At 64.1% G+C, this 57,671-nt stretch carries 42 protein-coding genes, 1 tRNA gene, 2 pseudogenes and 1 riboswitch (1 of these 46 only partly in view); of the genes and pseudogenes, 17 read left to right on the top strand and 28 right to left on the bottom strand.

Annotation, left to right across the window (positions count from 1 at the left end; all coding sequences use genetic code 11):
• Nucleotides 1–21: 21 nt before the first annotated feature.
• Together KIH77_RS07275 and ribD are read right to left on the bottom strand one after the other, a co-directional pair.
• On the bottom strand, nucleotides 22–702 hold the full coding sequence (locus KIH77_RS07275) for a riboflavin synthase (RefSeq protein WP_219100476.1): 681 nt from the start codon (nucleotides 700–702) through the stop codon (nucleotides 22–24).
• Complete coding sequence (ribD, locus tag KIH77_RS07270) at nucleotides 683–1,864, bottom strand: bifunctional diaminohydroxyphosphoribosylaminopyrimidine deaminase/5-amino-6-(5-phosphoribosylamino)uracil reductase RibD (protein WP_219100473.1); 1,182 nt, start codon at nucleotides 1,862–1,864, stop codon at nucleotides 683–685. The genes KIH77_RS07275 and ribD overlap by 20 nt, the downstream gene beginning before the upstream one ends.
• Nucleotides 1,865–2,061: 197 nt before the next feature.
• A riboswitch (FMN riboswitch) is annotated at nucleotides 2,062–2,240 on the bottom strand.
• Nucleotides 2,241–2,520: 280 nt separating this feature from the next.
• Between ribD and KIH77_RS07265 the strand changes: the two genes are divergently transcribed.
• From KIH77_RS07265 to KIH77_RS07255, 3 genes are all read left to right on the top strand, one after another.
• Complete coding sequence (locus tag KIH77_RS07265; protein ID WP_219100471.1) at nucleotides 2,521–2,796, top strand: BrnT family toxin; 276 nt, start codon at nucleotides 2,521–2,523, stop codon at nucleotides 2,794–2,796.
• Complete coding sequence (gene brnA, locus KIH77_RS07260; RefSeq protein ID WP_219100468.1) at nucleotides 2,771–3,025, top strand: type II toxin-antitoxin system BrnA family antitoxin; 255 nt, start codon at nucleotides 2,771–2,773, stop codon at nucleotides 3,023–3,025. Before KIH77_RS07265 ends, brnA begins: the two co-directional genes overlap by 26 nt.
• A gap of 109 nt (nucleotides 3,026–3,134) precedes the next feature.
• Nucleotides 3,135–4,565 (top strand): DHA2 family efflux MFS transporter permease subunit, encoded by a 1,431-nt coding sequence (locus KIH77_RS07255; protein WP_219100466.1) that lies wholly within the window; start codon nucleotides 3,135–3,137, stop codon nucleotides 4,563–4,565.
• 415 nt (nucleotides 4,566–4,980) lie between these two features.
• On the opposite strand, the pseudogene KIH77_RS07250 reads toward KIH77_RS07255, so the two are convergent.
• Nucleotides 4,981–6,480 (bottom strand): annotated as a pseudogene (locus KIH77_RS07250) (DEAD/DEAH box helicase); the annotation flags it as partial.
• A gap of 122 nt (nucleotides 6,481–6,602) precedes the next feature.
• Nucleotides 6,603–7,520, bottom strand: coding sequence for an LAPAL motif-containing putative phage structural protein (locus tag KIH77_RS07245; RefSeq protein WP_219100461.1), 918 nt, complete (start codon nucleotides 7,518–7,520; stop codon nucleotides 6,603–6,605).
• Nucleotides 7,521–7,653: 133 nt separating this feature from the next.
• Between KIH77_RS07245 and KIH77_RS07240 the strand changes: the two genes are divergently transcribed.
• Nucleotides 7,654–9,843 (top strand): GmrSD restriction endonuclease domain-containing protein, encoded by a 2,190-nt coding sequence (locus KIH77_RS07240; protein WP_219100457.1) that lies wholly within the window; start codon nucleotides 7,654–7,656, stop codon nucleotides 9,841–9,843.
• 914 nt (nucleotides 9,844–10,757) lie between these two features.
• Here the strand turns inward: KIH77_RS07240 and KIH77_RS10550 are convergent.
• Together KIH77_RS10550 and KIH77_RS07235 are read right to left on the bottom strand one after the other, a co-directional pair.
• Entirely contained in the window at nucleotides 10,758–10,883 is a 126-nt protein-coding gene (locus tag KIH77_RS10550; protein ID WP_274607442.1) for a hypothetical protein, read from the bottom strand.
• A 291-nt stretch (nucleotides 10,884–11,174) separates the two neighbouring features.
• Nucleotides 11,175–12,098 (bottom strand): EamA family transporter, encoded by a 924-nt coding sequence (locus KIH77_RS07235; protein WP_219100454.1) that lies wholly within the window; start codon nucleotides 12,096–12,098, stop codon nucleotides 11,175–11,177.
• 171 nt (nucleotides 12,099–12,269) lie between these two features.
• Here KIH77_RS07235 and KIH77_RS07230 point away from each other — a divergent pair, with 171 nt between their 5' ends.
• Together KIH77_RS07230 and KIH77_RS07225 are read left to right on the top strand one after the other, a co-directional pair.
• On the top strand, nucleotides 12,270–13,667 hold the full coding sequence (locus KIH77_RS07230; protein ID WP_219100451.1) for a ribosomal eL19 family protein: 1,398 nt from the start codon (nucleotides 12,270–12,272) through the stop codon (nucleotides 13,665–13,667).
• 55 nt (nucleotides 13,668–13,722) lie between these two features.
• Nucleotides 13,723–14,994 carry a hypothetical protein gene (locus KIH77_RS07225; protein ID WP_219100449.1) on the top strand — a complete coding sequence of 424 codons (1,272 nt, stop codon included), beginning with the start codon at nucleotides 13,723–13,725 and terminating at the stop codon, nucleotides 14,992–14,994.
• 90 nt (nucleotides 14,995–15,084) lie between these two features.
• Here KIH77_RS07225 and KIH77_RS07220 read toward each other — a convergent pair whose 3' ends face one another.
• Together KIH77_RS07220 and KIH77_RS07215 are read right to left on the bottom strand one after the other, a co-directional pair.
• Complete coding sequence (locus KIH77_RS07220; RefSeq protein WP_219100446.1) at nucleotides 15,085–15,819, bottom strand: hypothetical protein; 735 nt, start codon at nucleotides 15,817–15,819, stop codon at nucleotides 15,085–15,087.
• 175 nt (nucleotides 15,820–15,994) lie between these two features.
• Complete coding sequence (locus KIH77_RS07215) at nucleotides 15,995–19,963, bottom strand: DEAD/DEAH box helicase (protein ID WP_219100445.1); 3,969 nt, start codon at nucleotides 19,961–19,963, stop codon at nucleotides 15,995–15,997.
• A 155-nt stretch (nucleotides 19,964–20,118) separates the two neighbouring features.
• Here KIH77_RS07215 and KIH77_RS07210 point away from each other — a divergent pair, with 155 nt between their 5' ends.
• Both KIH77_RS07210 and KIH77_RS07205 read left to right on the top strand, forming a co-directional pair.
• The gene (locus tag KIH77_RS07210) at nucleotides 20,119–20,430 is read left to right on the top strand and encodes a BrnT family toxin (RefSeq protein ID WP_219100443.1); all 312 of its coding nucleotides are present in this window, start codon (nucleotides 20,119–20,121) and stop codon (nucleotides 20,428–20,430) included.
• Nucleotides 20,405–20,623: a CopG family antitoxin gene (locus KIH77_RS07205; RefSeq protein ID WP_219100440.1), complete on the top strand. Its 219-nt coding sequence runs from the start codon at nucleotides 20,405–20,407 to the stop codon at nucleotides 20,621–20,623. The genes KIH77_RS07210 and KIH77_RS07205 overlap by 26 nt, the downstream gene beginning before the upstream one ends.
• A 46-nt stretch (nucleotides 20,624–20,669) precedes the next feature.
• On the opposite strand, the gene KIH77_RS07200 is transcribed toward KIH77_RS07205, so the two are convergent.
• Nucleotides 20,670–21,332: an alpha/beta hydrolase gene (locus tag KIH77_RS07200; RefSeq protein WP_236024540.1), complete on the bottom strand. Its 663-nt coding sequence runs from the start codon at nucleotides 21,330–21,332 to the stop codon at nucleotides 20,670–20,672.
• A gap of 141 nt (nucleotides 21,333–21,473) precedes the next feature.
• Between KIH77_RS07200 and KIH77_RS07195 the strand changes: the two genes are divergently transcribed.
• Together KIH77_RS07195 and KIH77_RS07190 are read left to right on the top strand one after the other, a co-directional pair.
• A tRNA-Arg gene (locus KIH77_RS07195) sits at nucleotides 21,474–21,547 on the top strand.
• A gap of 134 nt (nucleotides 21,548–21,681) precedes the next feature.
• Nucleotides 21,682–22,215, top strand: coding sequence for a DNA-deoxyinosine glycosylase (locus KIH77_RS07190; RefSeq protein WP_219100438.1), 534 nt, complete (start codon nucleotides 21,682–21,684; stop codon nucleotides 22,213–22,215).
• 436 nt (nucleotides 22,216–22,651) lie between these two features.
• Here KIH77_RS07190 and dnaG read toward each other — a convergent pair whose 3' ends face one another.
• From dnaG to KIH77_RS07175, 3 genes are all read right to left on the bottom strand, one after another.
• Nucleotides 22,652–24,733: a DNA primase gene (gene dnaG, locus KIH77_RS07185; protein WP_219100436.1), complete on the bottom strand. Its 2,082-nt coding sequence runs from the start codon at nucleotides 24,731–24,733 to the stop codon at nucleotides 22,652–22,654.
• 140 nt (nucleotides 24,734–24,873) lie between these two features.
• Complete coding sequence (gene alr / locus KIH77_RS07180; protein ID WP_219100434.1) at nucleotides 24,874–26,238, bottom strand: alanine racemase; 1,365 nt, start codon at nucleotides 26,236–26,238, stop codon at nucleotides 24,874–24,876.
• Nucleotides 26,239–26,282: 44 nt separating this feature from the next.
• Nucleotides 26,283–27,119 carry an ATP-binding cassette domain-containing protein gene (locus KIH77_RS07175; protein ID WP_219100431.1) on the bottom strand — a complete coding sequence of 279 codons (837 nt, stop codon included), beginning with the start codon at nucleotides 27,117–27,119 and terminating at the stop codon, nucleotides 26,283–26,285.
• 306 nt (nucleotides 27,120–27,425) lie between these two features.
• Between KIH77_RS07175 and KIH77_RS07170 the strand changes: the two are divergent.
• A pseudogene (locus tag KIH77_RS07170) lies at nucleotides 27,426–28,859 on the top strand (APC family permease); the annotation flags it as partial.
• Nucleotides 28,860–30,096: 1,237 nt separating this feature from the next.
• Here the strand turns inward: KIH77_RS07170 and KIH77_RS07165 are convergent.
• The 3 genes from KIH77_RS07165 to KIH77_RS07155 all read right to left on the bottom strand — a co-directional run bounded on the left by KIH77_RS07165 (nucleotide 30,097) and on the right by KIH77_RS07155 (nucleotide 33,979).
• Nucleotides 30,097–31,620, bottom strand: a complete 1,524-nt coding sequence (locus KIH77_RS07165) for an FGGY-family carbohydrate kinase (RefSeq protein ID WP_219100427.1) — start codon at nucleotides 31,618–31,620, stop codon at nucleotides 30,097–30,099.
• 147 nt (nucleotides 31,621–31,767) lie between these two features.
• Nucleotides 31,768–32,544 carry an SDR family oxidoreductase gene (locus tag KIH77_RS07160; RefSeq protein WP_219100425.1) on the bottom strand — a complete coding sequence of 259 codons (777 nt, stop codon included), beginning with the start codon at nucleotides 32,542–32,544 and terminating at the stop codon, nucleotides 31,768–31,770.
• Nucleotides 32,545–32,647: 103 nt separating this feature from the next.
• A complete protein-coding gene (locus KIH77_RS07155) occupies nucleotides 32,648–33,979 on the bottom strand; it encodes an MFS transporter (protein ID WP_219100424.1) in 1,332 nt (443 codons plus the stop codon).
• 353 nt (nucleotides 33,980–34,332) lie between these two features.
• Here KIH77_RS07155 and KIH77_RS07150 point away from each other — a divergent pair, with 353 nt between their 5' ends.
• Nucleotides 34,333–35,481: an ROK family transcriptional regulator gene (locus tag KIH77_RS07150; RefSeq protein WP_219100422.1), complete on the top strand. Its 1,149-nt coding sequence runs from the start codon at nucleotides 34,333–34,335 to the stop codon at nucleotides 35,479–35,481.
• A gap of 648 nt (nucleotides 35,482–36,129) precedes the next feature.
• Here the strand turns inward: KIH77_RS07150 and gnd are convergent.
• Both gnd and KIH77_RS07140 read right to left on the bottom strand, forming a co-directional pair.
• On the bottom strand, nucleotides 36,130–37,023 hold the full coding sequence (gene gnd / locus KIH77_RS07145; protein WP_219100420.1) for a phosphogluconate dehydrogenase (NAD(+)-dependent, decarboxylating): 894 nt from the start codon (nucleotides 37,021–37,023) through the stop codon (nucleotides 36,130–36,132).
• An 84-nt stretch (nucleotides 37,024–37,107) separates the two neighbouring features.
• The gene (locus tag KIH77_RS07140) at nucleotides 37,108–37,638 is read right to left on the bottom strand and encodes a gluconokinase (RefSeq protein ID WP_219100418.1); all 531 of its coding nucleotides are present in this window, start codon (nucleotides 37,636–37,638) and stop codon (nucleotides 37,108–37,110) included.
• 176 nt (nucleotides 37,639–37,814) lie between these two features.
• Between KIH77_RS07140 and KIH77_RS07135 the strand changes: the two genes are divergently transcribed.
• Nucleotides 37,815–38,525, top strand: a complete 711-nt coding sequence (locus KIH77_RS07135; RefSeq protein WP_219100415.1) for a FadR/GntR family transcriptional regulator — start codon at nucleotides 37,815–37,817, stop codon at nucleotides 38,523–38,525.
• Between the two features lie 189 nt (nucleotides 38,526–38,714).
• Here KIH77_RS07135 and KIH77_RS07130 read toward each other — a convergent pair whose 3' ends face one another.
• From KIH77_RS07130 to KIH77_RS07115, 4 genes are all read right to left on the bottom strand, one after another.
• Nucleotides 38,715–39,491: an SDR family oxidoreductase gene (locus tag KIH77_RS07130; RefSeq protein ID WP_219100413.1), complete on the bottom strand. Its 777-nt coding sequence runs from the start codon at nucleotides 39,489–39,491 to the stop codon at nucleotides 38,715–38,717.
• 111 nt (nucleotides 39,492–39,602) lie between these two features.
• Nucleotides 39,603–40,850 (bottom strand): enolase C-terminal domain-like protein, encoded by a 1,248-nt coding sequence (locus KIH77_RS07125; RefSeq protein ID WP_219100411.1) that lies wholly within the window; start codon nucleotides 40,848–40,850, stop codon nucleotides 39,603–39,605.
• Nucleotides 40,851–40,968: 118 nt separating this feature from the next.
• On the bottom strand, nucleotides 40,969–42,483 hold the full coding sequence (locus tag KIH77_RS07120; RefSeq protein WP_219100409.1) for an MFS transporter: 1,515 nt from the start codon (nucleotides 42,481–42,483) through the stop codon (nucleotides 40,969–40,971).
• 173 nt (nucleotides 42,484–42,656) lie between these two features.
• A complete protein-coding gene (locus KIH77_RS07115) occupies nucleotides 42,657–43,670 on the bottom strand; it encodes a zinc-binding dehydrogenase (protein WP_219100407.1) in 1,014 nt (337 codons plus the stop codon).
• A 238-nt stretch (nucleotides 43,671–43,908) separates the two neighbouring features.
• Here KIH77_RS07115 and KIH77_RS07110 point away from each other — a divergent pair, with 238 nt between their 5' ends.
• Entirely contained in the window at nucleotides 43,909–44,922 is a 1,014-nt protein-coding gene (locus tag KIH77_RS07110; RefSeq protein ID WP_219100405.1) for a LacI family DNA-binding transcriptional regulator, read from the top strand.
• Between the two features lie 144 nt (nucleotides 44,923–45,066).
• Here KIH77_RS07110 and KIH77_RS07105 read toward each other — a convergent pair whose 3' ends face one another.
• From KIH77_RS07105 to KIH77_RS07095, 3 genes are all read right to left on the bottom strand, one after another.
• Complete coding sequence (locus KIH77_RS07105) at nucleotides 45,067–46,545, bottom strand: MFS transporter (protein WP_219100403.1); 1,479 nt, start codon at nucleotides 46,543–46,545, stop codon at nucleotides 45,067–45,069.
• Nucleotides 46,546–46,890: 345 nt separating this feature from the next.
• Nucleotides 46,891–47,664 carry an SDR family oxidoreductase gene (locus KIH77_RS07100; RefSeq protein WP_219100401.1) on the bottom strand — a complete coding sequence of 258 codons (774 nt, stop codon included), beginning with the start codon at nucleotides 47,662–47,664 and terminating at the stop codon, nucleotides 46,891–46,893.
• Nucleotides 47,665–47,821: 157 nt separating this feature from the next.
• Nucleotides 47,822–48,862: a zinc-binding dehydrogenase gene (locus KIH77_RS07095; protein WP_219100399.1), complete on the bottom strand. Its 1,041-nt coding sequence runs from the start codon at nucleotides 48,860–48,862 to the stop codon at nucleotides 47,822–47,824.
• 260 nt (nucleotides 48,863–49,122) lie between these two features.
• On the opposite strand from KIH77_RS07095, the gene KIH77_RS07090 reads away from it, so the two are divergent.
• Entirely contained in the window at nucleotides 49,123–50,136 is a 1,014-nt protein-coding gene (locus KIH77_RS07090) for a LacI family DNA-binding transcriptional regulator (protein ID WP_219100397.1), read from the top strand.
• 19 nt (nucleotides 50,137–50,155) lie between these two features.
• On the opposite strand, the gene KIH77_RS07085 is transcribed toward KIH77_RS07090, so the two are convergent.
• From KIH77_RS07085 to KIH77_RS07070, 4 genes are all read right to left on the bottom strand, one after another.
• Nucleotides 50,156–50,638 carry an S-ribosylhomocysteine lyase gene (locus KIH77_RS07085; RefSeq protein WP_236024538.1) on the bottom strand — a complete coding sequence of 161 codons (483 nt, stop codon included), beginning with the start codon at nucleotides 50,636–50,638 and terminating at the stop codon, nucleotides 50,156–50,158.
• A gap of 155 nt (nucleotides 50,639–50,793) precedes the next feature.
• The gene (locus KIH77_RS07080) at nucleotides 50,794–51,357 is read right to left on the bottom strand and encodes a GNAT family N-acetyltransferase (protein ID WP_219100521.1); all 564 of its coding nucleotides are present in this window, start codon (nucleotides 51,355–51,357) and stop codon (nucleotides 50,794–50,796) included.
• A gap of 330 nt (nucleotides 51,358–51,687) precedes the next feature.
• Nucleotides 51,688–53,610 (bottom strand): DNA helicase RecQ, encoded by a 1,923-nt coding sequence (gene recQ / locus KIH77_RS07075; RefSeq protein WP_219100395.1) that lies wholly within the window; start codon nucleotides 53,608–53,610, stop codon nucleotides 51,688–51,690.
• A gap of 152 nt (nucleotides 53,611–53,762) precedes the next feature.
• Nucleotides 53,763–54,527 (bottom strand): TetR/AcrR family transcriptional regulator, encoded by a 765-nt coding sequence (locus KIH77_RS07070; RefSeq protein WP_219100393.1) that lies wholly within the window; start codon nucleotides 54,525–54,527, stop codon nucleotides 53,763–53,765.
• A 179-nt stretch (nucleotides 54,528–54,706) separates the two neighbouring features.
• Between KIH77_RS07070 and KIH77_RS07065 the strand changes: the two genes are divergently transcribed.
• Both KIH77_RS07065 and KIH77_RS07060 read left to right on the top strand, forming a co-directional pair.
• Nucleotides 54,707–57,325, top strand: coding sequence for a YhgE/Pip domain-containing protein (locus KIH77_RS07065; protein ID WP_219100391.1), 2,619 nt, complete (start codon nucleotides 54,707–54,709; stop codon nucleotides 57,323–57,325).
• A gap of 4 nt (nucleotides 57,326–57,329) precedes the next feature.
• Nucleotides 57,330–57,671: the beginning of a YhgE/Pip domain-containing protein gene (locus KIH77_RS07060; RefSeq protein ID WP_163200103.1), read on the top strand. Its footprint extends 1,899 nt past the window's final position; the window shows 342 of its 2,241 coding nt (coding positions 1–342); it begins with the start codon at nucleotides 57,330–57,332; its stop codon lies beyond the right edge, outside the window.

Here is a 57,671-nt window from a genome sequence, read left to right as displayed (position 1 = left end):
CGGAGGAGGCCGTCCTCCCGGTCAGAAGCCGTGCTGTGCGAGGAATGATTCGGTGATGGTGGCGGGATGGGAGCCGCCACCGGAGGCCGCCGCCGGTTCGCCGGCCGCGCCGCCCGTTTCGAGCAACCGGGCCACGTATTTGGCGATGGTGTCGGTCTCGAGGTTCACCACGTCGCCGACCTTGCGTTCGGGCAGTACGGTGTTCGCGGCGGTGTGGGGGATGATCGAGACGCCGAACGTGCGGTCGTCGACGTGCGTCACCGTCAGGCTGATGCCCTCCACGGCGATGGATCCCTTTTCGGCGACGAGACGCAGCAGGTTGTGCGGCGCACGGATCGTGTATACGGTGGCGATGCCGTCGGGTCGTATCGATTCGATGACGCCGGTGCCGTCGATGTGCCCGGAGACGATGTGCCCGTCGAATCGGCCGTCGGCGGCCATGGCGCGTTCGACGTCCACGTGGCTGCCGCGGCGCAGTCCGCCGAGGCTGGACCGCCGCAGCGTCTCATGCATGACGTCGGCGGTGAACGACGTGCCGTGCAATGCCGTGACCGTAAGGCATACGCCGTTGACGGCGATGCTGTCGCCGATGCGCGTACGCTCGTCCACCACGACGGCGGACGATACGGTCAGCCTGGCGAAGTCCGCGCCCTGCGTGACGCCTTCCACGACGCCGAGGTCCTCAACGATTCCCGTGAACATCGGTCGCTCCCCCTTCCACGGATTCCTGCTTCACGGCCGTCCTGCCCGTCTTGTCCACGAATCCCTCCACGAGCAGGTCGTCGCCCAGCGTCGTGACCGTCATGTCCGTCAGTCGCAGGCAACCGGCGGGTGTCTCCACGCCCTCGCCGCCGACCGGCGTCGGCGCCGCCGTGCCGCCGAAGATCTTCGGCGCGATGTAGGCGTCGACCTTGGTGACGATTCCGGCGTGCAATACCGCCCACGCCAGCGATGCGCCGCCTTCGATAATCACGCTGTCGATGCCGCGTGCGCCGAGCGTCGCCGCCAACGCGGCCAGGTCGACGTGTCCGGCGTCGTCGGCGTCGATGGTCAGCACCTCGCAGCCGGCGTCGGCATACGGCTTGGCTGCCGGTTCGTTCCACGGCACGCAGGTGGCGATGATGGTCGGCACGTCGTGCGCGGTGCGGACCAGGGCCGAGTCGAGCGGCGTACGCAGGCGGCTGTCGCAGACGATGCGGACCGGATTGTGGCCACCGTCCTCGCGGTCGTCCAGGCGGCAGGTGAGCTGCGGGTCGTCGGCGAGCACGGTGCCGACGCCGACCATGATGGCGGCGAAGCGTCCGCGGTCCTCATGGACGCGGTGGCGCGCGGCCTCGCCGGTGATCCAGCGCGAGGCACCGGTTCTCGTGGCGATCTTGCCGTCCAGCGTCATCGCGTATTTGAGCAGCACGAACGGCTGGTGGGAGACGATGTAATGCATGAAGATCTCATTGAGCGCGTCGCATTCGTCGCGCAGCACGCCTTCGGTGACGTCGATGCCGGCGCCGCGCAGCTGGCGGATGCCCTTGCCGGCGACCAGCGGGTTCGGATCGGCCGAGCCGACGACCACGCGTGCCAGGCCGGCGTCGATGAGCGCCTGCGAGCATGGCGGCTGCTTGCCCTGATGGCAGCACGGCTCCAATGTGACGTAGATGGTGGCGCCGCGCACGTCGACGCCGTCGCGTTTCGCCGCCTCGAGCGCGGAGCGTTCGGCATGCCATCCGCCGAAATGGTCGTGGTGGCCGACGGCGATGATCTGACCGTCGCGTACGATGACGGCGCCGACCATGGGGTTGGGATTCACCTTTCCCGCGCCCAGTTTCGCGTGGTCCAATGCCACGGACATGTATTCCCTATCGTCCACGATTCCCCTTTCCGATGCGATAGAGCATGTCCAGGGTTCACGTGACGACGTCCGTCTCCACTGCCGTCCATCATCCGCCCAATATGAAAAATCCCCGAATTCCATGGGAATTCAGGGTCGTGCGCGGATACTGGCGACCGGCGCATCGGATGCGACGGCACGTCGGTGCCGGCCGTCGTCACGATGCGATGACGTCGCCGCATTCTTCTTCCATCCAGACTATGACTGTCGGTACCGGAATCCCACCGGTTCACGAGCGCTTTCGCTCCCACATGCTCAACGCGGACGCCGCCGGCCGATGCCGGCCGGGCGTCGCGTCTGCATGCTCGCGGACTGTACCGCCGATCGGGAATTTCACCCTGCCCTGAAGATGCGTGTTCAGTTATGTCGTTGTTTTCGATTGAAGCGTCCGGCGACGACAAGCGGGACCATATGGTACCGCAATCTCGAATATCGGACATAACCGTTGTCGATAACGTCTTCAATATCGTTGGAATCCCAACGGAAACCCACATTCGTCAACATTGCCGGGAATCCATGCGCCGGCGAAGGAAAAGCCGATAGGCTGGCGTCAACCATCGTGAAACCATCAGCTGCCACATTTGGCACACCGTATTCATATCCATTACATATGCAACGGATATTTAGGAGGTACCATGGAGTTTGAATACGACCCAGGAAAAAGTGCCGCCAATCTTCGGAAACACGGCATCGACTTCAAACACGCGCAGATTCTCTGGTACGGACGTATCGTCCGGTTCCCCACGTACCCGGGGACGGACGAGGAACGCTATATGGTCCTCGGCATGATAGGCGGAAAACATTGGACCGCCATAGTCACGTATCGCGGGGACAGAATACGAATCATCTCAGTCAGACGCTCACGCAAACGCGAGGAGGAACTCTATGACCAGCACAGTAAAGGCCGCTGACATCGACAGGGAATTCGACGAAGGCAAGGACGTACTGCACCACTTCGACCTGTCGAAGCCCATCGTGGAGGACGCCCCGGCAAACCGAAAAGTGAACCTCACCCTGCCCGACTGGATGGTGAAGCGTCTCGACACCGAGGCCTGCAATCTTGCGGTCAGCCGCAACGCCCTCATCAACATCTGGCTCGCAGAACGCATCCGGCACGAGGACGGGGCAAGAACACGGTAACGCCTGCACAGGCGTCTCCCGGCACGGCAGATGACCGTCGCCGCCTTCGTCCACGCGGAACCATGCTGGTAGGATATCTGCGGGTTTTGCAAGCATACGGGGAGGAAACGTGGCGAAGACAACATCATCGGCATCCGTGGACGCGACGAAAAACCGGCCGTTGACCGGCAGGGACTACTTCCCCATCGTCGTGATGATGGTCGGCAGCTTCACCGCCATCCTCAACCAGACGTTGATGACGTCGGCGCTGCCGCATCTCATGCGCGAGTTCGCCATCACCAGCAACACGGCGCAATGGCTGAGCACCGGCTTCATGCTGACCAACGGCATCATGATCCCCGTCACCGCGTTCCTCATCCAGAAGTTCACGGTCCGTCAACTGTTCTTCTATGCGATCGGCATGTTCCTCTTCGGCACGGTCGTATGCACGGCGGCGCCCGGCTTCGCGATACTGCTGCTCGGCCGCATATTGCAGGCCACGGGCGCCGGCATACTCATGCCACTGCTGCAGACGGTGCTGTTCATCACGTTCCCGCCGGAGAAACGCGGTACGGCCATGGGATGGTTCGGCCTGGTCATCGCGTTCGCGCCGGCGCTGGGGCCAACCCTGTCCGGACTGATCATCGACTTCCTGCCGTGGCGGTTCCTGTTCGTGCCGCTCATCGTCATCGCCGTGGCGGTGCTTTCGGCCGCCATCCCCACGGTGAGGAACGTGACCACGCAGACCGATCCCAGCATCGACATCCCGTCGGTCATACTGTCGACGTTGGGATTCGGCGGGGTGCTGCTCGGATTCAGCCTTGCAGGCCAGGACGGATGGACGGCGCCGGAGACGCTGGGTTCGATCGCCGTGGGCGCGGTGTCCCTGGTGGTGTTCATCGTCCGGCAGATGCGACTGAAGCAGCCGATGCTGAACTTCCGCGTGTTCTCCCGGCCGATGTTCAGTCTCTCGATGGTCGTCGTGGTGCTGGTGTTCGTCACGTTCATCACATCGATGAACATCCTGCCGATGTTCATCCAGAATTCGCTGGGCATGACGGCGTTGCAGTCCGGTCTGCTGCTCATGGGCGGCGGCGTGGCCGAAGGCGTGTTCAACCCGGTGGCCGGACGGCTGTTCGACAAGGTGGGCATCCGACGGCTCGCGCCGCCCGCGATCGCCGTCGTGGCGGTGGCGTCGTTCGCGCTGTCGCGGATGCATGCCGACACGCCCGCATGGTATCCCGCCGTGTTCTTCACGCTGATGATGGCGGGCGTGGCGTTCTGCCTCATGCCGCTGACCACCACGGCCCTCAACCAGCTCACCGGGCCGCTCATCCCCCACGGCACGGCGATGAACAACACGCTGCGACAGACCATGGCCGCCATCGTCATCGCGCTGTACTTCACGGTGATGACGACGAACACGCTGCCGGCGTCGGTCGCCGGGTCCGCGGCGGCAGGACTGGCGCACGGCGTGGACGTGGTATTCATCGTCTCGACCGTGGTCTCCTGCGTGGCGTTCGTATTGTCGCTGTTCGTGCAGGACGGCAAGCGGAGATAGGCAAGCGGGCCGGTTTTGTCTTGGGATGGGCCATTGTCTTGGAATGACCACCCTCAGTCCGGCTGACGCCGGACAGCTCCCGCCAGCGGGAGCCAATCGCCCCCATTGTCATCCTGAGCGAAGGGCGCAGGGGTGGGCCATTGTCATCCTGAGCGAAGGGCGTAAGCCCGGAGTCGAAGGATCTTGCACCCCGACTACCCCAAGATCCTTCGACTCCGCCGCAAGCGGCTCCGCTCAGGATGACAAAGGCAGGTTAAGCGACTCCGCTCAGGATGACAAAACGGGGTGATTGATCCGGCAATGAGGATTACCGCTTCTTACCGCTTCCCATGCGGAAGGGGGCGGACTTCCTGCGGTGACGGTGGAATCCGCCGGACTTGGCGTTGCCGCCGCGCTGCGGACCGGAGCCACCACCGTTGCCGCCGCGGCGACGTTCCTCGCCGTTGCGTGCCACGGCACCGCGCTTGCCGCCGCCACGCTTGCCGCCGCCACGGTTGTCGGCTCCACGCTTGGCGGAACCGCGACGCTCCTCACGTTCCCCGGCATGGGATTCGGCGGCCGCGGCACGGCGTCGGGCGCGCGCACGGCGTCCGGTTCCCGCGGGCTTCTGCGGCGCCGGTGCAGGCAGCTCCCAGCCGTTGACGAGCGGCGCATGCTCGCCGACCAGCTCCTCCACCTCGGGCGAGGTGGGCGTGACCTCCACGGATTTGATACGCAGGCCGGCGCGGCGCATCATCTGCCGCACCTCCTTCTCCTGTCCGGGCAGCACGAGCGTGACCACGTCGCCGGAATGGCCGGCGCGCGCGGTGCGGCCGGAACGGTGCAGGAACGACTTGGGGTCGGCGGGCGGCTCCACCTGCACCACGAGCTCCACGCCGCTGATGTCCACACCGCGGGCGGCCACGTCGGTGGCCACGAGCACGCGCACGTCGCCGTCGCTGAACGCGGCGAGATGCCGGTCGCGCTTGTTCTGCGAAAGATTACCCTGCAGGTCCACCGCGGGAATGCCCGCCTTCACCAGCTTGGCCGCCATCTTCTTGGCCTGGTACTTGGTGCGGGTGAACAGGATGCGCTTGCCCATGCCGGAGGCGAGCTGACGCACGAGCTCATGCTTGTTGCCCTGCGTCACGACGAACACATGATGCGTCATCTCGTCCACATGCGATTCCGCGGAGTCGACGGCGTGCACGCGCGCATCCTTGAGGAAGCGCTTGACCAGTCCGTCGACGCCATGGTCGAGCGTGGCGGAGAACAGCATGTGCTGGCTGTGCGGATCGATCTTGCCAAGCAGTCGCGTGACGGCGGGCAGGAAGCCCATGTCGGCCATCTCATCGGCCTCGTCGAGCACGGCGATACGCACCGATTCCAGCGACAGCAGCCCCTGGCCCAGCAGGTCCTCGAGACGTCCCGGACATGCGACGACGATGTCGGCGCCGTCACGCAATGCCGACACCTGACGACCCTGTTTCACGCCGCCGTAAATGGTCACGGTCTTCAGACCGTAGGCGTCGGCGAGTGGTCGGATCACCTCGTCGATCTGGTTGACAAGTTCGCGCGTGGGCGCGAGCACGAGGCCATGCGGATGAGGCAGCCGCATCGTGGCATCGTCCTCGCCGCGCCGCCGCATGCGTCGGAAGTCACGCATGGCGTCCGCACCGGAGGAACGTTCGCCGCCAAGACGGGCGACCAGCGGAATCGCGAACGCGAGCGTCTTGCCCGAACCGGTCCTGCCGCGGCCCAGCAGGTCGCGTCCGGCGAGGGAATCGGCCAACGTGTCGGCCTGGATGGGGAACGCCGTGGTCTTGCCATCGGCGGCGAGCACGCGCACCAGCGGCTTCGGCACGCCCAGCTCGGCAAAGGGCACGCCGGTGCCCATATCGGCGTCGCCAGTATCGGCATCGTTCATGGTGGTCATAACGTCAACATCATCAATAGTCTTCGGCACAATAGCCTTTCACGGGAATTCAGGCCGGAACCCGCCGGCCTCACGAAAAACAAACGTCCACCAGCGTACCGAAGCGTATGGAGAAGCGCCGCCTACACGAGCAGGTCGTCGATGGAAGGCTGGAAGAGCACGGCATGGGGCTTGCTGACCTTGAGGATCATGCGCTCGCCGAGCGTGAGCGTGCCGCCGATCGACGCACGTTCGGTGCGCACGACCGCGTTCAACGTGTCGCCGTTCTTGAACGACATCTCGCCGCGGTCCCATTGGGCGAGGAACTTCGCGTCGGCGATGCGCGCATAGAATTTGTCGTCGCCGTCCTTGAACCGCCATTTGTCGGAGCTGAACTGGATGGTGTCGATTTGCAGCTGCTTCGTCTCGATGAGCGGCTTATACACCTCGACCAGGTCCTCCACGTCGCGCAGCGCCCGGGCGACGCCGGCCGGCACGTCCAATGATTCGCCGGAGTCGGGCGCGCATATCGTGACGGAATCCACGTCGATGTCGGCGAACGATCCGAACGCGCGGCCAAGATACTTCGCCAACCGTATGGATTTCGACGCCGTATAGGCCGCCAGATCCACGGTCACCGGCGTTGCCTGATCGGAGAACCGCACCTCCACGCCGTCCTCCGTCAGGACCGCCTTCTCCGACGAGTTCGGCATCGGGTCGCCGGTGACGAGCACGCGCGCCCGGAATATGCCGATGGTTTCGATGAGTCCGATGGCAATGTCCGTCACATCGGCCGATGCGACGACCTCGCCGGAGGACCTCACTATGGCGACCGGCTCTCCCTGCAGCGTCAGCGCCGCGGTGAACACGCCCCGTTTCGTACGCATCGCATCGACGGCGACATCAAGGTTCATCAGCGGACGAACGATGTCGCTGTACTCCCCCACCGCATCGGAGAATCCACTGAGTGACGACGACAGCGCCTTGACGCCCAGGGAGCGTGATTTCGCCGCGTTGCCGGCGTATCGCAGTTCCACCGTCGTGCTCGTATGCTGTGTCATCGTCCGCTCCTTCATGCCATGCGACATGTCATATGACCCACCATAACGCACCGTCGCGCACCATCCCGGTAGCGCCATGCATTCTGCGTTATAGTGGCAACGGTACTGCAGCGCGGAAGACGAGGGGACGGCAATGGCGATCAGCGCGAACGAGAAACCGTTGGGCAAGGTGTTCTCCACGGACTATCAGTTCATCATCCCGGCGTTCCAGCGCGCCTACTCGTGGCGGGTGGAGCACATGCTGCAGCTCGTGGACGACCTGCGCGACGCCTCCGAGCATCCCGACCACCCGTATTTCCTCGGCTCGCTGATTCTCGTGGGCGACGGCGACCCGAACAACCGCGTGTTCCAGGTGATCGACGGCCAGCAGCGGCTCACGTCGCTCACCATCATCATCGCCATACTGCGCGCCATGGAAACGGACCACGACCTCGCCGACAATCTCAACGCGCTGATCCTCGAGGAGGGCAACCGCCTGTTCGGCCGCGCCGCCGAACCGCGGCTGACGCTGCGCGAGCGCGACGCCGCGTTCTTCCGCGACTACGTGCAGGAGGGCAATCTCGAAGGACTGTTCGACCTGCGCGACACCGACCTCGAATCGAACGCGCAGCGCAACATCATGCAGAACACGAAGGCGGCGTATGACGCACTGTCCTCGCTCACCCAGGATGAACGCCGGTACTTCGCCTCGTATCTGGTGAGCAACGTGCTCATGATCATCGTGACGACGAACGACCTGGCGGGGGCGCATCGCATCTTCGACGTGATGAACATGCGCGGCATGCCGCTGACGCCGTCCGACGTGCTCAAGGCGAAGGCCATCTCGGCCATCGACATCGCCGACCGCGAGTATTACGGCCGCCGCTGGGACAATGCGGTCGATCCGCTGGGCGACAACATCGAGACGTTCTTCAACGACCTGCTGCTGAGCATCTCGCCGAAGAAGTCACATCGCATGATTCTCGACGGATTCCAGTCGAAGGCGTTCGACGCGTATCTGGAGAAGAACACTGCCGTCGAGTTCATCAACAACATCCTCGTGCCGTATGCGACGGCGTGGAACATCATCAACCAGCCGCACGCCTACGACCTGCCGCAGGAGGTGACCGAGTGGCTGGTGCGGCTCGACGACTTCCCCACCACGGAATGGAAGTCCGTGGCCATCTGGGCGCTGGTCAACATCGGCAAGGTCGGCGTCATCGGCGCCGTGCCACCAGCCGCACCGGCAACGCCAGCGGCAACGGCAGCGCCGACGCCAGCGGCATCCGCTTCGGACGGCATACCGCAGCCGCCACGCAACGGCCGGCATTCCGGTGCACGGCATTCCCATACCCCGCAGACCATCACGTTCCGGCAGAAGGACCAGGAGCAGCTCGTGAAGGTGTTGCGCGCCCTGGAGCGTGTGACCGGCGTCGACAATCTCGGCAAGGCGTCGTCGTCGCAGCGTCGGCAGCGCGTGGTGCAGATCCTCAAGGACCTCGACCACGGCCGCAAGCTGAAGAAATCCACCGGGTTCAGCATCAGCGACGAGGACCGCAAGACCGCGCTGGTGCGGCTGCGCGGCGAGATGCAGGTGAACGACACGATGAAGAAGCTGCTGCTGCTTCGCGCCAACGACGTGATGAACGGCTCGCCCGTGGTCCGGCCGCGCAGCATCAACGTGGTGCGCATCCTGCCGGAGCGGATCGGACCGAATTCGTCGTTCGTCACATGGCCGGAGGCCACGCGCGACCATTGGACCGACCGCATCGGCAACATGGTGCTGTCCGCCGCGAACGAGCAGCAGATGGCGAAGCTCGACAGCTTCGGCCCGCGCGCCGAGCGCATCACCGAGGCCCCGCGCTCCCGCCGGTTCCCGCTGACGGCGGAGCTCACGTCGATGACGGATATGACGCCGGACGTGCTGGAGCGCCGTCAGGAGCAGATCGTGCATCTGCTCGCCGAATACTGGCAGATCCGCTTCGACGCCGACAACGTGGATCTCACCGCCGTCAGCGACGAGACGCTGACGCGCGGTTCGCGCCGTGCCGTGCAGGGGTCGAAGCGCATCACCATCATGCAGGTCATCGACGCGGGGCTGCTGGTGCCCGGCGAGAAGCTCGTCTGGAAGCGTCCGCGCCTCGGCCAGGAATGGTTCGCCACCGTGACGAACGACGGCAAGCTGCAGCTTGAGGACGGTTCGGTGCACGCCTCCCCCACCGCGGCGGCGAAGGCGGCGAGCGGCAAGTCCGCCGGCGCGGCGCTCAACGTGTGGAGGCGCGTCTCCAACGGGCAGAAGCTCAGCGACGTATGGCAGACCTACCGTCTCAACACACTGAAGTAACCAACGCCCCGAGGTTCGTAGGTCTGTGGGTCCAAACACTTGGATTAGTGGGTCCGCACGACCGGATTAGTGGGTCCAGCGCACTTCGAAACCGGATTAGTGGGTCCAAACGATTGGATTCGTGGGCTGAACGATTGGACTCGTGGGTCCAAACGATTATGGGCCGTGTTTGTGGGTCTAATGTGTCACATCAGTGGGTGGTCCCCGCACATCCCGACAGTGATTCCACGATTACGAAATAGGTTTGTGGGTCCGGCACATCCCGAAACCAGGTTTGTGAGTCCAGCACATCGGATTTGTGGGTCCAAACGACCGGATTAGTGGGTCCGAACATTCGCAGGCCAGATTAGTGGGCCCAGTACGTCATATTTGTGGGTCCGATGTATTTCGAAAACCGGATTAGTGGGTCCAACATGTTCCAGAACCGGATTAGTGGGTCCGGCATATTCAATAACCGTGGGTCTACCCGTTCATCTACGGACTTGTGGGTCTGAAGTATACACGGGGAAGTCAAAAATTCCCTCCTCGTGAACGTATCGACCCACAAGTCCGATAGGACAATCGAGTAGACCCACAAACCCTGATCCGTCGATTAGATAGACCCACAAACCCGGATTCGGCAATCGGATAGACCCACAAAACCCACTTCGGACTCTGCTATTCGACATTCGGAACACCGATGGAAAACGGAAGGAAGACGAACCGAAAACGGAACAAGACAAGAAAAAGACACAACAAAACGAAAACGGAAGAAAGGGAAGATATACGGACGTCGTTGGCCGTATCTCCGATTGGTAAGGTGTTGGTCCTCAAATCAGAGAAGACCGAATGATTCACCGGACGATATCTAACGGACATCCGGCCGGCGCAGCAAACGCGGCGGATATCGGTCAGGCATCAGGACCGGGGTCGAATCACTTGTCCTCTTCGATCTGACGGGCGACGTAGCGCATGGTCTCCAGCATGTCCTTGTTGACGTAATCCATGCTGGCGAACGACGACATCGCGAGACCTTCCTGGAATGCCTTGCTGAACTTCATAATGAACCTCCTTGATTGGTTTTTCCTTGTTGCGATTGTCAATCTAGGAAGCCTGTGTTACGCCGGCAATGGTTTTCCATCCGTTGCACGGAAAACCCGTAGTTTTTGTAAGACAGCGCACATTAGAACGCTCACAATCGTTGGAATACCGGACTTTTGCCGCTTTTGCCAATGTGTATTGCAACATGATTCCCATGTAGTTCCTCGCGATTGCGCAACCGCATGACCGACCGTCACGACCACCGCACGGACGCACAACCGTGACGCCCCGGCAGCGTCCATCAGCATCAGTCAGCGGCGGCCGAGTTCCAGCCGCCGGCGGTGCTGACGGACGAGGTCGACGGAATACACGGCCAGGGCGAACCAGATCACGCCGAACGAGATGAACCGGTGGGCGGGCACCTGCTCGCCGAGCACGAAGATGCCGAGCAGCAGCTGGATGGTGGGCGTGATGTACTGGGTGAAGCTCAGCATGAGGAACGTCGCATGCTTGACGCCGTACGAGGTGAGCACCAGCGGGACGGCGGTGAGCACGCCGCAGCCGGCGATCAGCGCCCACACATGCCAGGGGGCGTCGGCCGGCACGCCGAACCGCGGTTGCACGGCGAGCGCCACGAACGCGACCGGCGTGAGCACCCCCGTCTCGAACGTCAACGATTCGAAGGCGTCGAGCGGCACGAACCGTTTGATGAGGCAGTATCCGCTGTAGCTGAACACCATGGCGAGCGCGAGGACGGGGAACGCACGCGTGTCGATGACGTAGAGGATGCCGCCGATGAGCGCGATGACCATGGATGCGATGCCGAGCGCGCTGGCCTTCTCGCGGAGGATGACCAATGCGAGCAGCATGTTCATGAGCGGTATGAGGAAGCCGGCGGCGCTGGCCTCGGACGTCCGCCCGATGGCGACGAGGTAGATGTAGACCACCCAGTCGACGGTGACGAGCACGGCGGCCGCCACGGACATCCAGAACACGCGGCGGGTGCGCCACATGGCCTTCACATGGTCGACGAGACCATGCCAGCGGCCGGTGGCGAGCATGAACAGCGTCATGACCACGGCGGCGGTGACGATGCGGTAGAGCATCAGATTTATGGAGGACACGCTGTCGAGCGCCGCCCAATACAGGGGGAACATGCCGTATACGAGGGCCGACGCGATGGTCGCCGCCACGCCGTGCGGGGTCTGCTTCACTTCTTCAACCGCTTTCTTCACCCCATGATGATACCGCGCTAATACCGCGCTGACGCCGGGGGCCAAGTGTTCCCGAATGATGAACAACGGGATAACTCTGGACGGACGGATGGTTCCGTCATGCCGTTCGGGGGCAGAATGGGAATATGCGTGGGGACGGTATCGTCAACGGGGAGGGAGCGCCGGCTTCATATGAGAAGACTACGGAACAGAATCGTCATTCTCGGTCTCGTCACCGCCCTGTTGCTTGTCATCGCGATCGTCAACGTCGCGTCCCTGATAGCGAAGATCATATTGGGGGTCATGCCGTCGATTCCCGAGATTATCTGGCTGATCGTCGTTTTCGCGGCGATGGCGTTCTGCATACGGCTCATCGCCGGCAACGTCCGGCGGATGAGGAAGGGCCCGCGCACCGCCCGCGGCATCGTATGGGTGTATCGTTTCGGCCACTCCGTGGATTCCGATGGCGACGGGACGAACACGGAGACCTTTCTGTTCCGGCTGGACGACGGCACCCAACTCAAGTTCTCGGATTCCGACCTGCCCGCGGGCGCGGACCGGGACCTGCGGATGCAGACGCCAGGCACCCACATCATCATCAGCTGGTTCGAGGGAACGAGCATCATCGAGACGATCTGGTTCGACCCGGCGTTTCCGCCGGCGAGACCCAGTGACGCGGTGGTCGAGCGGGTGAATCGAGAAGACGACGACTACACGATTATTCATCGGCTTCCCACCGATTGGGAGCGTAAGGAACGGGCGAAGGCCGCACGCGAGGCGCACCCGAACGGGAACGCGACGACGGCGCCAGCCCCGGAACAGGCGCAGGAGGAGCAGGCGACGACGCCGAAGATCCGGTTGCATGTGGCGGCCGCCGACGGACCTGCCGGCGACGGCACCGCAGCGTCCTCCCCCGCAAGCGCGCCCGGCCGGTCCGCGGTCGCGCAGCAGGTGGCGTTCACCGCGGCGCAGGAGGATGTCCGGGCGCGGTACCGGGTCTTCGACAAGCCGACGAAAATCGTCATCGGCGTGCTGGTCTTCGTTGTGGCGGTCAGGATGTCGACGTCCTCGCCGTTCGGCCGCGAGCACATGATGAACAACGCATGGCCGTTCCTCGCCCTGATGGCCCTGGCGGCGTGGCTGCTTGGCCATGCCGTCGTGCAATGGGCGCTCATGAGCCGTAGCGACAGATACCGTAACGTGGAGAAGGACATGCGCCTCCCGCTGATCCGCGGCGTCATGGTCCGTCATGTCGTGCCCATGCTGCTGTGTCTGGCCATCGGTCTGACCGGCGCGGCGCTGACCATGCAGACGGTCTGGAAGGGTCCGACCACGATGCCGGTGACAATGAGCGCATTCGACCATCACACGGAAACCGATGACGACAACGACTCCTACGAATACTCGGACTTCACGTTCACCGAGGATTCGGGCAGGACAATCATCATCAGCGTACGCAAGGACGACGAAGGCTACATCCTCGACCAGACCGGCGACCGGACCGGACGTCATCTGGTCCTCACCTATTGGGATTCGGGCGGCGGCAAGGCTGTCTTCGATTCGGCCCGCCCCGACCCCTCGGCGGAATGACATCGGACGACATCCGCGTCCTCCCCCTCCACATACACAACCAAAGGAACATGATATGAGAAGACTACGGGATCAGGTCATTCTGATGACGTTGACGGTCGTATTGCTGATTGTCTACCTCGTTTTCCGCGTATGGTCGCTGACATCAGGCGCCGAGGGACGGAATCCGACCGTCGACGTGCTGTGGATGCTCGGCATTCTCGCGACGGTCGGCGGATGCGTGTATTTCATCATCCGTGACGCCGGGATTCTACGCCGGGGCATGAGCACCGCGCGAGGCATCATTCTGACGTACGAGGTTCATCATTCCGTGGATTCCGACGGCGACCCGACCACCACGGACGAATACGTCATCGCATTGGACGATGGTCGCAGACTCACGTTCCGTGAACTGCCGGTCTACGGGAAGATGGTCGAACGGATGCGGACTCCGGGGAACCATATCGTCATCCGCTGGTTCGAAGACACCACAATCATCGACATGATCGATCTCGATCCGGCCTTTCGTATAATCCCGTCGTATTGCGTGATCAAGGAGAAGCACGGCACAGGCGACAAGGAATACAGCATCGTCCATCGGATGCCCACCCCGCAGGAGTTGAATGGACTGGCCCAGCATGGGTTGCCCGTATACTCCACCGAAACGAACGGAGCCTCCGTCGATGATGGGTCCGATGCGCAGGCGGCTCGCAAGGACGCCAGAACACGGTACATGGCGTTCATCAATCCGCCGACGATACTGTTCTTCACCGCGATAATCGTCCTGGGTGGATACCAGGTCTCAACGATGTCGCCATTCGGTCTGGATGGCGTGATGCAGGCAACGATTCTTAGCGTCGGCGCACTGTTGGCGGCCGTCTGGTGCGTCATCCATGCCGTCATGCAGGCAGTGGCCATCTACCGTGATGACGTCTACCGTCATGAATCGACGACGGACCGGTCACGTATGATCGCCCGCAACGCGCTGCGTCATGGCATCGTCGCCATCATCTGCCTGCTGATGGGTGTCAGCAGCCTGTCAAGCGTCTGGGCGACCCTCGCCCAAGGGCCCGTTACCGAACCGGTGACACTAATCGAAATCGCGCATCGCGAGGAGACCGACAGCGACGACGATACGACGTATTACACCGATTTCGTCTTCGATACGCAGTCCGGCGACGACATCACCATCACCGTGGACCGGTCCGACGAGGACTACATCCTTCGCCAGACCGGCGACAAGACCGGGCGGGGGCTGCTGCTGACGTATTGGCATGACCCGACCGGCAGCAGCGGCTCACGCAACTACGTCTACGACCATGCCGTGCCGGACCCGTCCAAGGAGTGACGAAGAAGACACATGGCGGGCTGGCGGAGTCCGACGGCTGATGTGGGCAAACGCCCGCCGGATATCATGAACACCGGCGTGGCGACGATGTTATGCGGCCTTGGCGCCGGGTTCGCCGTTCGGGCCGGCTCCGCGGTTGGTTCCAAGAATGGCGAGCAGGATGACGACGGCGAGGGCGAGGAGGATGCCGTAGGCGATGAGGTTCAGCAGGGAACCGATGATGCCGTAGATTTCGAATATCCAGAGGATCTCGTTGATGAGTTTGGCGACGGCGCCGACGGCCACCAGCACCGGGCCGACGGTCCCGTACCAGGGCAGGGACTTGGCCAGATACACGCCCAGCAGATACAGCGCCAGGAGGACGGTGAAGTAGACCCACGGCGAGAATCCGATGAAAATCTTGTAGACGATGCTGCCGTAGGAGGCGGATACACCGGGAACCATGCCGATCAGGGTTTCCAGCATGTCGATGCCGAGGAACACGACCATGAGGATGACGGACATCTTGGTGGTGCCGGCCTCGTCGACGTCGGCCCCGTTGACGGGGGAATCGCCAGCCGACGTCCGCCGCTGTTCGCCGTAGCCGGCAGGGGGCTGCGCCTGCCACATGGTCTGCTGGGTCGGAGCGGGGTTTGGATGATTGGTCATCGGTGGCTGATACTGCGGCGGCATGGCCGCGCCGGCGTTGGGATTGCCGGGGTTCTGCGGCATCGTCGGCATCCGGTATGACTGTCCCTGCGGAGGCGTCTGCGGATCCCATCCCGGCTGCGGCTGCCGCGGCTGGGTATTGTGAGGATGCTGCTGTGGATTCTGTGGCATGGTCATCGCTGCTTCCCTTCGATTCGTCGATGAGCGTATCCGATTCCAGACTACTCCGCGGAATTGGTGTGGAGTAGGAGGAGGATGCACCTCGTGACGTGTCGGTCTCTCCCTCCGTCACGCTTCGCGTGTCACCTCCCTCGTCAGAGGGAGGCAGAGGGGCAGAGGAAGGCAGGGCAGCTCAGTCCAAGAGGGCGAGGAGGTCGTCGCGGGTGAGAGCGGAGATGGCGTTGCCGGACGACGATGCGGCGTCCACGAACCGTGAGGCCAAGTCGGTCTTGCTGTGCTGGAGGTTCAGGATGCGTTCCTCGATGGTGTCCTTGGCCACGATCTGATACACGTTCACATCCTGTGTCTGGCCGATGCGGTGGGCGCGGTCGGTGGCCTGGTCCTGCGCGGCGGCGTTCCACCACGGGTCGGCGTGCACGACCACGCAGGCGCCGGTGAGGTTGAGTCCCGTGTTGCCGGCCTTGAGCGAGATGAGGAACACGGGGGTGTCGTCGGCGTTGAACGCGTCGACGAGTTCGAGACGGCGTTTCTTCGGCGTGGATCCGGTGATGACGTCGTAGGCGATGTCGTCGCGGCGCAATCGTTCGGCTATCAAATCCAGGTAGCTGGTGAACTGCGAGAAGATGAGCATCTTGCGCCCGGCGTCGCGGCAGGAGAGCACCAGCTCCTCGATGGCGTCCAGCTTGGCCGACTTCGGCGCCTTCACGCGTTTACCGGATGCACCGGCGCCGCTCTCCGGCAGGTCGCCGCCGTAGTTCGCATACAGCAGCCGCGGGTCGCAGCAGGCCTGACGCAGCCTGGTCAGCTGCGCGAGCACCTGGATCTTGCCCGTGTTGAAGTCCTTGTCCTTCTGCTTGTTCAATGTGGCGCGCAGACGCTGTTCGAGCGCCGCATACAGTCGTCGCTGCTCGCCTTCCAGCCGCACGGTGATGACGTTCTCGATCTTCTCCGGCAGGTCCTTCAACACGTCGGCCTTGCGCCGGCGGAGGATGAACGGGCCGACGAACGCCTGCAATCTGGCCTGCGCCTGCTCATCGCCGCTGAGTATGGGCATTTCGAACCGTTCGCGGAAGTGCGCGTACGAACCGAACATGCCGGGCATGAGGAAGTCGAAGATGCTCCACAGTTCGGCCAGCCGGTTCTCGATGGGCGTGCCGGTGAGCGCGAACCGATGCCGGGCCGCGACCGACCTCACGGCCTTCGATGACTTGGTCGCGTGGTTCTTCACGTATTGGGCCTCGTCAAGCACCATGCAGCAGCATGCGATGCCGTCGTAGTCGGCGATGTCGCGGCGCAGCAGGTCGTAGGACGTGATGAGCACGTCGGGGACGGCGGCCCTGGGGTCCGTGCCATCGGTCGTCCCGTCACCGGCAGTCCCGACGACCACCCCGGCGTCCACGTCGCCCGCCCCGCCGCGTGCCGCCTCGAGGATGCGTCGCCGTTCCGCCTTCGTCCCCGCCACGACCTCGACCGTCAGCTCCGGCGCGAACTTCGCGCATTCGGCGGCCCAGTTGTAGACCAGCGACGCCGGGCAGACGATGAGGTTCGGCCCGACCTTGCGGAATTCGCCGCGTCGGGAGACGAGCAACGACAGCAGCTGCACGGTCTTGCCCAGCCCCATCTCGTCGGCGAGGATGCCGCCGAATCCCTTGTCGCATATGGCATTCAGCCAGCGGAACCCCTCAACCTGATACGGTCGCAGCACCGTCGCCAGCGACGACGGCACGGTGTATGAAGCAGGGTCGATGACCTTGAGGTCGTTCACGTAGTCGCGGAAGCGTTCGTCCTTGTCGCCGTCATCGACCTCATGGTCGAGATAGTAGGCCTCGTAGGCGGGCACGCGAACGCCGGCCGCCAGTTCGTCGGCGCGGATGCCCAGATCGGCGGCGATGTCGTCGATGGCCTTCGTATTGACGTCGCGCAGGTTCACGAACGCGCCGTTCGACAGGCGATGGTATTTGCGGCGGCTGCGGTAGCCGGCCAGCAGGGCGGGCACGTCCTTGGGGTCGATTTCGTCGGCAATCGGCGAGATCTCCACCAGGTCGGATCTCAACGACAATCCCACTTTGATGGTCGGCCGGTTGACGGCGGTCAGTCCGTCGAACGCGGGCGTGGAGAACACGTCGCCAAGCCCACGCAGCACGGGCAGTCCTTCGGTGAGGAGCCTCCAGATGGCATCGTCGTCGGATTCGGGGATGCGTGCCACGAGACCGTCCGGACGGGGGAAATAGTGGAGCACGGCCTCGACGGCGAGTCGTTCGACGTCGCGGTCCCGCATCGCGTCGGACGGACTGACGCCGGCGAACACGTCGAAGCGGTCGTCGCCGTAACGGGCCTTCAATTCGCAGCTGACGCCGTGCATGTCGCGGTCGAGATAGATTTCGATATGGCAGGGAAGCCGTTTGCGGCGCGCCAGTTCGGCAGGCAGCTGCATGGGGATGCCGCAGTCGCGACGCTCGCCGCCGGCCGTTGCACCGATGCCGCCATCGGTATCATCCGCACCTCCGGCATTGCCCGTGCCAGCATTGTCTCCGACCGTAGACACGGCGCCGCTTCCCGTCACGTTGTGAATCGGTGTGACGTATGGCAGCACCGTTCTGGAGAACATGTCGACATCGTCGGGACCAAGATACAGTCCGTCGGCGTCCCGGTCGTCGCACAGCACGCCGATGATGCGACGGTCGTCGACGAATCGTCGGCTGCACCGGTGAATGACCGGCAGGCCGCCATCACCGCTGCCGACCGACGCACGCACGATGGCGAAACTGCTCTGCTGGCCAATGATCAGAGCATCTACATTCATACGATGCCTGACTACATATCCATACGACGAACCGCCGTCATCACCGTTGGGGACGTCCGTATCGTCGTCTCCGACGACGTCGCCGTTCTTGTCGACGCGTTCGACGGACAGGCCGAGGTCGGGATCGCCGTCCACGACGTCCGTCGCCATCGACGCCGCGTAATACCCGGACGACGCGTAGTCGACCGTCTCCCCCGAATCCACGTACAGGTCCAGCAGGTCGGTGATTTCGTCGTCGGTCAATAGCATTTCGGAAGTCTGCGCCCTGCGCCCGCGATATCCGCCGCCATGGGATTCGATGCCGGCGCGGATGTCCGCCGCACGCCGCAACAGGCCGATGCCGGTGCGGGAACGTTCGTCGAACGCGTCCATCGTATGCGTGAACGCGAGCTTTTTGCCATAGACCACGTATTGCTGCCATTTCACGGCGCGTAGGAAGGCGTCGACGTCCTTGACGACGTAGGAGACGCTGCGGGACGGCACGGTGATGCGCAGCCGCAGCAGCCACCCGTTGCCGGATGCCGACCGGACGATGCCCGGTCTGAGCGAGACACTGCCGACCGGCATATGCCGTTCGAGCGCGGCGACGCCGACCGCTCCCCTGCGTGCGGACCTACCGCCGGCATCGTCCGCGCCGTCCGCGTCGGCGAGCGCGCTGACCTGTTTGAGCAGGTCGACCTGTCGGCTTTGGGCTTCCTGCCGTTGATGGATGTCCTCCTGCTGCATGAACGCCTGCAGCATTCGGGAGGTTCGACGGGGCCGCGGCGGCCGGCCGCCTGGGACGCCGACCGGAGCGTTCTGGTCGAACGATTCGGGCGCGTCGTTGTATTGCATGATGAGCGCGATGACGTGCTTGCAGACGGAGCCGTAGCGGCCGTAGGCGGGGCATGAGCATGAGGTGTCGATCACGCGGCCGTGGGTCTCGTCCAATGTGGCGCGCACCCGGTAGCCGATGCCGCCGGCGGAGGAGTCGACCATGGCGATGAGCGTGGTCGCGCCGTCGCGGCCCACCGCGCAGGCCATGCCATGTATCCGTCCGCTGGAGATGACGTCGTAGGCGCGGTAGAACGAGACGCCGCCGAGCACGCGCAACGTCTGTTCGGAGATGGCCTCGTCCCGATGGCCGAACGATGCACCTTCGTCGTCGACCGCGTCATCGTTGGCTACGTCGTCGTCGGCGTCGTTACCGAAATCGTATCCGTCACCGAAATCACTGAATTCGGCGTCGTCGAAACCATAACCGAAGTCGGAGTGGCCGAAACCGCCGCCGTCGGAGCCGCCGTACGACGCCCCGCTCCCCCGGCCGCCATACACGCGCGCCCGCCAATCGTCCGCCATCACCGCCCCCTTTCGCTGTAATCGCAAGGAAAACTCACGTTCGTCAACATTCTTCGTATAGCACCCTGTTGCCGTTCCATATTCGATACCATCGCAGGAACGTACCATTCTCACTCTATCGACGACAATACGAACCTGCAGAATATGGACAATATATGTATAATAGCAATACAATTCTGCGTTTCACGTGGGATGACAACAAAGCCGCCATCAATATCCGCAAGCATGGGATTTCCTTCAAGGAGGCCAGCAGCGTATTCCATGACCCATACGCCCGTGTAATCCCCGACCCGGACCATTCCCAAGACGAGGAACGGTTCGTCATCCTCGGCATCAGTGACCATGCGCGGGTCCTGGTGGTCTGCCATTGCTATCGGGAGAACGAGGAGGTCATCCGGCTGATATCGGCAAGGAAGGCCACACGAAAGGAGACGTCGACCTATGGAAGACTCTACGATGCGCGATGAATACGATTTCTCGGATTCCGCACCAAACCCCTATGCGAAAAAGCTTCGCAAGTCGGTGACCATGCGTATCGACGTGGATACGCTTGACTATTTCAAGTCGTTGGCGGCGCAGACCGGCATACCGTATCAGAATCTCATCAACCTGTATCTCGGGCAGTGTGCCAAGGACAAGCGGCAATTGCGGTTCCAATAGCGTCTAGGGCAACGGCTGATATGGAACGACACCCGCACGTCTATCGTCACCGTGCGAGGAAGGCGCGGATGTCGGCGAACTCCTGCTCGCACACGTCGTGGCGCATGCCGGCGTAGGCGCGTTCCTCGACGTTCGCGAAGCGGGCGAGCGCGTCGCGCATGGCGGCCTTCTGTGCGTCGGGAATCTGCCGGTCGAGGGTGCCGTAGCCAAGGAAGACGTCGGGGCGTGCGGCGCCGGACGGTTCCGGCACGGTTGCGACGGTGCCGCCGGTGTCGGCATCGTGAAATGACGGCGCGAGCAGTACCGCGGCATCGAACACGTCCGGATGGTCGGCGAGCAGACGGTACGACAGATACCCGCCCTGTGAGAATCCGACGAGTACGATGCGACGATTGCGCAGCCCGCTGGCGTCGAGCAGCGTGACGAGCCGGTCGCCGATGGCCGAGCATTGCGCCTGGATGCGCACGTCGTCCCAGCCGGCGCTGTCGTACCACGCGTGGCCGCCGAGATACGTGCGGTGGATGGGCGCCTGCACGGAGATGTAGTCGGTGCCAGGTTCGATGGCGTCGATGATGCGCACCATCTCCTGCTCGTCGTTGCCATACCCGTGGAACATGACGAACAGGTCGGTAGACTTGACGTCATCGACACCGTCGCCGCCGTCGTCATTGTGATCGAAGTCGATATTCGCGATCATCGCCAGTCGCATACCGACGCTCCCTCCGTCGTATTCGATGGACGCCCCAGTTAGGCGCCGTTCCCAGATTACCGCGCCACGGCTCCGACTCCGCCGGCGGTTTGCCGTGGCGAAACGGCGTGCGAGTTGCTACAATGTCTTCTCGTTGTCTTTGGCCCCGTAGCTCAGCTGGATAGAGCAACTGACTTCTAATCTGTAGGTCGCCGGTTCGAGTCCGGCCGGGGTCACGACTCAGCCCTTGGAAACATTGGGATTCCAAGGGCCTTTGTTTTTCGTTCCTAATCGTTCTGGATACTACTAGACACCATGGCGGAAGTCGGCTCCCATAGGCGACTCCGATATCGCTACTATGCTGGTCACCATGAAATCGCAGGAGATGCAGCATGTGGAACATGGGTTCGGGCCGGTGTGGGACGCGGATTCGCGCGTGCTGGTGCTCGGTTCGATGCCGAGCCCGAATTCCCGGGAGGCGGCGTTCTACTACATGCATCCGCAGAACCGGTTCTGGCCGGCGATGGCCGCATTGTTCGATGAGCCGGTGCCGGAGGCGAGCGCCGCGGCAAGACGCGACTTCGCGTTGCGGCACCGGTTCGCCCTATGGGATGTCATCGCCTCCTGCGATATCGCGGGGGCAAGCGACTCGTCGATCCGCAACGCGGTGCCGAATGACCTCGCGCCGATCATCCGCGCCTCGCGCATCACCCACGTGTTCACGACCGGAGGCAAGGCTGCGCAATTGTATCGTCGTCTGTGTGCGCCGCGGCTGGTGGCGGCCGGCATCGGCATGCCGATGACTCCCCTGCCGTCGACGAGCCCGGCGAACGCGCGCATGCGGCTGCCGCAGCTGGTGGAGGCATATCGGGCGGTGGCCGAGGCGTGCGGTATGGCCGGGTGATGGAAGGCATGGGCCGCCAGTGCAAAACCGCCGTGACATCCCTGTCATCCTGAGCGAAGGGCGTGGACCACAAGTCACTCTGCCACTGTGAGCGGGCTGCGCCCTCCACTCTGTCATCCTGAACGAAGGGCGCAGCCCGGAGTCGAAGGATCCTGCGCTCCGGCCGATTTCAAGATCCTTCGACTCCGCCGCAAGCGGCTCCGCTCAGGATGACAGGGCGGGGCAATCGGCTCCCCTCGCTGAGGGGAGCTGTCGAGCGAAGCGAGACTGAGGGGAGAGACACCTCCATCCAGAATCCACCCTCCCCTCAGTCCGCCTACGGCGGACAGCTCCCTTCCAGAGGGGAGCCGATTGGATGGGACCGTCCCGACAATCCCCCTTCCCCCTAAACTTGAAGGGGAGCCGATTGGGTGGGGCGTCTCGCCGAGTCCTTCGCTCAGCCCACGGTGTTGCCGAAGATCTCGGCCTGAAGGTTCTTGCGGTTGGCCTCGAGCTTGGTGATCTCGCCGAGCAGGCGGAACTTCTCCTCGCCTTCGGGCAGCTGGTTCATCCGCCGCTTGTTGCGAGCGATGAGCCGCATATAGCCCATGTCGAGCAACCGCACCAGCAACTCCGACGCATACTGCTTCTCCGCATCCGTGGCCGGACGCAACGGCGCCGAAACCGCCGACGACGACTGCGCCATCTCATCCGTCACCTGCTGGGAATCCCGTTCCGCGCTCGGCAACGGCAACGGCATCACGGCCAGCTCGTTCACCACACCCTCCAGCATCGGCCCAGCGGCCTTGGAGAGATTATGCATCCACAACCCCTGTGGCGTATCGTTCGACGGCAGCCCACCGGCAGCCTCCAACGCCTGATACATCGACCGAAACACCGGCGTCATGAAACTGTCGACCGTCAGCTGCGCGAACATCGCGCGGTTCACCGACCTTGGCACCTGGATGAGAATGCCCATGAACTGCTGTTCGCAGATGAACACCGCGTCGTCGATGCGGTAATACCCCTGCGTCAGCGCGTCCTGCCGTTCCAGGGCACGCCGCCGCGCCGGATCGGCATACGGGTCGCCGCCACGGGCGCCCGCCCCCGCATATTCGCCGCCGTTGTCATACCGACGACGGTCGCGCGGCGCATACGCGTCCTCGTCACGCACACGCAGCTGCCGACGCGCATTGCCCACCTCACGCAGCATCACATCCAGATCCACGCCGACGCGCCGCGCCGCCTTACGCGCATACAGGTTCACCAACGACCGGTCGCGAATCTGCGCGATCACCGGCACCACGGCCTTCACCGCACCCATCTGCCCGGTCGTATACTGCGTATCGAACTGGTCGATCGCCGTGTTGCTCACGAAATCATACAGCGGATACGCGTTGTCGATCAGCGTACGCACCGCCCCGTCACCACGCTGGATGCGCAGATCGCACGGGTCGAGATTATCGTCGGCCACGGCCACGAACGTCTGCGACAAAAACGCGCCGTCCAATCCGAACGCGTGCAACGCGGCCTTCTGCCCGGCCGCATCGCCGTCGAACGTGAACACCACACGCGACGTACGGTTCTTCCCCGGTCCGATCAGCTGCAATCCGCCAAGCTTGTCGTCGGAAATCAGACGACGCACGATCTTCGCGTGCTCACGGCCGAACGCCGTGCCGCACGTGGCCACCGCCGTATCCACGCCGGCCAAATGACACGCCATCACATCCGTATATCCCTCGACGATCACGACCTGGCGTTTCTTCACGATGTTCGACTTGGCCAAATCAAGACCGTACAGCACCTGGTTCTTGTGATACAGCGACGTATCCGGCGTATTGATGTACTTCGCCTGAATCGTATCGTCGTCATACAGCTTGCGTGCGCCGAAACCCAGCGTACGGCCGGCGGAGTCACGGATGGGCCACGTCACGCGGCCGCGGAAATAATCGTAGACGCCACGCTGGCCCTGACGGGCGAGACCGGCGTCCATCATCTCCTGATGCGTGAACCCCTTCGATGCGAGATGACGGACGAGATTATCCCAGCCCTGCGGCGCGTAGCCGCAGCCGAAGCGCTCGCAGTCGGCCTGGGAGAAGTTGCGTCCGGCGAGGAGCTTGCGTGCGGCCAGGGCCTCGCGGCTCATGATCTGCGAGACGAAGAAACGCTGCGCCTCGTCGTTGGCCTCCAGCAGACGCGACCGTTTGGACCCCTGCCGCTGCTGCGGCTGGTTGGAGTCGTAATGCAGCTCGATATGGTATTTGTCGGCGAGGATTTCGACGGCGTCGGCGAATCCCACGTTTTCGGACTGTTCGACGTATTTGAACACGTCGCCGCCGAGGCCGCAGCCGAAGCAGTGCCATGAGCCGAGCGCCGGGCGTACGGAGAAGCTCGGCGTCTTCTCGTCGTGGAACGGGCACAGGCCCATGAACGTGCCGGAGCCGGACGCCTTCAGCGTGACGTCGGCGGAGACGATGTCGTACAGGTCGGCGGCGGCGCGCACCTTCTCGATGTCTTCTTTAATGATCAAACCCGGCATAGCGTTTCATTTTACCCAACCGGGATGATTGCGGGGCGTCGTCGTGCGACCGGCGACGAACGTCGCGCGGACCAAGCCCGTATCACCGGCCCACGCGACGCCGCGGCCCACCCGGCGACGGGACCGCCCGCTGCCGTCGCCTACAGCAGCGTGGCGGGGTCGAGCTTGGCGAGGTCCTCGGGCGGCAGCACCTCGGCGGCGTGGAGATACAGCCTCGGGATGCGGTTGCGCAGGCAGGTGAAGATCTCGTAGCTGATGGTGCCGGCGGCGCGCGCCCAGTCGTCGGCGGTCGGCTCGGCGAACTTCTCGCCGCGGCCGGGGCCGAACAGCACCACGGTGTCGCCCTCATGCACGTTGAGCTCGTCGGTGGAGCAGGAGCCGTGCAGGTCGATCATGAACTGGTCCATGCATACGCGGCCGGAGACGCGGTAGAGCTTCGGCCCCTCGCTGGTCATCACGCGCACGGGGCCGCCGTCCTTCTGTACATGCTTGGCGCCCTGCATGTCGAATCCGGAGGCGGAACGGTGGATGCCGTCCGCATAGCCGATCGGCACGATGGCGGTGGAGGTGTCGTCGGGCGTCAGGTACGTGCGGCCGTAGGAGATGCCGTGCCCGGCCTCCACATGCTTGACGGTGCCGAGCTGCGCCTGCAACGTCATGGCGGGCTTGAGCCGCCACGTGGACGGCGTGCCCATGGCCGGGTCCGGCTCGTAGCCGTACAGGCCAATGCCCGGGCGGGTGAGCTCGAAGTGGATCTCCGGACGGTTCAGCGTGGCGGCGGTGTTGGCCAGATGGCGGATCTCCGGCGCGATGCCGGCCTTCTCCATGCGTGCGGTGAACGCGTTGAAGTGCTCGATCTGTCGGTCGGTGGAGGCCACGAACTCGGGCACGTCGGGCGAGTCGGCCACGGCGAGGTGGCTCCACTGGCCCACGATGTGGAACACACCCTCGTGCGCGTACGCCACGAACTTCCTCAGCGCCTCGTCGAAGGTCTCCTCGGTGAAGCCGTTGCGGCCGAATCCGGAATCCACCTTCACATGCACGCGCGCCACCTTGCCCACGGCGCGGGCGGCGGCCGCGGCCAGGTCGATGCCGGCCATGGATCCGATGGAGATGTCGATGTCGTTCCTGATGAGTTCGCCGAACGGCACGTTCAGGCCGTTGTACACCCACGTGAGGATGTGGCAGCGGTCCGGGCCGATGCCGGCCTTGCGCAGCAGCAGCGCCTCGTGCGACTGGGCGGTGCCGAGCCAGGTGGCCCCGCCGGCGAGCGCGGCCAGGGCGGCCGGGATGAGCCCGTGCCCGTAGGCGTCGGCCTTGACCACGCCCATCACCGCGGTTCCGGAGTCGGGGCCGCCGCATACGGAGACGAGATGGCGCATGTTGTCGCGCAGGACCGCGAGGTCGACGATGCACTGCGCCGGGTACTGCTCGCACGCGTTGCGATAGTTGGTTTCGCCGTCTGAAGAAGAGAAAGCCCATTCGGGCGCTGCACTCAAAGTCATGTGCCCTATTGTGCCGCCGCTATGCGACGGATTCGTGATGAGGCTCACTTTTTCGTCATTTCCGCATATTTCTTCGCGATGAGGTCGTTGTAGAAGTCGACGGCGGCCTTGGGTTCGCCGTCGAACGCCACCCGGTGTTCGTCGAGCACGATCACGCGGTCGATGGCGTAGTCGGGGTTGGTCACGAGGGTGAGGTCGTGCGTGGCGAAGACGACCTGCTTGTCGTAGCCGAAGAGGGCGCGGGCGACGGTGCGGGTTGCGTTCTCGTCGAGTCCCTTGGTGGGTTCGTCGGCCACGATGGCGGCCGGGTTGATGGCAAGCGCGCCGACGATGGCGAGCAGGTGGCGTTTCTCGCTGTCGAGGCTGTCGGCCTTGCTGCGCGCGTACGGCGTCAGTCCGAAGTGCGCGAAGAGGGCGCCGACGGTCTCGTGGCGGGCGCCGTCGGGCAGGTTGCTTTTCTTCAGCGGTTCGGCCACGGCCTCGGCGATGTTCTCGGCCATGTAGTAGCGCTGGGGGATCTCCTCACGGCGGACGATGCCGATGACGTCCTTCAACGCCTTGGCGTCGGATTTTTTCGCGGGGTCGAACGTCGTGTCCTCCCCCGGCGCGGGCTTGCCGCCGTCGTCGAGGACGTGGCGGACGACGCTCACGGAGCCGGCGGTCGCCTTGAGCGTGCCGTCGACGAGCTGGAGCAGCGTGGATTTGCCGGCGCCGTTGAGTCCGATGACGGCGACGCGCTTCTCGGCGATGGTGAGGTCCGTGGGTTCGAGGCCGATCTTGCCGTCCTCGTAGGTCAGTCCGGCACCGTCGAGAATGAACGACAACCGGCGTTTACGGGTATCTATGGTCTTCTTGCGGGCGAACAAATCCATCAGTCCCATGCTTGGCTCCCATCATTATGGTTCTTCCTGATATTCTAGGGAGGGCCGGGAACGCCGGGACGGAATCTCGCAACCGTCGGCAATCCATCGCCGGTCGATATCGTCATCCGACCGTTCCGTCGTTGTGCAATTCGCATGGAATTCGTTTTCGATTATCGTCGCGTTCATATACCGTTGATGCTGACGAAAATCATCCGGATGTCTTACCATGCGGACATTGCACGTTCAAAACGATTCGTTCGTAATGATTGCTCCCGTAAGATGTTGACGTTTGCAGGAGAGATCTTCCATCCCAAGAAGGAATTCATGAATAGCCTATTACGCAAAAAAGACGTGTCGACGATAGTGGCCGAGGCCACGCCGTTGAAGCGCACGATGAAGACGTTCGATCTGACGATGCTCGGCATCGGCGCGATCATCGGCACCGGCATCTTCGTGCTGACCGGCAAGGGCGCGCTCACCGCCGGTCCGGCGCTGGCCGTGTCGTTCCTGCTCGCCGCCATCTGCTGCGGCTTCGCGGGACTGTGCTACGCGGAGTTCGCGTCGATGGCCCCGGTCTCCGGCTCCGCGTACTCGTACGCGTATCTGGCGTTCGGCGAGCTCATCGCATTCGTCATCGGATGGAACCTCATCCTTGAATACGCCCTGCAGGCGGCGACCGTGTCCGCCGGATGGGCCGGCTACTTCAACAAGCTGCTCGAAGGCTTCGGATTCCATCTGCCCGTGGAGCTCACGGCCGCGTATGGCACGACGCCGGGCGTGACCACGTACTTCAATCTTCCGGGATTCGTGGTGGTGCTGCTCATCACGTGGGTGCTGTCCATCGGCATCAACCAGACCAAGCGCGTCAACGACATCATGGTCATCATCAAGCTGGCCATCATCCTGCTGTTCATCGTGTGCACGATCCGCTACATCAACCCGGCCAACTGGAAGCCGTTCTCCCCGTACGGCATCTACACGTTCCAGCCGGGCTCGACCCAGCCGTACGGCATCATCCCGGCCGCGTCGATCGTGTTCTTCAGCTTCATCGGATTCGACGCCGTCTCGTCGTCGGCCGAGGAGACCGTGAACCCGAACAAGACGCTGCCGCGAGGCATCCTCATCTCGTTGGCCATCTCGACGGTCATCTACATCATCATGACGCTGGTGATGACCGGCGTGGTGCCGTACAAGGACTTCGCGAAGTTCATCGACGCGCCCGTGGCCGGCGTGATCCTCGAGACCGGCCTCAACTGGCTGGCGGTGATCGTGAACCTCGGCGCGCTCGTGGGCATGACCACCGTGATGCTCGTGCAGCTCTACGGCCAGTCGCGCATCTGCTATGCGATGGCGCGCGACGGCCTGTTCCCGAAGCTGTTCGGCGAGGTGCACAAGAAGTACCTCACCCCGTTCAAGGGCACGTGGTTCTTCGGCATCCTCACCGCCATCGCCGGCGGCTTCATCAACATCAACATCCTGTTCGAGCTGGTGAACATCGGTACGCTCTCCGCGTTCATGATCGTCTCCGCCGGCGTGCTGTGGATGCGCAAGACCCAGCCGAACGCGCACCGCGGCTTCAGGGCGCCGGGCGTGCCGTTCACGCCGATCCTCTCCATCATCTTCTGCCTGGTGTTCATCGCCGGCCTGAACTGGGAGACGTGGGTGCGGTTCGCCATCTGGCTGGCCATCGGCCTCGCCGTCTACTTCGGATTCAGCCGCAAGAACTCGGTGCTCGGCAAGCAGGCGCAGAAGAAGGCCCGCAAGGCCATCGACCAGGCCATGGCCGGTCAGCAGGGCGCTGCCGCTTCGGCGGCCGGTGCCGGTGCCGGTGCCGGTGCCGGGGTGGCCGAGGCCGCCGAGGCATCCGCGGAGGTCGCGACCGAAACCATGGTCAAGGAGGCCGAGGCCAAGGAGTAATAAGGAGGGGGTGGGCCTGTCCATTCCGCGAACGGTCAGGCTTCCCCGACCACGCTGGACGACTACGAGCAGGACAGCAAGTCCATTCCACGAACGGACAGACCTGCAAACTAACGCCCCTAGGCCCGCACGGACAGGCCCATAGGCCCAACGAACATAAATCCAACGGATAGACCCACAAACCCGAAGACGACACACGACAGTCGACAGCCGGGTTTGTGGGTCTTCTCATTCTCAAAAAAATGGGAAAGTGGGTCTGTCTGTTCTTTAAAAAGGGGAAAGTGGGTCCATCCGTTCTCCAAAAGGGAGAAAGTGGGCCTATTCGTTCTCCAAAAATGAAAAGTGGGTCCATCCGTTCTCCAAGATGAGTAAGTGGGACCATCCATTCCCCCAAAAAATGGAAAGTGGGCCTAACCGTTCTCAACAAATAGGAAAGTGGGTCTATTTGTTCCCCCAAAATGGGAAGTGGGCCCATCCGTTCACGAGGAAGGGATTTTCAACGTCCCCGCGTATACCCCAGACCCACAAACCCCTTAATGAACGGATTTACCCACGGTTATTGAACAGGCTGGACCCACAAAATCACCTCCGCGAACGTCTAGACCCACGAATCCCCTGCCAGACCCACTAATCCGATTCGACAGACCCACAAAACCGACACGACAGACCCACTAATCCGATTCGACTGGAACATCATGAACGGATAGACCCACAAACCCCACGCTAGGCCCACAATTCCGACGCGCCAGACCCACAAAACCGATTCGGACGGGGACGTCATGAACGCCTAGACCCACGACTCCGAACGGATGGACCCGCAACGCCATCCCCGCGAACGGATAGACCCACAAGCCCAAGGACGGTATGCCGGCGATGAGGTTTGTGGGTCTTTCCGTTTGCTGCGGAGTCCGCATCACACAGCGGAACCAACGGTGAATCGGCAGAACTCAACGGACTTGAGCGAAGCCCACATCACACAGCGGAGCCTCTCGTATTTCGGGCGGTCCGCTGATGACGCTTGGAAGATGCTCCATCAGCCGCCGGCAGCGCAATTCATCGGGATGATTCGTCGCTTTCGCTACCGCAGCTCGGAGAGCTCCTTCATGTCGCCTTTGAGATGTTCGTAGACGGACTTGTAGACGGCGAAGTACCGGCTGTAGCGCTTGTGTCCGTCGACGGTGGGCTTCACCGGCTTGTCGAGCACCTGCCAGCGTTTGGTCTGCTCGTAGGTGAGCAGACCGGTGCCGATGCCGGCGAGCATGACGTCGCCCATGTTCGCCTCGACGTCCTCCTTCGGGCAGACGACCGGGTATCCGGTGACGTCGGCGAAGATCTGCCGCCACAGCTTCGACTTGGTCACGCCGCCCGCCAGCAGGATGTGGTCGCCGAGGTCGCTTGCCGTGGCCTCCATGGCGTCGCGCAGCGAATACGCCACCGCCTCGAGGAACGCGCGGTACAGATGCGCCTTGGTGTGCGTGAGCGAAAGACCCACGATGGTGCCCTTGGCGTCGGAATCCCAGACGGGGCTGCGCTCGCCCATGAAGTACGGCAGCACGACGAGCCCCTCGCTGCCGGCCGGCACCTGTTCGGCGGCCTCGTTGAGCTGGTCGTACACGCTTGGTCCGCCGCGCCGCTGTTCCTCCTTCTCCCACTGGCACAGGGTGTCGCGGAACCATTTGACGATGGCGCCGGCCGTGTTGCCGCCGGCGAAGTTGTAGGAGAGACGCTTGGCGTCGTACAGGTACGGCCATACGATGAGACCCCTGCCCTTGACCGGTTTGTCGGAGATCAGCGCGGCGCACATCGAGGTGCCGATGGCGGCCGCGTACACGCCCGGTTCGAACACGCCGAGGCCGATGTTCGCGGCGCCACAGTCGATGCCGGACGCGATGACCGGCATGCCCGGTTCGAGTCCGAGCTCGGCGGCGATGTCAGGCTTGAGCCCGCCGACGATGTCGGTGGATTCGACGATGCGCTGCGGCATCATGGACGTGGGAATGCCCATGTCGTCCATGAGCTCCTTGGACCATGTGCGCGTGGTCATGTCGAAGATGCCGCCGATGTTGCCGGCGGACGAGTAGTCGATGGCCACTTCGCCGGTCATCTTGTAGATCACGTAGTCGTTGGGCGGCAGGAACAGGCGGGTCCTCGCCCAGTTCTCCGGTTCGTGGTTCTTCATCCACAGGATCTTCGTGTAGCCGTAGTAAGGGTCGGCGCCGTTCTGGGTGATGCGCAGCAGCCGCTCCTCGCCGATGGTGTCGAGCACCCATCTGGTCTCCTCGTCGGCGCGTCGGTCCATCCAGATCATGCAGGGGCGGACGGGCTCCATGTTCTCGTCGAGGGGGATGCCGGAGCCACCGTAGAGTCCGGAGATCGCGATGCCCTTGATGTCGGCGGCGGGTACGCCGGCCTTGGCGACGGTGTTCCTGATGGAGTCGATGGCGCCGCGGTACCAGACGTCGGGCCATTGCTCGGCCCACAGGGGCCTGGGGGTGAGCACGTCGTATTCCTGCAGATCCTGGGCGATGAGTTCGCCGTCGGTGTTCATGAGCACGGTCTTGGTGCCGGATGTGCCGATGTCGGTGCCGAGAAGATACTTCATTGTGTCCTCGTTTCAGACGGTTGGTTCGGATTATCGGTGTCGTTCGTCGTTTTCGGGAATGGAAAACCCGTCCCTCGGCCCGGCCTGGAGCCGGCCGAGGGACGGGTCTGCGTCGTGCGGTCGGGCCGTCCGGCCCATGCCCGCCCGTCAGAAGGCGGTGAAGGCGCCGTCGACGACGAAGTCGGAGCCGGTGGTGAACGTGGAGGTGTCGCCGGCCAAGTACACGCAGATGGACTGGAGTTCCTCGGGCTTGCCGAGGCGGCCCATCGGGGCCATGGCGTTCCACTGCGCGATGAGCGGCTTGAGCGATTCGGAGCTCAGGGTCAGGTCGGTGCCGATGTAGCCCGGGGAGATGCAGTTGACGCGCACGCCGCGCTTGGCCCATTCGATGGCGAGCGACTTGGTCAGCTGGATGACGCCGGCCTTGGACGCATTGTAGGAGCACTGCGGCTGCGGCACGTTGACGATGTGCGCGCTCATCGACGCGGTGTTGATGATGGAGCCGTGGCCCTGCTCGAGCATGACCTTGCCGGCGGCCTGCGCGGTGAGGAAGATGCCGGTGAGGTTGATGTTGATGACCTTGGCCCACTGCGCGGGGGTCATCTCCTCGGCGGGGATGTTCATGCAGATGCCGGCGTTGTTGAACGCCACGTCGAGGCTGCCGAACTCCTCGACGACCTTGGCGACCATGGCGTCGACCTGTTCGGGCACGGTGACGTCGCAGGCGATGGCGAACGACCGGCCGTCGTGCGCGGCGTCGAGTTCGGCCGCGGTCTTCGTGGCCTCGTCGATGTCCACGTCGACGATCGCCACGTTGGCGCCGGCCTCCATGAACGCGGTGGCCACGGACTTGCCGATGCCCCTCGCGCCGCCGGTGACGTAGATGTTCTTGCCGTCCAGTCGCATCTTCTCGATGATTCCCATGGTTACTCCTTTGTGATTGGGTTGTTGTTGGGTTGTTGATTGTTGGATTGTTTGGGTTGGTCTTGTTGCCGTTATTGCCGGGCGGGCCGCCCGCCGGCCGCGGTCACGACCGCTTCGCCTCACGGATCTGCTCGATGTCGCCGGCCACGGCCTCGGCCTCGTCGAGGTGCACCTCCTCGATGAGCCTGCGGCCCTTCTTGTCGAACCCGGGCTGATGCGGGTGGATGAAGAGGGTGAGCACGAACGCGATGGCGTACAGGATGGCGTACGCCCAGCACACGCCGCCGAATCCGCCGATGGGCATGACGATGGTGGCGATCAGCGGGCCCGCGAACGTGGTGAGCCCGGCGGCGAGGTTGTAGGCGGAGAGAGCCGCGCCCTGCTCCCCTGGAGCCAGTGTGGTCACGACGGCGGTCAGCGGCACGAACGCGCAGGTGCCGACGCCGACGAGGAAGAACCCGAACCACATGAGGGGCGCGTTGGCGCCGAAGAACTGCGGCACGTAGTAGACGAACAGGGTGCTGACGGCCAGCAGCAGGCAGCCGAACCAGCGCACCGGCATCATCCAGCCGAAGCGGTCGCCGAACCAGCCCCAGAACACGTTGGCGAACAGGGTGACGACGAACACGAAGCCCCAGAAACGCATCCACGTCTCGGTGGGGAACCATCCGCCACCGCCGTTGTTGTGCGTGGAGAGGTACAGCGGCATGATGACGGGGAAGCCGTAGAGCACGAGGTTGTTGATCACGCGCACGATGGCGGCGAAGGCGACCTGCCGGTTCTTCACGAGGATGGTGGCGCCCTTGGTGAGTTCGCGGATCTGCTCGGCGCGGTCGAGCCCCTCGGAGGCGCGCCCCTTGGTGTTCGGCACGAGCAGGATGCACATGATGGTGCCGACGATGGCGAACGGCATGGCGCACCAGAAGGTCTTGTACTCGCCGAGCACGGGGATGATGTAGCTGGGCAGGTAGGCGCCGAACACGCCGATGCCCATGGAGAACGACGTCCAGAACCATCCCATGGCGCTGGAGAGCTTCGCCGGGTCGACCGTTTCGGCCATGAGCACGACGAACGAGTATATGAACAGCGGGTATCCAACGCCTCGTATCGCGTAGACGAACAGGATGAACGGATAGCTGCCGGAGGGCAACGCCGCGGCGAGGAAGATGATCTGGATGACGATCCACCATGTGGCGCCGATCAGCATGAGGCGCTTGGCGCCAAACATCTCGGCGAGCACGCCGCTGGTCCATGCCGCCGCGGCCGCGAACAGGCCGTAGACGGTGATCAGCAGCGACGCCTGCGTGGCGGCGAAGCCGTGGTCGACCATGTATTTCGAGAGGAACGTCAGCTCGAAGCCGTCGCCCGTCATGAACACCGCGATGGCGAGGAAACCACCGATCAGTTTGCGCGTGGCGCTTGATAGTCTGCTCATCCCCGCTCCTTGCCGAGCGGCGAGGACGCCGTAACCGATGGGAACGTCATCGTCCACCTCCTTGAGAACCGTGGCGTGCACCGCTGCATCGCCGTTGTCGCCGTATCGCGCGGCCGGTCGGGAAACCCCGTCGGCCCTGCTTGCGCGTCCGTCGCCCTTCACTTTAGTTGACCACTTTTCTTTAAGTGGTTAATTGAAGTGTACGAACGACGACACGCTTTGTCAACCCACTTTTATTAAAGTGGTCGATATAATTGGAGAACGCTTGGAAAACATAGGTTCCATCAAGATGGACGGCATCGATGCCGCGTGTCGCACATACACTTAAAGACACGCAAGGAGGTTCACCGGGCATGAAAATCGCAACGACCACAGCGATCAAGGAACAGAAACGCCAGCTGGTGCTCGGCCACATCTACCACCATCGGCACTCCTCCCGCCAGGAGCTCGGCCAGGCACTGCCGATCAGCCTGCCCACCATCACGCAAAACCTCAACGAACTCGAGGAGACGGGGCTCATCAGACGGTCCGGGTTCCTCGATTCCAACGGCGGACGGCGCGCTCAGGTCTATTCGTTCGCGGCCGACGCCCGCGTCGCCGTCGGCGTGGAGATCCTCGGCGGCTCCATCGCCCTGCAGGCCTACGACCTCTACGGCAAACGCATAGCGGGCAGAACGCATATGATCCCCTACGACAACGGCGACGAATACTACGAGGCCGTCTCCAGACATGTCAACGACTTCACGGCCTGCCTCGGCGTGGACGGGTCACGCATCCTCGGCGTCGGGTTCGCCGTGCAGGGCATCGTCTCCCCCGACGGCTCGCACCTGACGTTCGGCAAGATTCTCGGCAACACCGGCCTCACCCTCGACCGGCTCAGCGAACGCATCGACCATCCATGCCGCCTCATCCACGACTCGCACGCCTCGGCCATCGCCGAACTATGGCTCAACGCCAACATCACGAACGCCACCTGCGTCTACCTCGACGAGCACGTGGGCTGCGCGGTGATATCCGGCGGCCGCATCGACGAGGGCGAGAACCTGCGCAACGGCACCTGCGAGCACATGACCCTCGTCATCGACGGCGCCGAATGCTACTGCGGACAGCGCGGGTGCATGGACGCCTACACCTCGCGCAAGGCGCTGCTGGCCGAGACCGGACGTGACGGCCTCTCCGACTTCTTCACCCATGCGCACGGAGGCGACCCCGTCTGCGCCCGGCGACTCGACGAGTATCTGACGTATCTGGCCTACGCGATCAAGAACATGCGCACGGTGCTCAGCAGCGACATCATCCTCGGCGGCCGCATCGCCTATCTGATGTCGGACGACGACTTCGCCGTACTGCGGGACAAGACCGCAGCCATCGCGTCGTTCCCCGACGACCGGTTCGACATCATCCGCGGCGCCTGCTCACAGGGTCAGAACATCTTCGGTGCGGCGCTGTCGTACATCAAGCCGTTCCTCGACCAGGAAATCGGAGCCTACTCACGGCAGTGACCCTCCCTCCGCGCATGGGCACGGACACGGACACGGACCGACGAAACAACGGTCTTGTGGGTCTATGCGTTCTTCAAAATGAGAAAGTGGGCCTATTTGTTCCCCAAAAATGGAAAGTGGGCCCATCCGTTCACGAGGAAGGACTTTTTGACGTCCTCGCGTATACCCCGGACCCACAAACCTCTTAATGAACGGATGGACCCACGGTTATTGAACAGGCTGGACCCACAAAACCACCCCCGCGAACGGCTAGACCCACAAATCCCCCATCAGACCCATAAAACCGACGTGCCAGACCCACGATCCCAACGCGGCAGACCCACACCCAACACGGTCGGGGACGTCACGAATGGCCAGACCCACATAATCGACACGGCAGACCCACAAAACCAATTCGACCGAGAACGTTGCGAACGGATAGACCCATTAATCCGATTCGACCAAGAACATCATGAACGGATAGACCCACTAATCCGATTCGACCGAGAACGTCATGAACGCTTGGACCCACAAACCCCATTCGTCCGGGCTCACGAACCGGCAGGTAGTGGATTCTCCGACGGCATCCGCACGCAAAAAGCCGCCGGCCGGGAGGAAGGGGCCCGACCGACGGCGGCCGTTATGGAAGTGGAGGGATAAGTCCGAAAATCAGTGGGTGGCGATCTCGTCGACCTTGGTGACGTGGCCGCCGAACTGGGCACGCATGGCGGTGACGACGCGCAACACGTCGTCGGCGCCGCCACGCGAGGCCTGTCGGGCGTAGAGCGCCGCACCGGTGGCGGGCGTGGGCACGCCGAGTTCGAGCGCCGCCTCGACCATCCACTTGGCCTCGCCGGATTCGTTGGCGACGGCGGGCACATCGCGCAGTTCGGGATCGTCCCTGACGGCGTTCTCGAACAGGTCGAGCAGCCATGAGGCGACGACCGAGCCCTCACGCCACGAGACCATGGTCGCGGCGGCGTCGTCGATGTATTCGCTGCGCATCATGGTGGCGAAGCCCTCGCCGAACGCCTGCATCATGCCGTATTCGATGCCGTTGTGCACCATCTTGGCGAAGTGCCCGCCGCCGACAGGGCCGGCCAGCACCAGACCATACTCGCCCTCCGGCTTGAGGGTTTCCAGCAGGGGACGCACGTGGTCGAAGGTCTCCCGCTCGCCGCCGAGCATGAGCGCGTAGCCGCGTTCGGCGCCCCAGACGCCACCGGAGACGCCACAGTCGAGGAACCGGATGCCCTTTTCGGCGAGCACCTCGGCGTGGGCGCGGTCCTCGGTGTATTTGGAGTTGCCTCCGTCGATGACGACGTCGTCCGGTTCGAGCAGTTTTCCAAGCTTGTCGATGGTCGATTCGGTGGGAACGCCGGCGGGGACCATGACCCAGACGACGCGCGGGGCGTCGAGCGCGGCGACGAGGGCCTCGAGGCTGTCGACGTCACGGGCGGAGTCGGGGTTCATGTCGAATCCGACGACGTCGTGCCCGCCGTCGCGCAGGCGCTTGACCATGTTGCCGCCCATGCGGCCGAGTCCGATCATTCCGATTTGCATGCTGTGCTCTTTTCTGTGTGGTGCGGGAAGGGGACGTGGGGAACGGTGCGGGGATTGCGGGTCTTAGGGAACGGCGCGCGACGTTCAGGCGGCGAGTGCGCGCTCCTCCTTGGCGGCATGCTCACGGACCGCCTCGAGGGCGCGGGCGACCATCTCGTCGACGTCGCCTTCGATGGAGACGGTGATGCCGGGCTCATCGTCCTCAAGGGGTTCGAGGTCGGCGAACTGGCTGGGCAGCAGCGACGGCGGCATGTAGTGTCCCTTGCGCGCGGCCATGCGCTTGCCGATGACCTCCTCGCTGCCGACCATATGCACGAAGAACACGGGGATGTCGCGACGCAGCACGTCACGGTAGGCGCGTTTGAGTGCCGAGCACGAGACGACGGTGGAGTTGCCTTCGGCGGCCTGCTCGCGCATCCACCGGTTGATGGTGGCCAGCCAGGGCCAGCGGTCCTCGTCGGTCAGTGGGATGCCGGCGCGCATCTTCTCCACGCTGGCCTTGGGGTGGAATTCGTCGCCTTCGGCGTAGACGTACCCCATCCGATCGCGGACGGCCTCCGCGATGGTGGTCTTGCCGCATCCGGCGACGCCCATAACCACGACCTGCACTGTCATCGTCTGCTCCTTTGCTCGGCGGCCGCGACGCGGCCTCGGTATGACTGCGATTTGATGGGATTATTATAAACATCTTTCGTAGTCCTTGTCAATTTAAAAAGAGTACTTTTAAAAAATATTGTGTTGCCGAATCGTCGGATTACATATTCTTTTCGTTGATTGATAGTCTTTTTATTATGACTGATACGCCGAAAACCTCCGACGGCACGCTGATGCACCTGCCCATCGCGGACCGGCTGGCCACCGACATCATCGACGGCCCGTGGCCCGTGGGGTCAAGCATGACGCTGGAGGACATCCAGCACCGGTTCGGCGTCTCGAGGACGGTGGCGCGCGAGGCCGCACGTTATCTGGAGGCCACCGGCGCCGTGACCATCCGACGCCACGTGGGCCTGGTGGCGCAGGACCCCGGGACGTGGGCCGCGCTGAACCCGCAGGTGATCCACTGGAAGCTGCATTCGAACCAACGCAAGCAGGAGTTGCTCTCGCTCACCGAGCTCCGTCTCGCCGTGGAGCCCGCGGCCGCGGCATGCGCCACGCACAGGGCGTCGCTGGAGACCCGCGCGAAGATGCCGGTGCTGGCCCTGGAGATGCGCAGGCACGGCGAGGCCGGCGACCTCGAACCGTTCCATGAACTCGACATCGAATTCCATTCGACCCTACTGCGCAACAGCGGCAACGAGCTGTTCGCCTCGCTCGCCCCCATCGTGGAGACCATCCTGCGCGGACGCGTGGAAATCAACATGTATCCGAGCCGCCCCTCGGCGAGCGCCCTCGACGCGCACGACGAGGTGGCCGACGCCGTATGGAAGGGCGACGCCGAACGCGCGCGCAAGGCCATGCACGACATCGTCGACGAGGTGAGCACGGTGATCGCCGCGCGATAGCCCTCCCCGACGACCGCGCGTAGGAACCGCCGGCGCGGAAACGACGAGATCCGCGGTCCATGGCGCCGCAGAGGACGTTGCTGACGAGTGCAACACCCCGCGGCACCACGAATCGCGGATCTTGACCGTTCCGGTCTGTGAGACATGGGCCCGTGTCTCACAGACCCATGGGGAATCGTTTGCCGGGAACTACTTCACGAGATAGCCGCCGTCGACGGGGATGACGGTGCCGTTGACGTAGTCGCTGGCGGAGGAGGCGAGGAACAGGACCGGTCCCTTGAGATCCTCGGGCAGGCCCCAGCGGTTGGCCGGGATGCGCACGGTGCATTCGTCCTTGCGCTCCTGGGTCATGTTGGCGCACATCTCGGTGTCCATGTAGCCCGGGGCGATGGCGTTCACGCAGATGTTGTAGCGCGCGCAGTCCACGGCGAGGCTCTTGGTGAGCTGGCTGACGGCGCCCTTCGACGCGGTGTAGGCCGGGACGGTGGTGCCGCCGAACCAGGTGACCATGGAGCCGATGTTGATGATCTTGCCGCCGGTGGGCTGGTCCTTCATGATGGCGACGGCCTTCTGGCACATGAACCACACGTGGTTGAGGTTGATGTCGATGACGAGCTTCCACTCGTCCTCCGGGAACTCCCACGGCTGGTGGCGGCGCTGGATGCCGGCGGCCGGGATGAGCACGTCGAGGCGGCCGTCGAGGATCTCCATGGCCTCGTCGAACATGCGGTCGATGTCGGCCTTCTTGGAGAGGTCACCGACGACGGCGTGGGCGTCGTAGCCCTGGGCGCGGTACTCTGCGACGACCTTCTCGAGCTTGTCCTTCTGCACGTCCATGACGACGACCGTGGCGCCGTTCTCAAGCAGTCCTTCGGCCATGCCGCGGGAGAGGCCCTGGGCGCCGCCCGTCACGATGCAGTTCTTGCCGGCGACGTTGAACTTGTCCTGGTAGTTGAAAGCCATCATTGGCTCCTTTCATGATTCCCATGGGTGGGATTGTTGGTTATTGGTTGGTTGTTGGTTGAGTTTGTCAGGTTGGTTGGGTTGACGGAATCGACGAATCGACCGGGGCATCGGTCAGGGGGTGACGAGGGAGCCGTCGCGGCGGCGGGTCTGCGTCCACGTGGTCACCGTGTTCTCGCACGGGTACTTGGCGGCCTCGGCCTCGTCGAGGTCGACGCCCAGACCCGGCCTGTCGTTGGCGTAGACGTAGCCGTCGCGGTACTCCGGCAGACCGGGGAACACGTCGAGCAGCGCGCCGTGCGGGCCCTTGAGCTCCTGGATGACGAAGTTCGGCGGTTCGATGCCCGACCATTCCTGCACGCCGAAGTTCTGTGCGGCCAGATCGATGTGGATGTTCGCCGCGTGGGCCAGCGGCGACATGTCGCCCGGTCCGTGCCATGCGGTGCGCACGCCGAACTGCTCGGCGAAGATCTGCAGCTTGCGGGCGGCGGTGATGCCGCCGATCTGGCTGATGTGCACGCGGATGAAGTCGATGAGATGCTCGGTGATGAGCGTCTTCCATTCGGCCGCGTTGTTGAACAGCTCGCCCTGGGCGATCGGGATGCTGGTCTGCAGGCGCAGGCGGCGCAGCCAGTCGGTCTGCTCGATCGGCACCGGGTCCTCGAGGAAGAACAGCTCGTAGGGTTCGAGCGCCTTGGCGAGCTGCAGGGCCTCCACCGGGGCGATGCGTTCGTGCACGTCGTGCACGAGGTTCATCTCGTAGCCGATCTTCTCGCGGATGCCGGCGAACAGCTCCGCCGTGTCGTGGATGTACTTCTTGGAGTCGAGGTACACGCCGGGGTGGGCGCCCTCGGGGGCGGTGGCCGGGGTGTTGCCGTAGTCCTCGCCGCCGTAGCCGCCGCACTGGCAGCGGATGGTGGTGATGCCCATCTCCTGGAACTGCAGGATGTTGTCGCACAGCTCCTCGAGGTCGCGGCCGTCGGCATGACGGTAGACGGGGATGCCTTCGCGGACTTTGCCGCCGAAGAGCTGGTAGACCGGCATGTTCGCCATCTTGCCCTTGATGTCCCACAGCGCCATGTCCACGCCGGAGATCGCGTTGTTGGAGATCGGGCCGTTGCGCCAGTAGGCGTTCTGGTGCATGAGCTGCCAGATCTCCTCGATGTTCTCCACATCGCGGCCTCGCAGCAGCGGGTCGAGGTACTCCTCCACCACGGTCTTCACCGCGAGGTGGCGGTAGGCGTAGGTGGCGCAGCCGAGGCCGTAGAGGCCGGGCTGGTTGGTCTCCACGCGGACGACGACGAGGTTGATGCCTTCGGGCGCCGTGCAGATGACGCGCACCTTGTCGATGGTGACTGTCATGTCGTTCTCCTTGGATTGTCGGATGGTCGTACGGTTCGGATGATTGTCGTTGGTGGTGGGTTGCGTCTGCGGGCGGGGCCGCGGGCCGTTCCCGCGGCCCCGGAACCGCAGGCCTGCGTCACATCGCGTCCTCTCGGGTGGTCAGGTCGCGGCCGGCGACCTCGGGCATGACCACCGCGGCGAGGAAGGTGAGCACCAGGCAGACCGCCATGATGGCCGCGATGGCGATCCACGAGCCGCCGAACGCCGTGACCAGCGCGGCGGCCGTGAGCGGGCCGAAGCCGCCGGCGACAAGGTTCGGGATCTCCTTCGAGAGGGCGAGCTGCTCGTAGCGGTGCGCGGAGCCGAAGCATTCCGCCATCGTCAGGTTCTCCAGCGAGGCGAGCGAGAGCACGGCGAGGTTGTGCAGCACGATGTAGCCGACGAAGAACAGCAGGTCGGGGTTGGAGAAGTGCGGCACCAGTCCGGAGGAGGTCTGCTCCATGGTGGTCTGGGAGCCGAGGTTGTTGGCCATGAGCAGGAAGCACGGCACCAGCAGGAACACGTCCACGATGGTGACGATCATGTACATGCGCTTGCGGCCGAAGATGTCGCCGAGCCAGCCGATCAGCGGCACCGTGAGGAAGCCGACGAGCGACGAGTACACGACCACGCTGGAGGCCACGGACTTCGACACCAGCAGGTTGGCGGTCATGAAGGTGATGAGGTAGGTCTGCACCATGGCCGAGGTGCCGCACTGGCCGAAGCGCAGCACGCAGGCGACCAGGAACGCCTTGAGGGAGCGCGGGGTCTTGGCGATCTCGGCGGCGGCCTTCCTCTCGGCCTCCTTGCGGGCCTCGGCGGCAGCGGCGTCCGCGGTCTTGTTCAGGGGCTTGTCGTAGCCGGCGATGGTCTCCTCCACGGACGCCTCGTAGACCGGGGTCTCCTTGAGGTGGATTCGGATGAACACCGCGGCGCCCATCACGATGACGGAGCCGAGGAACGGGATGCGCCAGCCCCAGTCGACCACGGCGTCGTTGCCGAGCCATGCGAGCAGCACGGCCCAGATGGCGCCCGCCATCAGGGTGCCGGAGTTGGTGCCGAGTGCGGTGAAGGCGGAGACGATGCCACGGTGCTTGCGCGGCGCGTACTCGGCGAGCAGCACCGACGAGCCGGCGATCTCGGCGCCGGCGCCGAAGCCCTGGGCCAGACGCAGGACCACCAGCAGCGCCGGGGCCAGGAGCCCGACCTGGTCGAATGTGGGCAATGCGCCGATCAATGTGGTGGCGCAGCCCATGATGGCGATGGTGATGAACAGCACCTTGGTGCGGCCGATGCGGTCGCCGAGGCGACCGAAGTACCATGCGCCGATCGGGCGGGCCACATAGCCCACGCCGTAGACGGCCATGGCCGACATGATGGCCACGGCGGCTGATCCGTGGCCGAAGAAGATGTCCTTGAACACAAGGGCCGCTGCCAGCGAGTAGAGCTGGAAGTCCATGAACTCGAGCGCGGTGCCCAGCCAGCCGGAGACGGCGGCCTTGATGAGATCGGCGGTGGTACGTTCGCCGAGCGTCGGCTCGGACGCTTCGGAAGCGGTCGCGACGACGGCGTCGACCGTGGTGTCGACGTCGGTGGCCGCATCGATGGTCATAGCAGACGACATAGTGTGCTTCACCTCTTGCATTGTGCGTTTTCAGTCAAGTGGCGCGGACGGCATTGTCCGCGTCGTATCGGCGGAGTCGTTGCTCCGCATCGTTCGTATTACGGAAAATCGTGTCGATGCCGGGGTCTTTCAACGCCGAGGGGCCCCGGCATCCATGGGAATCAGAATTCGACGAGCACCTTGGAGGACTGGGAGGGGTCCCCGGCCACGGCGAACGCGTCGGCGACCCTGTCGACCGGGTAGACCTGCGTGATGACCTCACGGAGCGCCGGGGTGCCGGCCAGCAGTTCGAGCGCCTGGTCGATCTCGTCGTTGAAGCGGAAACTTCCGATGTAGGTGATTTCCTTGCCGTTGATGGCGGAGAGGTTCAGCGGCACGTCGCGGTCGAGCAGCATGCCGACCTGCACGATGACGGCGCCGGGTGCGGCGGCCTTGAACGAGGCGCTGATGGCGGGCGCGGCGCCGGAGCATTCGAACACCATGTCGTAGGTGTTGGCGGGCAGCGACTCCGTGGAGACGTTGAAGACGCCCTGCGCGCCGACCTTCTTCGCGACGGCCAGCGGCTCGTCGAGGATGTCGGAGACGTCCACCCGGGCGGCGCCGAGCGAGACGAGCGCGCCGGCGGCGAGCAGGCCGATGGGGCCGGCGCCGGAGACGAGGATCTTCCTGCCGCGCACGTCGCCGGCGAGGTTGATGGCGTGCAGGCCCACGCTGAGCGGCTCGGCCAGCGCCGCCATCTCCAGCGACAGGCCCTCGGGGAGCACGCGGAGCTGGTCGGGGCGGACGACCATCTTCTCGGTCATGCCGCCATGGGTGTGGGGGAAGTACTGCGCGGAGCCGAAGTAGGAGCCGTTCGGCCAGATCTCGGGCTTGTCCTCGATGCCGGGGAGCTTGTCGCCGAAGGTCGCGGGGTGGATGGCGACCGGGGTGCCGGCGGGGACGGCCTTGCCGTCGATCTCGACGTCCTCGTCGAGCACGGCGCTGATCTCGTGGCCGGGGGTGAGCGGTTCGCGGATGACCGACAGGCCGCAGGAGCCGTCGGCCAGGTAATGCAGGTCGGACCCGCAGATGCCGATGAACTTCGGCCGGATGACCACGTGCCCGTCGTCGGCGACAGGCTCGGGGGCCTCGACGATCTCCAGCCGGCCCTTGCCGGGAATCTTGACTACCTTCACAGCATCCTCCTTGATTGCATGTGTTGTGCTGTTAGATGTAACGATACACTAACTTTTTATAACCAATGTATTTTCGGCTTGATTTCAATGTTTTATCGGCGTGTTGATATTACTTTATCGTTTCATCTTCATAGTGTTAGCGGACACATATGGACCGGCGTCGGGACCGTCTTGGCCGGCGACGGCGGTAGAATGCCCTTCATCCCGATGTCCCCCAGCCCACACAGGATCGAGCAGCATGGCCAGACGCAAAACCATAACCATCAAAGAGGTCGCACGCGTGGCGGGGGTGTCCGTCACCACCGTGTCCAACTACCTCAATGGGCAGATGGCGCGCATGAGCCCGGAGACCCGAGGCAGGGTGAAGAAGGTCATCGAGGACCTCCACTACCAGCCGTCGTCCACGGCGCAGAGCATGCGGTCCAACTCCACGAAGATCATCGGCGTCATCGTCGGCGACATCTCCAACATCTTCTCGTCCATGCTGTTCGGCGGCATCCAGAAGGTCATCAAACCAAAGAACTACAGCCTGATGCTGCTGAGCACCGACAACGACCCGGACGACGAGAACCTGTGCATCGGCAAGCTCATCCGGCAGAACGTCGACGGGCTGATCATCCAGCCCACGCAGGACGATCCGGAGGCCTTCTACCCCATCGTCACGGCGCATACGCCGCTGGTCATCGTCGACGGCATCGTCAAGGCCACGCCGAAGAACGCCGCGCACGTGACCTCGGACAACACGGAATCCAGCAAGGCCATGTGCCGGGAGCTGCACGAACGAGGATACCGGCGCATCGTCACCGTCAGCGAATCCACCGCGCCGACCTCGTCGCAGCTGCCGCGCCTCGAGGCGGTCAGGCACTGCGCCGCCAGACTGGGGATGGAGCACGTCATGCTCGACATGCGCGGCCACGACGACGTATGGCTCGCGGGCCGGCTGCGCGCGATCATGACGCCGCCCGACGGACCCCGCACCGCCGTGTTCCCGCTGATGGGGCCGCTGCTGTTCCGTACGCTCACCGCGCTGCAGGCCGCCGAACTGCGATTCCCGCAGGATCTCGGGCTCGTCAGCTTCGACGACTGGAATTGGGGGCGGTTCGTGGCCGACGGCGTGGACCTGCTGCAGCGCGACATCGACGAGATCGGACGGCTGGCCGGCGAAAGCCTCCTGCAGATCATCGAGCACGGGCGTCCCGAACAGACGGAGATCAGCGTGCCGACCAGGCGAATCGCCGGGCATTCGCTGTGATGCCGCGGTTCGTATGGGCACCGCCATGCGGACCATGCACGGTTCCGGCAGACCGCGCAAATACGCCGATGCCGGCTCGAGCCCTCTTGGGGAGGGAACGAGCCGGCATCGTGCAATCAAGGGATTTCAGGGGTAGGTCTTATATCACATCGCATCCTCTCGGACGGTGAGGTCGCGGCCGGCGACCTCCGTCATGACAACGCTGGCGCCGAAGGTGACGGCGGTGTAGAAGAACATCAGCACGGCGAGGGCGACCCACGAGTTGAACACGGCGACCAGGGCGGCGGCGACCAGCGGGCCGAAGCCGGCGGTGATGAGGTTCGGGATCTCCTTCGAGAGGGCCAGCTGCTCGTAGCGGTGGGCGGAGCCGAAGCATTCCGCCATTGTCAGGTTCTCCAGGGAGGCAAGGGCCAACACGGAGAGGTTGTGCAGCACGATGTAGCCGATGAAGAACATGAGCGTCGGGTTGGAGAAGTGCGCCACCATGCCGGTGGAGGTCTGCTCCATCACCGTGTCGGTGCCGCGGTTGTTGAGCATCATGAGGAAGCACGGCACGATGAGGAAGAAGTCGATTACGGTGACGACGGTGTACATGCGCTTGCGTCCGAAGATGTCGCCGAGCCAGCCGATGATCGGCACGGTCAGGAAGCCGACGAGCGACGAGTACACCACGATGTTCGACGCCACGGACTTGGAGACGAGCAGGTTGGCGGTGAGGAAGGTGATGAGGTAGGTCTGCACCATGCCGGAGTTGCCGGACTGGCCGAAGCGCAGGGCGGAGGCGACGAGGAACGCCTTCCAGGAGCGCTTGGTCTTCGCGAGCTCGGCGATGGCCTCCTTGCGGGCCTCGGCGGCGGCCTCCTTCTTGGCCTTCTCGGCCTCGCGGTCGAGCGGCTTGTCGTACTCCTCGATGATCTCGTCCACGGAGGCCTCGAACACCGGGGTCTCCTTGAGGTGGATTCGGATGAACACGGCCACGGCCATCACGATGACGGAGCCCAGGAACGGGATGCGCCAGCCCCAGCCGATCACGGCGTCGTTGCCGAGCCACGCGAGCAGCACGGCCCACACCGCTCCGGCGAACAGGGTGCCGGAATTGGTGCCGAGGGCGGTCAGCGAGGCGATGATGCCGCGCTGCTTGGTGGGCGCGTATTCGGCGAGCAGCACCGACGAGCCGGCGATCTCGGCGCCGGCGCCGAAGCCCTGCACCAGTCGCAGAATCACCAACAGGGCCGGGGCGAGCAGGCCCACCTGGTCGTAGGTCGGCAGCGCGCCGATCAGCGTGGTCGCCACACCCATGATGGCGATGGTGATGAACAGCACCTTCGCACGGCCGATGCGGTCGCCGAGGCGGCCGAAGTACCATGCGCCGATCGGGCGGGCGATGTAGCCCACGCCGTACACGGCCATGGCCGACATGATGGCCACGGCCTGCGAGCCATGGCCGAAGAAGATGTCCTTGAACACGAGCGCGGCGGCCAGCGAGTAGAGCTGGAAGTCCATGAACTCGAGCGCGGTGCCCAGCCAGCCGGAGACGGCCGCCTTGACCAGATCGCCCATCGTACGCTTGGCCAGCGAGGGCTCACCGCCACCGTTGGCGGTAGTGGAAACATCAGAAGACATAGGAAACTTCACCTTTCATGCAAGGATTCTCTCTTGATCGCACGGGGAGGAGGCCCTCCCCTTCCCCGGAAGGCGTACGAGTCGCGATACGCACGCGGTGGCACGCGTTCCGGCAGGTCCACGCAAGTAAGGGAAAGGGAAACAAGCGCGGCACCCGTGTTGTTCGCCGTCGCGTCGTCATCGCCGCGGACGGTGGACGGGAGAGCGGCCGAAACCGCAGGCCCTCTCCCGATTCCCCGCATCGGACGCCATGCGCCCGATGCAAGACTGCTGTCATCCGGCCTCCGCCGGATCCCGGGCCGCCATGGCCCCGGACCTCGCGCGGGCCGGACCGATCGGCTCCGGCTAGCGCAGCAGGTAGCCGCCGTCGACCGGCAGCATCACGCCGGTGACGTAGTCGGACGCCTCGCTGGCGAGGAACACCATCGGGCCCATGAGCTGCTCAGGCACGCCCCACTCGCCGGAGGGGATGTGCTCGCGGATCTCCGGTCCGCGGACCGGGTCCTGCTGCAGGGAGCGGGTCATGTCGGTGATGATGTAGCCGGGGGCCAGGCCGTTGACCTGGATGTTGTACGGGGCGAGCGCGTCGGCGTAGGCGCGGGTGAGACCGAGGACGCCGTGCTTGCTGGCCGCGTACGGGAAGATGCGCTTGCCGGCGCGGTAGGACTGCATGGAGCCGATGTTGATGATCTTGCCGTGCTTCTGCTTGGCCATCACCTTGGCGGCGGCGTGCGAGAGCATGTACAGGCCGTTGAGGTTCACGTCGATGACCTTGTACCAGTCCTCGTCCTTGAAGTCGAGCACGTCGTTGCGGATCTGGATGCCGGCGTTGTTCACGAGGATGTCGAGGTGGCCGAACTTCTCGATGACGGCATCGACGATGGCGTCGGCGGCGCCGGGCTTGGTGATGTCCTGCTTGATGAAGCCGATCTGGCGGCCGTTGGCCTCGACGATCTCGCGGATCTCGTCCCAGCCTTCCTCGTTCTCGGCGGCGACGAAGATGTCGGCCCCGTACATGGACAGGGCGATGGAGTAGTTGCGGCCGAGGCCACGGGCGCCGCCGGTGATGAGGGCGACCTTGCCGTCGAGGTTGTAGCTGTTGCGATCGAACTTGGGCATGTTTGCTCCTTTGGATATGCCCCACCGTCCCCCATGCGGTCCACTGTGACCGGCATGGGCGGCGGATGGATATGGATGGCGGGATGGTCGAATAGATGGTGATGGTCGGGGGAAGGGGCCGGGGAAGGCGCTTGTGGCGCCCATCCCCGGCGGGACGTCACATGGCGATGAGCACCTTGGCGGACTTGGACGCGTCGGCCGCGGTGGCGAACGCCTCGCGGTAGTCGTCGACGGGGAAGACCTGCGTGATGACCTCCTCGAGGTTCGGGTTCTTCGCCAGCACCTCGACGGCGTCGCGGATCTCCTGGAAGAAGCGGAAGCTGCCGATGTAGGTGATCTCCTTGCCGTTGATGGCGGAGATGTTGAGGCTGGCGTCGCGGTTGACCATCATGCCGACCTGGATGATGGTGGCGCCGGGGGCGGCGGCCTTGAAGGACGCGCTGATGGCGGGGGCCGCGCCGGAGCATTCGAGGATGAGGTCGTACTCGTTGTCGGGCAGGGTCTCCTGGGCCACGTTGAAGGTCTTGGTGGCGCCGAGCTTCTTCGCCACGGAGAGCGGGTGGTCGAGCACGTCGGAGACGGCGACGCTGGCCGCGCCCTCGGTGAGCGCCGCGCCCGCGGCCAGCAGGCCGATGGGGCCGGCGCCGGAGACGAGCACCTTCTTGCCGCGCACGCCGCCGGCGAGGTTGATGGCGTGCAGGCCCACGCCCAGCGGCTCGGCCAGGGCGGCGGCCTTGAGCGAGACGCCTTCGGGCAGGACGATGAGCTGGTCGGGGCGCACCGCCATCTTCTCGGTCATGCCGCCCTGCTCGTGCGGCAGGTACTGGGCGGATCCGAGGTAGCGGCCGTTCGGCCAGATCTCGGGCTTGTCCTCGATGCCGGGCTGCTTCTCGCCCCAGGTGGAGGGGTGGAGGGCGACCGGAGTGCCGGCGGGGATGACCTTGCCGTCGACCTCGACGTCCTCGTCGGTCACGGCGCTGATCTCATGGCCGGGGACGATGGGCTCACGGACGACCGACATGCCGACCTGGCCGTCGGCCAGGTAATGCAGGTCGGAGCCGCAGATGCCGATGAACTGCGGACGGACGATCACCTTGCCGTCCTGATGCTCGGGTTCGGGGCGTTCAGCCAGGTCGATCAGTCCCTTGCCGCTGATAAGTACCGACTTCACTTCAACATCCTCCTTGATGTCTGCCACTGTGGTTTTCCGACGCCGTGTTTTCCACGCTGCGTCGGGGTCCAAGGTATATCGTTTCCCTTGTTGGGATAACGTTACACCCAAAACGATTATAATGTCAATATACATTGAAATTCGAGGCGTGTCACAGGGTTATACCCATGATGTTAACGTTTTCCTAAAAACTTTATAACGACACGTTTGCAAAACATTTCCCGCAGAAACGGGCGAACCGTAGAATGAGCTCAGACCCCATCCGCCACGACCGACATACGAAAGCCATGAACAGCCGAAAGACCATCACCATCAAGGAAGTCGCCAAAGTGGCGGGAGTCTCCGTCACGACCGTGTCACGCTATCTCAACGGCAATCTCGGCAAGATGAGCGTCGCCACGCAGCAGAAGATCCAGCAGGTGATCCGGGACCTCAACTACCGGCCGTCCGCCGCGGCGAAAAGCATGCGGTCGGACAGCACGCACATCATCGGCGTCATCGTCGGCGACATCTCCAACGTCTTCGCCTCCATGCTGTTCACCGGGATGTACAAGACGCTGCAGCCGCGGAACTACAGCGTGATGCTCCTCAACGCCGACAACGACGCCGACGCGGAGCGCGAATGCGTGGAGAAACTGCTCCAGCAGAACGTCGACGGACTGATCATCCAGCCCAGCCGCGGCAACTTCGAGGACTACTACCCCATCGTCAACGCGCACACGCCGCTCGCGTTCGTGGACCGGTACGTGGACGCGACGCCGTCGTCGGTGATCCACGTGACCTCGGACAACTACGAGGCCAGCCGTCGCATGTGCGAGGAGCTGGCCGGCAAGGGGTACCGCCATATCGTCGTCGTGAGCACCACGACCGTGGGGACCTCGGCGCAGATTCCGCGCATCCACGCCATAACCGAGACCGCGCGGCGGCTCGGGCTGCGGCTGTCGGTCCTCGACCTCGCCGGAGGGGACGATGCATGGCTGGCCGACGCGCTCCGTGCCATCCGCACGACGAGCGGCGAGGACCGCACCGCCGTGGTCTCGCTGATGGGCCCGCTCCTGCTGCGCGTGCTGGCCGCGTCGCGCATGCTGGGCCTGGAATTCCCCCGCGACATGGGGCTGCTGAGTTTCGACGACTGGGAATGGGGCGAATACGTCGGCCAGGGCATCGACCTCATCCTGCAGGACCCGGAGACCATCGGCCGCAGGGCCGGGGAGGCGCTGCTCGCCATGATTCGCAAGCAGCCGCCGGACGACAACGAAATCGTCGTGCCCACGAAACGAATCCCCGGCCGTTCGCTGTGATTACGGGCGGTTACGCCGCTCAGACGAGCTTGCGTTCGAACGGGTCGGAGCTGATGCCCTTGGCGAGGATGTCCTTGCACCATTCCTTCGCCGTGAACAGGCTGTGGTCGCGGTAGTTGCCGCAGCTTTCGATGGTGGTGGCGGGGACGTCATCCCACGTGGCCTTGTAGGCGATGAACTCCAGCGACTCCTTGAGCGCCTTGGCCACGTCCTCGGTGGAGTGCTCGCCCCACGTGAGCAGGTGGAAGCCGGTGCGGCAGCCGAACGGCGAGCAGTCGATATAGCCGGGGATGCGCTCGCGCAGCAGCACGGCGATGGTGTGCTCGATGGTGTGCAGGCCGCCCGTGGGGATGGCGTTCTCGTTCGGCTGCACCAGACGCAGGTCGTAGTTGGAGATCACGTCGCCGTTGGGGCCGGTCTCCGTGTCGATGTAGCGCACGTACGGCGCCTTGACCTTGGTGTGATCCAACTGGAAGCTTTCGACGACCGGCTTGTCTGCCATGATGTCCTCCTTGAAAGACGGAAACGACGGAATGCACCGTTGGTGCATATGACCGCTATCTACTGTCGTCGCAAAACCGGCAATCGTCAACCGCATGGCCACGGTTGGGTTATAGATGTCGTCTATTGCCGGCCGTGACGGCCGTCATCCATCGCCTATCGCCGGTCATTACGCTGATAGGCGAGACGCTCGGCGTCGCCCTCGCGCGCGACGAGCTCGATGACGCCGCAGCGCATGAAACCGCAGGATTCCAGCACATGCTGCATGGCATGGTTGTTGCGGTGCGTGTCCATGCGCACATTGCCGTAGCGCGCCACCGCCCAGTTCAGGCAGTCGCGGCCGGCGTGGGGGCCGAGACCCGACGCGGCCACGCGATGCACGGCCATGTAGTCGTCATCATCCAGCCATGCGCCGTCGATTTCGGCATACGACGGGTCGGGGCCGGGGCAGAGCACGAACACGGCGAGAATCCGCTCCACGCCGGGGTCGCCATCAGCGGTCGTTCCCGCATGGTCGACGAGCAGCCGTGCGCGGCCTTCGGCGATGTCGGCGCGGACGGTGGATTCCAGCGGGAACCGGTCCGACCATTGCGTGGGGTTGCCGTTCGCCGCCATGAGGCGGCGCGCACGGGCGTACATCGCCTGGATGGCGTCGAAATCGTCGGCCGTCGCCACGCGGACGGTGCGGGTGGCGGGTGAGGTGGGGTCGGATGCCACGATGATCCTTTCGTTTGGGTTGATGGATGCGGAGGCGCCTCCGCCCCCCCCCTCTGGAGGGGAGCCATGGCATGGCGCCTGCCAGCCCCCTGTCATCCTGAGCGGAGCTCCCTGCCGTCATCCTGAGCGGAGGACGTTTGGCCTCCCTGCCGTCATCCTGAGCGGAGGACGGAGTCCGGAGTCGAAGGATCTCACCCCCATCCGCTCCAGGATCCTTCGACTCCGCCGCAAGCGGCTCCGCTCAGGATGACAGGGGTGCGTCAGCGGCTCCGCTCAGGATGACAAGGGTGCGTCAGCGGCTCCGCCCAGGATGACAAGGGCCGTCGGCGCGACCTAGGCGAGGAAGTCTCGGATGACGGGGAGGAAGCGCTCGCCGTAGAGTTCGAGCTTGTGCTGGCCGACGCCGTTGACCTCGAGGAACGTCTCATCGTCGGTCGGCTTGAGCTCGCACATGCTGCGCAGCGACTTGTCGGAGAACACGATGTACGGCGGCTTGCCGATCTCGCGCGCGATCTCGGTGCGCAGGTCCCGCAGCCGTTCGAAGAGTTCGGCGTCGGTGCCGGAGAGCTCGTCGGGCACGGCCCGCGCCTTGCGGGACGTCCCGAGGGCGCCGAACGCCGAGCCTTCTCCATAGCCGCCCGACGACGCCGCGGCCGGCCGTTCGACCTGTTTGATGACCATATGGAAGTCCTGACGCACGGTCTCCCCCGCCCGCGGCCCGAACGTGACGGTCTGGTATTTGCCGTCCTCCACGCGCAGGTACCCGTCGGAGGTCATCTGCGCGATGACGTCGCGGATGCGCGCGGCGGGAACGTCACGAAGCTTGCCGTAGGTGTACGCCGTGTCGAGATGCCGCCAGTCGTGCATCTCCTGGGCATCGGAGCCGCGCAGTATCTGCGTCAGCTTGCCGGCGCCGAGGTTCCTCGGCCGGCCGTTCCCGTCGGGGCCGAGCAGCACCTGCACGTCGTGCACGCACCGGCTGACGGCGACGGCGATGTCCGTCACGTCGATGGTCTCGAATTCGCTGTCGCAGTTGGAGCAGCCGGAGCAGGGGACGTCGTCGGTCTCGCCGAAGTACGCGGTGATGTATTTATGCAGGCATTCCGTGGTGCGGCAGTAGCCGACCATGGCGTCGAGCAGTACGCGCCGCCGGTTGCGGTTGACGTCGGCCTCCTCGGGGCTGAGCCGTTCGTTGTCGTTCTCCATGTCGATGAAGCGGCGTCGGGTGTTGATGTCGCCATCGCTCCACAGCAGGGTGCACCGGGCGGGTTCGCCGTCTCGTCCGGCGCGGCCGGCCTCCTGGTAGTAGGCCTCGATGCTGTCGGGCATGTTGTGGTGGATGACGTAGCGCACGTTGGATTTGTCGATGCCCATGCCGAACGCGTTGGTGGCGACGACGACGCGCACCTCGTCGTTGACGAAGTCGCGTTGGGCCTGATGCCGCTGTTCGGGCGGCAGTCCCGCGTGGTAGCAGGCTGCGGCGATGCCGTGGTCGTTCAGGTCGTCGGCGAGCCGTTCGGTCTCCTTGCGCGTGGCGCAGTAGATGATGCCGGATTCGTCGGGGCGCGCGGTCACGTACCGTTCTATCCACTGGCGTTTGGCGGTGGGTGTGGCCTTGATGACGTCGAAGTACAGATTCGTGCGATCGAAGCCGGTGACGCTGACCTGTGGATCGTGCAGGCCGACGAGGTTCACGATGTCGTGGCGCACGCGTTCGGTGGCGGTGGCGGTGAACGCGGCGACGACGGGACGGTATGGCAGGTTCGCGATGAAGTCGCCGATGCCGAGGTAGGCGGGGCGGAAGTCCTGCCCCCATTGGGAGACGCAGTGGGCCTCGTCGATGGCGAGCAGGGCGATGCGGTTGCGTGCGGCGAAATCGGTGAACTGCCGTGTGCCGAGCCGTTCGGGGGCCACGTAGACGGCGTCGCATCGCCCGGAGGCGGCTTCGGCGAGCGCGGCGGACTGTTCGTCGGGGCTTTGCGTGGAGTTGACGTAGACGGCGTGGATGCCGTTGTCCTCGAGGCCGGCGACCTGGTCGGCCATCAACGACACCAATGGCGAGACGACGACGGTGAGTCCGTCGACCAGTACGGCGGGTATCTGGTAGCAGATGGATTTGCCGGCGCCAGTGGGCATGACGCCGAGCGCGTCGCGCCCCTGCAGGATCGCCGCGATGAGCGGCTCCTGCCCGGGTCGGAACCCGTCGTAGCCGAAGTAGTGTTTGAGGGCCGCCCGCGCATCGTTCATGTCTGCCATAGTGCCGAGTCTATGGTGCGGCGACGAAAACCGGGACCTGTTGTACGCGGATTTCACCGCCGGCCCCGGTTGTACGCGGATTTCACCGTAATCAGCCCCTGTTCCTCGGCGTGTTGCGGTGAGATCGGCGGACGAACGCGACGTGCGGTCGGCTACCGTACGGCGAGCCGCATGTTGGCGCGCAGCGAGTCGATGCCGGCGGCCTTGGTGGTGGAGCTGATGATCGCCGCCATGAATTCGATGGATTCCTTGCGGCCGTTCCTGAACCAGTCGCGGATCACGTTCATGATGCCGCCGAGGATGTAGTCGAACTGGTAGTCGCGGATCATACGCGCACGTTCGTCGTCCACGCCGGGCGTGGGACCGTCGTCGCCGTTCCCGTCGCCGGCGTCGGACAGCGCCGCCGAGACGGGGTCGAGTATGTCGTTGCAGATGTCGCGGATACTGTCGGCGAGATCGTTGAACAGCGTATTGCCGAACGACGAGACGAGCACGGAGAACATGCCGTCATGCTCGTCGATGTAGGTGAGCGTGGCGGTGACGAACGGCAGGTACTCCCCGGCGAGCAGTTCCTTCGCATGGTGTTCGATGACGCCGCGGAAATCCTCCACCGCGTCGTTCTCGATCCGGCCGAGGAGTTCCTGCACGTTGTCGTAGTGCGCGTAGAAGGTCACGCGGTTCACGTCGGCCCGGTCGGCCAGTTCGGTCACGGTGATGGATTCGACCGGTTTGGTGCGCATGAGTTCGATGAGGGCGTCCGCAAGCCGGGCGCGCGTCCGCCGTACACGGCGGTCGGCGCGCGGCTTTGCCGCCCCCCGCGTCGTTCCATCCCGCCGTGCGCCATTCCGCACCGTATTGTCCCGCATCACGTTGGCCAGCGTCACGTCGTCCTGCGCCGCGTGGTCCCGCGTCGTCATCGACATCATCCCTCCTTGCCGTATCGGAATATCCATATCGCGATGTCCCCATCGGAAAAACCTCCCGACAAGAATACGTCATATCAATTTTCCATAACATTTGATTATTAAACTACAGTTGTAGTATAACTTATATTCGTAGTCAAAAAACGTCGTCTTCGCAATTCGCCGAGGTCAGCATGAAACACGTATTCCAAGTATTCGCGCGCGACATCCGCCGCATACTCGCCGTGCCCATGGCCATGGTCACGGTGCTGGGCATCTGCACGATCCCCGCGCTGTACTCCTGGTTCAACGTCGCCGCGTTCTGGAACCCCTACGACAACACCGGATCGCTGCGCGTGGCCGTCGTCAACGAGGACAAAGGCGCGCACAATGCCACCGTCGGCTCGTTGAACATCGGCGACCAAGTCGAGGATTCGCTGGCCGACAACCACCAGCTCGGCTGGACGCCCATGGACCGCGATCAGGCCCTCGACGAGGTGCTCAGCGGGAAAAGCTACGCGGCCATCATCATCCCCAAGGACTTCTCCGCCGACCTCATGACCATCACCACCGGCGACTTCCACCAGCCGAAAATCGACTACTACGTCAACGAGAAGAACAGCCCGATCACGCCGCGCATCACCGACACCGGCGCCGGCACGCTCGAACGGCAGATCAACAGCCAGTTCGTCTCCACCGTAAGCCGCGTGGCCGTCGACGCCATGACCAAGGCCGTCGACACGACCTCGCAGCACGCCGACGCCGCCCACCGGGAGGCGTCGAACGGCGTGACCAAGGCGCTCGACGGCATCGACGAGGCCGACGCCAAACTCGACCAGCTCATCGACGCCGTGGACGAAGGCTCGGCCAAGACCACCGAGGCACGGCGATCACTCGCCGCCATCGACGCCAAGGCCACGAAGGCGCAGAACACGCTGAACTCGGGCATCGCATCGCTGAACGACGCGCAGAACGGGCTGACGTCACTGAGCTCCGGTCTGGCGGTGAAGTCGGCGAGCGCCTCGCAGACCCTCTCCCAAGGCTCACAGACCGCGAACGCGTTCATCGGCAAAAGCTCCGGCGCCGTGCTCGGCGCCAAGGAACGCACCGATGCGGCATTGGACTCCGCGCAGGACGCACTGGACGCCAACACCGCCATCATCGCCTCGCTGAAGGATTCCGAATTCGCCGGGACCGACGCCGGCAAAACGCTCATCGAGGAACTGGAGCAACGCAACGAGAAGGGCCAGCAGGCCGTGGACGCCATGCGCACCGCCGGCACGAACGCCGGCGACAGCGCCACCGCGATCTCCGGCGCTGCCGACACCATCGACGCGGCCAACCAGAACACCATCGCCACGATGCAACACACCCAGTCGGCGCTCGGCGACAACGCGACCACCGGGCTCAACAGCGCGCTCGGCTCGTTCTCGTCAAGCGCGACCACGCTTTCGGGCACGCTGGCGAAGGTCGGACCGGCCGTGGACGAGGCCGACACGGCGCTCGACCAGCTTGACGCCACGCTCGACAGGACGGCGACGGCGCTCAAGGGATCGAAGCGGTCGCTGGCCGAGACCCGGACCACGCTGAACGACATCGGCTCCGACATGAACGCCGCGTCCAGCGCCGGAGCATTGGACAGGCTCCGCTCGTCGCTCGGCGCCTCGCCCGACGAGGTGGCCGGATTCGTGGCCTCCCCCACCGCGTTGCGGACACGGACCGTGTATCCGCTGAACTCCTACGGTTCGGCCGTGGCCCCGCTGTTCACCAATCTGGCGCTGTGGATCGGCGCGTTCACGCTGGCGATGATGTGCCGCCTCGAGGTGGACGACGACGGCATCGACGGCCTGACCCCGAACCAGAAGTATCTGGGCCGATGGCTGCTGTTCGCCGTATTGGCCTGCCTGCAGGCGGTCATCGTGACCACCGGCAATCTCATCATCGGCGTGCAGACGGCGAACGTGCCGGCGATGTATCTCACGACGATGTTCATCGGCGTGGTGTACGTCTCCATCATCTACGCGCTGTGCATCTCCTTCGCCCATGTGGGCCGCGGCCTGACCGTGCTGCTGACCGTGCTGCAGGTGCCCGGGTCGTCGGGCATGTATCCGATCGAGATGATGCCGCGGGAGTTCCAGCGCATCTATCCGTTCCTGCCGATCACGCACGGCAACAACGCGCTGCGCGAGACGATTGGCGGGTTCTACGGCGACCACTACCGTGGCTACCTGCTGATTTTGGCGCTGTTCGCGGCCGTGGCGTTCGTGGTCGGCATGACGCTGAGGCCGTATCTCAACAACCTCAACACGATGGTGTCGCGGCAGTTCGCCGCCACGGGCCTGCTGGCGGCGGAGAAGCCCATAGCCATCAGGAACCGCTACCGGCTGGACCAGGTACTGCGCGCACTGAGCGACTCCACGGAGTTCCATGCGGGCATCATGCGGCGGGCCGCATTGTTCGACCGATGGTATCCGCGGCTCAAACGCGGCGCGCTCGCCGCGGGCATCATCCTGCCGATAGGGCTGATGGCGTTCTCGCTGACCACCGGCGAGAAGATAGGCATCCTGATGGCCTGGGTCATCTGGATCGTGGCCATCATCACGTTCCTCATCGGCATCGAATTCATCTACGACGGCATCCAACGACAGATTCGATTGGGGAACATGGACGGCGATGAGCTGCGCAACGTCTACCGCGAACAGCGTCTGCACAAGAAACCGTTGAATCCGCTGAGCATATTGGACGCCGGCGAGCGCGGAGGCAGGACGCCGAAGCATTCGGCGGCTGCCGGTACAGCACGAAAGGAGGCGTGACGCCATGACTGCACGAAAGACACCGGTCATGACGGCGATCACGACGACGATCGCACGGAAGTTCAGGAACGTCGGCCGCATCGTCGCAGGCGACGTGCGGCGGATCACGTCGAACGTCACGGCCGTGACCCTGGTCATCGGCCTGGTGGCCATGCCATCGCTGTTCGCGTGGTTCAATGTGGCGGCCAATTGGGATCCGTTCGGCAGCACGGGCGAGCTCAAGGTCGCCGTGGCGAACAACGATGCCGGCTACCGCAGCGACCTCGTGCCGGTGAAGGTGAACGTGGGCGAGAACGTCGTCTCGGCGCTGCGCGCCAACGACCAGCTCGACTGGGTGTTCACCGAT

This window comes from Bifidobacterium pluvialisilvae (genome assembly GCF_019331695.1).
GTDB lineage: Bacteria > Actinomycetota > Actinomycetes > Actinomycetales > Bifidobacteriaceae > Galliscardovia > Galliscardovia pluvialisilvae.
Note: the sequence above shows the minus strand (reverse complement) of the source record. Positions and strands in the feature narration are given on the sequence as shown.

What these genes read in the sequence shown, in the direction of transcription:
- KIH77_RS07275 (WP_219100476.1), bottom strand. Translation starts at nt 702, where the DNA reads ATGTTCACGGGAATCGTTGAGGACCTCGGCGTCGTGGAAGGCGTCACG.
- KIH77_RS07265 (WP_219100471.1), top strand. Translation starts at nt 2,521, where the DNA reads ATGGAGTTTGAATACGACCCAGGAAAAAGTGCCGCCAATCTTCGGAAA.
- brnA (WP_219100468.1), top strand. Translation starts at nt 2,771, where the DNA reads ATGACCAGCACAGTAAAGGCCGCTGACATCGACAGGGAATTCGACGAA.
- KIH77_RS07245 (WP_219100461.1), bottom strand. Translation starts at nt 7,520, where the DNA reads ATGACACAGCATACGAGCACGACGGTGGAACTGCGATACGCCGGCAAC.
- KIH77_RS07240 (WP_219100457.1), top strand. Translation starts at nt 7,654, where the DNA reads ATGGCGATCAGCGCGAACGAGAAACCGTTGGGCAAGGTGTTCTCCACG.
- KIH77_RS10550 (WP_274607442.1), bottom strand. Translation starts at nt 10,883, where the DNA reads ATGAAGTTCAGCAAGGCATTCCAGGAAGGTCTCGCGATGTCGTCGTTC.
- KIH77_RS07230 (WP_219100451.1), top strand. Translation starts at nt 12,270, where the DNA reads ATGAGAAGACTACGGAACAGAATCGTCATTCTCGGTCTCGTCACCGCC.
- KIH77_RS07225 (WP_219100449.1), top strand. Translation starts at nt 13,723, where the DNA reads ATGAGAAGACTACGGGATCAGGTCATTCTGATGACGTTGACGGTCGTA.
- KIH77_RS07220 (WP_219100446.1), bottom strand. Translation starts at nt 15,819, where the DNA reads ATGACCATGCCACAGAATCCACAGCAGCATCCTCACAATACCCAGCCG.
- KIH77_RS07215 (WP_219100445.1), bottom strand. Translation starts at nt 19,963, where the DNA reads ATGGCGGACGATTGGCGGGCGCGCGTGTATGGCGGCCGGGGGAGCGGG.
- KIH77_RS07210 (WP_219100443.1), top strand. Translation starts at nt 20,119, where the DNA reads ATGTATAATAGCAATACAATTCTGCGTTTCACGTGGGATGACAACAAA.
- KIH77_RS07205 (WP_219100440.1), top strand. Translation starts at nt 20,405, where the DNA reads ATGGAAGACTCTACGATGCGCGATGAATACGATTTCTCGGATTCCGCA.
- KIH77_RS07200 (WP_236024540.1), bottom strand. Translation starts at nt 21,332, where the DNA reads ATGCGACTGGCGATGATCGCGAATATCGACTTCGATCACAATGACGAC.
- KIH77_RS07190 (WP_219100438.1), top strand. Translation starts at nt 21,682, where the DNA reads ATGAAATCGCAGGAGATGCAGCATGTGGAACATGGGTTCGGGCCGGTG.
- dnaG (WP_219100436.1), bottom strand. Translation starts at nt 24,733, where the DNA reads ATGCCGGGTTTGATCATTAAAGAAGACATCGAGAAGGTGCGCGCCGCC.
- alr (WP_219100434.1), bottom strand. Translation starts at nt 26,238, where the DNA reads ATGACTTTGAGTGCAGCGCCCGAATGGGCTTTCTCTTCTTCAGACGGC.
- KIH77_RS07175 (WP_219100431.1), bottom strand. Translation starts at nt 27,119, where the DNA reads ATGGGACTGATGGATTTGTTCGCCCGCAAGAAGACCATAGATACCCGT.
- KIH77_RS07165 (WP_219100427.1), bottom strand. Translation starts at nt 31,620, where the DNA reads ATGAAGTATCTTCTCGGCACCGACATCGGCACATCCGGCACCAAGACC.
- KIH77_RS07160 (WP_219100425.1), bottom strand. Translation starts at nt 32,544, where the DNA reads ATGGGAATCATCGAGAAGATGCGACTGGACGGCAAGAACATCTACGTC.
- KIH77_RS07155 (WP_219100424.1), bottom strand. Translation starts at nt 33,979, where the DNA reads ATGAGCAGACTATCAAGCGCCACGCGCAAACTGATCGGTGGTTTCCTC.
- KIH77_RS07150 (WP_219100422.1), top strand. Translation starts at nt 34,333, where the DNA reads ATGAAAATCGCAACGACCACAGCGATCAAGGAACAGAAACGCCAGCTG.
- gnd (WP_219100420.1), bottom strand. Translation starts at nt 37,023, where the DNA reads ATGCAAATCGGAATGATCGGACTCGGCCGCATGGGCGGCAACATGGTC.
- KIH77_RS07140 (WP_219100418.1), bottom strand. Translation starts at nt 37,638, where the DNA reads ATGACAGTGCAGGTCGTGGTTATGGGCGTCGCCGGATGCGGCAAGACC.
- KIH77_RS07135 (WP_219100415.1), top strand. Translation starts at nt 37,815, where the DNA reads ATGACTGATACGCCGAAAACCTCCGACGGCACGCTGATGCACCTGCCC.
- KIH77_RS07130 (WP_219100413.1), bottom strand. Translation starts at nt 39,491, where the DNA reads ATGATGGCTTTCAACTACCAGGACAAGTTCAACGTCGCCGGCAAGAAC.
- KIH77_RS07125 (WP_219100411.1), bottom strand. Translation starts at nt 40,850, where the DNA reads ATGACAGTCACCATCGACAAGGTGCGCGTCATCTGCACGGCGCCCGAA.
- KIH77_RS07120 (WP_219100409.1), bottom strand. Translation starts at nt 42,483, where the DNA reads ATGACCATCGATGCGGCCACCGACGTCGACACCACGGTCGACGCCGTC.
- KIH77_RS07110 (WP_219100405.1), top strand. Translation starts at nt 43,909, where the DNA reads ATGGCCAGACGCAAAACCATAACCATCAAAGAGGTCGCACGCGTGGCG.
- KIH77_RS07105 (WP_219100403.1), bottom strand. Translation starts at nt 46,545, where the DNA reads ATGTCTTCTGATGTTTCCACTACCGCCAACGGTGGCGGTGAGCCCTCG.
- KIH77_RS07100 (WP_219100401.1), bottom strand. Translation starts at nt 47,664, where the DNA reads ATGCCCAAGTTCGATCGCAACAGCTACAACCTCGACGGCAAGGTCGCC.
- KIH77_RS07090 (WP_219100397.1), top strand. Translation starts at nt 49,123, where the DNA reads ATGAACAGCCGAAAGACCATCACCATCAAGGAAGTCGCCAAAGTGGCG.
- KIH77_RS07085 (WP_236024538.1), bottom strand. Translation starts at nt 50,638, where the DNA reads ATGGCAGACAAGCCGGTCGTCGAAAGCTTCCAGTTGGATCACACCAAG.
- recQ (WP_219100395.1), bottom strand. Translation starts at nt 53,610, where the DNA reads ATGGCAGACATGAACGATGCGCGGGCGGCCCTCAAACACTACTTCGGC.
- KIH77_RS07070 (WP_219100393.1), bottom strand. Translation starts at nt 54,527, where the DNA reads ATGACGACGCGGGACCACGCGGCGCAGGACGACGTGACGCTGGCCAAC.
- KIH77_RS07065 (WP_219100391.1), top strand. Translation starts at nt 54,707, where the DNA reads ATGAAACACGTATTCCAAGTATTCGCGCGCGACATCCGCCGCATACTC.